General features: G+C 59.3%; 44 protein-coding genes and 1 pseudogene (2 of these 45 cut by a window edge). 20 read left to right on the forward strand and 25 right to left on the reverse strand.

Annotated elements, in window-relative coordinates:
* The 4 genes from TU73_RS11250 to TU73_RS11265 all read right to left on the reverse strand — a co-directional run.
* A protein-coding gene (locus tag TU73_RS11250; RefSeq protein ID WP_057012240.1) for an LLM class flavin-dependent oxidoreductase crosses the window boundary here: on the reverse strand, window positions 1-713 show its 5' portion. Its footprint begins 439 nt before the window's first position; only the first 713 of its 1,152 coding nucleotides appear in the window; its start codon is at window positions 711-713; its stop codon lies beyond the left edge, outside the window.
* 203 nt (window positions 714-916) lie between these two features.
* Entirely contained in the window at window positions 917-2,755 is a 1,839-nt protein-coding gene (locus TU73_RS11255; RefSeq protein ID WP_057012241.1) for an ABC transporter ATP-binding protein, read from the reverse strand.
* Entirely contained in the window at window positions 2,748-4,514 is a 1,767-nt protein-coding gene (locus tag TU73_RS11260) for an ABC transporter ATP-binding protein (RefSeq protein ID WP_057012242.1), read from the reverse strand. The genes TU73_RS11255 and TU73_RS11260 overlap by 8 nt, the downstream gene beginning before the upstream one ends.
* Window positions 4,515-4,571: 57 nt before the next feature.
* On the reverse strand, window positions 4,572-5,804 hold the full coding sequence (locus TU73_RS11265; RefSeq protein WP_057012243.1) for an acyl-CoA dehydrogenase family protein: 1,233 nt from the start codon (window positions 5,802-5,804) through the stop codon (window positions 4,572-4,574).
* A 342-nt stretch (window positions 5,805-6,146) separates the two neighbouring features.
* Here TU73_RS11265 and TU73_RS11270 point away from each other — a divergent pair, with 342 nt between their 5' ends.
* From TU73_RS11270 to TU73_RS11300, 7 genes are read left to right on the forward strand one after another with little or no spacing between them, the layout of a single operon-like run.
* Window positions 6,147-7,190, forward strand: coding sequence for an ABC transporter substrate-binding protein (locus TU73_RS11270; protein ID WP_057012244.1), 1,044 nt, complete (start codon window positions 6,147-6,149; stop codon window positions 7,188-7,190).
* Between the two features lie 15 nt (window positions 7,191-7,205).
* The gene (locus TU73_RS11275) at window positions 7,206-7,934 is read left to right on the forward strand and encodes a class II aldolase/adducin family protein (protein ID WP_057012245.1); all 729 of its coding nucleotides are present in this window, start codon (window positions 7,206-7,208) and stop codon (window positions 7,932-7,934) included.
* Between the two features lie 46 nt (window positions 7,935-7,980).
* Window positions 7,981-9,168, forward strand: a complete 1,188-nt coding sequence (locus TU73_RS11280) for an LLM class flavin-dependent oxidoreductase (RefSeq protein WP_057012246.1) — start codon at window positions 7,981-7,983, stop codon at window positions 9,166-9,168.
* Window positions 9,169-9,171: 3 nt separating this feature from the next.
* Entirely contained in the window at window positions 9,172-10,728 is a 1,557-nt protein-coding gene (locus tag TU73_RS11285) for an ABC transporter substrate-binding protein (RefSeq protein WP_057012247.1), read from the forward strand.
* Window positions 10,721-11,776 (forward strand): ABC transporter permease, encoded by a 1,056-nt coding sequence (locus TU73_RS11290; protein ID WP_057012248.1) that lies wholly within the window; start codon window positions 10,721-10,723, stop codon window positions 11,774-11,776. The genes TU73_RS11285 and TU73_RS11290 overlap by 8 nt, the downstream gene beginning before the upstream one ends.
* Entirely contained in the window at window positions 11,773-12,600 is an 828-nt protein-coding gene (locus TU73_RS11295) for an ABC transporter permease (RefSeq protein ID WP_057012249.1), read from the forward strand. Before TU73_RS11290 ends, TU73_RS11295 begins: the two co-directional genes overlap by 4 nt.
* Complete coding sequence (locus TU73_RS11300) at window positions 12,597-14,375, forward strand: dipeptide ABC transporter ATP-binding protein (protein WP_057012250.1); 1,779 nt, start codon at window positions 12,597-12,599, stop codon at window positions 14,373-14,375. The genes TU73_RS11295 and TU73_RS11300 overlap by 4 nt, the downstream gene beginning before the upstream one ends.
* Window positions 14,376-14,471: 96 nt before the next feature.
* Here TU73_RS11300 and TU73_RS11305 read toward each other — a convergent pair whose 3' ends face one another.
* The 6 genes and pseudogenes from TU73_RS11305 to TU73_RS11330 all read right to left on the reverse strand — a co-directional run bounded on the left by TU73_RS11305 (window position 14,472) and on the right by TU73_RS11330 (window position 23,354).
* On the reverse strand, window positions 14,472-15,557 hold the full coding sequence (locus TU73_RS11305; RefSeq protein WP_057012251.1) for an LLM class flavin-dependent oxidoreductase: 1,086 nt from the start codon (window positions 15,555-15,557) through the stop codon (window positions 14,472-14,474).
* Window positions 15,558-15,576: 19 nt separating this feature from the next.
* The gene (locus TU73_RS11310) at window positions 15,577-18,138 is read right to left on the reverse strand and encodes a TonB-dependent receptor plug domain-containing protein (protein ID WP_057012252.1); all 2,562 of its coding nucleotides are present in this window, start codon (window positions 18,136-18,138) and stop codon (window positions 15,577-15,579) included.
* Between the two features lie 122 nt (window positions 18,139-18,260).
* Complete coding sequence (locus TU73_RS11315) at window positions 18,261-19,814, reverse strand: ABC transporter substrate-binding protein (RefSeq protein ID WP_057012253.1); 1,554 nt, start codon at window positions 19,812-19,814, stop codon at window positions 18,261-18,263.
* Window positions 19,815-19,818: 4 nt separating this feature from the next.
* A complete protein-coding gene (locus TU73_RS11320; protein ID WP_057012254.1) occupies window positions 19,819-21,024 on the reverse strand; it encodes an LLM class flavin-dependent oxidoreductase in 1,206 nt (401 codons plus the stop codon).
* Between the two features lie 13 nt (window positions 21,025-21,037).
* Entirely contained in the window at window positions 21,038-22,264 is a 1,227-nt protein-coding gene (locus TU73_RS11325; protein WP_057012255.1) for an alpha/beta hydrolase, read from the reverse strand.
* A 14-nt stretch (window positions 22,265-22,278) separates the two neighbouring features.
* Window positions 22,279-23,354, reverse strand: a pseudogene (locus tag TU73_RS11330) (ABC transporter substrate-binding protein).
* Window positions 23,355-23,699: 345 nt separating this feature from the next.
* Between TU73_RS11330 and TU73_RS11335 the strand changes: the two are divergent.
* From TU73_RS11335 to TU73_RS11350, 4 genes are all read left to right on the forward strand, one after another.
* Window positions 23,700-24,767 (forward strand): sigma-54 interaction domain-containing protein, encoded by a 1,068-nt coding sequence (locus TU73_RS11335; RefSeq protein WP_057012256.1) that lies wholly within the window; start codon window positions 23,700-23,702, stop codon window positions 24,765-24,767.
* 283 nt (window positions 24,768-25,050) lie between these two features.
* Entirely contained in the window at window positions 25,051-27,090 is a 2,040-nt protein-coding gene (locus TU73_RS11340) for an ATP-binding cassette domain-containing protein (RefSeq protein ID WP_231984829.1), read from the forward strand.
* Window positions 27,091-27,104: 14 nt separating this feature from the next.
* The gene (locus tag TU73_RS11345; RefSeq protein ID WP_057012257.1) at window positions 27,105-28,154 is read left to right on the forward strand and encodes an ABC transporter substrate-binding protein; all 1,050 of its coding nucleotides are present in this window, start codon (window positions 27,105-27,107) and stop codon (window positions 28,152-28,154) included.
* Window positions 28,151-29,071 (forward strand): homocysteine S-methyltransferase family protein, encoded by a 921-nt coding sequence (locus TU73_RS11350; RefSeq protein WP_057012451.1) that lies wholly within the window; start codon window positions 28,151-28,153, stop codon window positions 29,069-29,071. Before TU73_RS11345 ends, TU73_RS11350 begins: the two co-directional genes overlap by 4 nt.
* Window positions 29,072-29,256: 185 nt before the next feature.
* Here the strand turns inward: TU73_RS11350 and TU73_RS11355 are convergent, their stop codons facing one another.
* From TU73_RS11355 to TU73_RS11370, 4 genes are read right to left on the reverse strand one after another with little or no spacing between them, the layout of a single operon-like run.
* Window positions 29,257-30,546, reverse strand: coding sequence for a TIGR02679 family protein (locus TU73_RS11355; RefSeq protein ID WP_057012258.1), 1,290 nt, complete (start codon window positions 30,544-30,546; stop codon window positions 29,257-29,259).
* The gene (locus TU73_RS11360; RefSeq protein ID WP_057012259.1) at window positions 30,543-34,688 is read right to left on the reverse strand and encodes a TIGR02680 family protein; all 4,146 of its coding nucleotides are present in this window, start codon (window positions 34,686-34,688) and stop codon (window positions 30,543-30,545) included. The genes TU73_RS11355 and TU73_RS11360 overlap by 4 nt, the downstream gene beginning before the upstream one ends.
* Window positions 34,685-35,953 (reverse strand): TIGR02678 family protein, encoded by a 1,269-nt coding sequence (locus TU73_RS11365; RefSeq protein WP_057012260.1) that lies wholly within the window; start codon window positions 35,951-35,953, stop codon window positions 34,685-34,687. Before TU73_RS11365 ends, TU73_RS11360 begins: the two co-directional genes overlap by 4 nt.
* Complete coding sequence (locus TU73_RS11370; protein ID WP_197674130.1) at window positions 35,950-37,500, reverse strand: TIGR02677 family protein; 1,551 nt, start codon at window positions 37,498-37,500, stop codon at window positions 35,950-35,952. The genes TU73_RS11365 and TU73_RS11370 overlap by 4 nt, the downstream gene beginning before the upstream one ends.
* A gap of 168 nt (window positions 37,501-37,668) precedes the next feature.
* On the opposite strand from TU73_RS11370, the gene TU73_RS28255 reads away from it, so the two are divergent.
* On the forward strand, window positions 37,669-37,893 hold the full coding sequence (locus TU73_RS28255; RefSeq protein WP_082642580.1) for a DUF2165 family protein: 225 nt from the start codon (window positions 37,669-37,671) through the stop codon (window positions 37,891-37,893).
* Here TU73_RS28255 and TU73_RS11375 read toward each other — a convergent pair.
* Window positions 37,832-38,131, reverse strand: a complete 300-nt coding sequence (locus TU73_RS11375) for a hypothetical protein (RefSeq protein ID WP_057012261.1) — start codon at window positions 38,129-38,131, stop codon at window positions 37,832-37,834. The genes TU73_RS28255 and TU73_RS11375 overlap by 62 nt on opposite strands.
* 421 nt (window positions 38,132-38,552) lie before the next feature.
* Between TU73_RS11375 and TU73_RS11380 the strand changes: the two genes are divergently transcribed.
* Window positions 38,553-38,813: a helix-turn-helix domain-containing protein gene (locus tag TU73_RS11380; RefSeq protein WP_057012262.1), complete on the forward strand. Its 261-nt coding sequence runs from the start codon at window positions 38,553-38,555 to the stop codon at window positions 38,811-38,813.
* Between the two features lie 625 nt (window positions 38,814-39,438).
* Here the strand turns inward: TU73_RS11380 and TU73_RS28945 are convergent.
* Window positions 39,439-39,615, reverse strand: coding sequence for a hypothetical protein (locus tag TU73_RS28945; protein ID WP_156421212.1), 177 nt, complete (start codon window positions 39,613-39,615; stop codon window positions 39,439-39,441).
* 390 nt (window positions 39,616-40,005) lie between these two features.
* Window positions 40,006-41,739 carry a type VI secretion system Vgr family protein gene (locus tag TU73_RS11385; protein ID WP_231984809.1) on the reverse strand — a complete coding sequence of 578 codons (1,734 nt, stop codon included), beginning with the start codon at window positions 41,737-41,739 and terminating at the stop codon, window positions 40,006-40,008.
* A gap of 167 nt (window positions 41,740-41,906) precedes the next feature.
* Here TU73_RS11385 and tssA point away from each other — a divergent pair, with 167 nt between their 5' ends.
* Window positions 41,907-42,980 carry a type VI secretion system protein TssA gene (tssA, locus tag TU73_RS11390; RefSeq protein ID WP_057012264.1) on the forward strand — a complete coding sequence of 358 codons (1,074 nt, stop codon included), beginning with the start codon at window positions 41,907-41,909 and terminating at the stop codon, window positions 42,978-42,980.
* 19 nt (window positions 42,981-42,999) lie between these two features.
* On the opposite strand, the gene TU73_RS28950 is transcribed toward tssA, so the two are convergent.
* On the reverse strand, window positions 43,000-43,662 hold the full coding sequence (locus tag TU73_RS28950) for a hypothetical protein (protein ID WP_156421213.1): 663 nt from the start codon (window positions 43,660-43,662) through the stop codon (window positions 43,000-43,002).
* A 456-nt stretch (window positions 43,663-44,118) separates the two neighbouring features.
* Here TU73_RS28950 and TU73_RS28260 point away from each other — a divergent pair, with 456 nt between their 5' ends.
* Genes TU73_RS28260 through TU73_RS11425 form a run of 6 tightly spaced genes read left to right on the forward strand, consistent with a single transcriptional unit; the run spans window position 44,119 to window position 51,813 of the window.
* On the forward strand, window positions 44,119-44,736 hold the full coding sequence (locus tag TU73_RS28260; RefSeq protein WP_231984808.1) for a M15 family metallopeptidase: 618 nt from the start codon (window positions 44,119-44,121) through the stop codon (window positions 44,734-44,736).
* Between the two features lie 36 nt (window positions 44,737-44,772).
* Window positions 44,773-45,033, forward strand: coding sequence for a PAAR domain-containing protein (locus tag TU73_RS11405; protein ID WP_048365494.1), 261 nt, complete (start codon window positions 44,773-44,775; stop codon window positions 45,031-45,033).
* A 27-nt stretch (window positions 45,034-45,060) separates the two neighbouring features.
* Window positions 45,061-46,392 (forward strand): hypothetical protein, encoded by a 1,332-nt coding sequence (locus TU73_RS11410; protein WP_057012266.1) that lies wholly within the window; start codon window positions 45,061-45,063, stop codon window positions 46,390-46,392.
* Window positions 46,393-46,428: 36 nt separating this feature from the next.
* Window positions 46,429-50,076: a type VI secretion system membrane subunit TssM gene (gene tssM / locus TU73_RS11415; RefSeq protein ID WP_057012267.1), complete on the forward strand. Its 3,648-nt coding sequence runs from the start codon at window positions 46,429-46,431 to the stop codon at window positions 50,074-50,076.
* Entirely contained in the window at window positions 50,073-51,059 is a 987-nt protein-coding gene (gene tagF / locus TU73_RS11420; RefSeq protein WP_057012268.1) for a type VI secretion system-associated protein TagF, read from the forward strand. The genes tssM and tagF overlap by 4 nt, the downstream gene beginning before the upstream one ends.
* Window position 51,060: 1 nt before the next feature.
* Window positions 51,061-51,813 (forward strand): OmpA family protein, encoded by a 753-nt coding sequence (locus TU73_RS11425; RefSeq protein ID WP_057012269.1) that lies wholly within the window; start codon window positions 51,061-51,063, stop codon window positions 51,811-51,813.
* 10 nt (window positions 51,814-51,823) lie between these two features.
* Here the strand turns inward: TU73_RS11425 and TU73_RS11430 are convergent, their stop codons facing one another.
* The 7 genes from TU73_RS11430 to TU73_RS11460 form a co-directional block, all read right to left on the reverse strand.
* The gene (locus TU73_RS11430) at window positions 51,824-52,294 is read right to left on the reverse strand and encodes a hypothetical protein (RefSeq protein ID WP_414860414.1); all 471 of its coding nucleotides are present in this window, start codon (window positions 52,292-52,294) and stop codon (window positions 51,824-51,826) included.
* Window positions 52,295-52,296: 2 nt separating this feature from the next.
* Complete coding sequence (locus TU73_RS11435) at window positions 52,297-52,776, reverse strand: hypothetical protein (RefSeq protein WP_057012271.1); 480 nt, start codon at window positions 52,774-52,776, stop codon at window positions 52,297-52,299.
* 262 nt (window positions 52,777-53,038) lie between these two features.
* Window positions 53,039-54,055: a PoNe immunity protein domain-containing protein gene (locus TU73_RS11440; protein WP_057012272.1), complete on the reverse strand. Its 1,017-nt coding sequence runs from the start codon at window positions 54,053-54,055 to the stop codon at window positions 53,039-53,041.
* Window positions 54,056-54,273: 218 nt separating this feature from the next.
* Complete coding sequence (locus TU73_RS11445; RefSeq protein WP_057012273.1) at window positions 54,274-54,708, reverse strand: hypothetical protein; 435 nt, start codon at window positions 54,706-54,708, stop codon at window positions 54,274-54,276.
* Window positions 54,709-54,970: 262 nt separating this feature from the next.
* Window positions 54,971-55,981, reverse strand: coding sequence for a PoNe immunity protein domain-containing protein (locus tag TU73_RS11450; RefSeq protein ID WP_197674129.1), 1,011 nt, complete (start codon window positions 55,979-55,981; stop codon window positions 54,971-54,973).
* A 2-nt stretch (window positions 55,982-55,983) separates the two neighbouring features.
* Entirely contained in the window at window positions 55,984-57,405 is a 1,422-nt protein-coding gene (locus TU73_RS11455) for a hypothetical protein (RefSeq protein WP_057012275.1), read from the reverse strand.
* A protein-coding gene (locus tag TU73_RS11460) for a DUF2345 domain-containing protein (protein ID WP_057012276.1) crosses the window boundary here: on the reverse strand, window positions 57,402-57,671 show its end. The gene runs 1,431 nt beyond the window's last position; 270 of the gene's 1,701 nt are visible here — the last part of the coding sequence; its start codon lies beyond the right edge, outside the window; the stop codon is at window positions 57,402-57,404. The genes TU73_RS11455 and TU73_RS11460 overlap by 4 nt, the downstream gene beginning before the upstream one ends.

Consider the following 57,671-nt stretch of genomic DNA (forward strand, 5'->3'; position numbering starts at 1 on the left):
CCTTGTTTGTCAGCCAACTCGCGTACGCGCTCGATATGCGGCTTGAGCTTGTCGATGGGCTCGGCCCAATTCAGGTACACGTCGGCGTGTTTGGCGGCAACGCCCAACGCAGCATCGGAGAATCCGGAGAAATACACCCCCGGCTTGCGCTCATGACGCAGGCCGGTGGGCAGGGCACCGTTTTCCAGCTGATAGATCGCACCGTCGTAGGAGAATTTTTCGTTCTCCCACAGGCCCTGGATGATGTCGAGGAATTCGCCGGTGCGCTTGTAGCGCAGGTCATGTTCGAGGAAATCACCATTGGCGCGTTGGCTCGCGGGGTTACCGCCGGTGATGATGTTCCACTCCAGGCGGCCACGGCTGAGGTTCTGCAGGATCGCAGCTTGCTGCGCGGCGTAGGCGGGCAGGGTCCAGGTGGCTTGGAAGGCGATCAGGAACTTGATGCGCCGGGTTTCGCGGGCCAGCGCTGCAGCGGCGATCCAGGGCTCGGGGCCGGTGGGCAGCAGGGCGCCTTCAAAACCTGCAAGTTCGGCGGCCTTGGCCACTTGGGCGATGTAGTCGATGTAGGTGAAGTCATCCGGCTCGCCGTTGGGTAATCGCCCCGGGGCGATATTGCCGGGCCGGTAGTCGGGGTTGCCACGGTTGTGTTTGTCGGTGGTCAGTTGCGGACCGTCGGTGCCCAACGGCAGGCGCCAGAAAAATTCAGTGCTCATGGGTGCTCCTGATTTGAGTCGTGCAAGGGGCGCAGACCTAATGCTCAAGGTCTGTGCAACGTGCATGCCATGGACGCTTCGGCCAGTGGCTACGGGGGCAACCGCACTTCAGAAGTAGAGGGCTGCTGCTGTAGCAGCAGCCTCCCAGCAACCAATGCTGGACGCGCAACATAGGCTTTCAGGGGGGGCCGGCAAGCCGGCTCCTATAGGGCGATGGCGTCAGGTTGATGGGCGCTGCGCAGGTAGGTGTGGTACAGCGCTGCATAGGGCCCGGCCTGTCCGATCAATTGCTGGTGTGGCCCCAGTTCCGCCACTTGGCCGTGGCGTACGACGGCAATCCGGTCGGCATCCCGAATTGTTGTCAGGCGGTGGGCGATGATGATTGCCGTGCGCCCCTCGCACAGACGTCGCAAGGCTCGTTGGATACGCCGTTCGGTATGAATATCGACCGCCGACGTCGCCTCATCCAGTACCAGCACCGCCGGGTCCGCCAGGTACGCGCGCACCAGGCACACCAGTTGCCGCTGGCCATGGCTCAGATGAGCCCCCAGCGGCCCTACTTCAGTGTGGTATTGATGGGGCAGGCGTTCCAGCACTTCATCGGCGCCCAGTTCACGGGCAGCGGCGACCAGCGTTGCATCATCGGCATGGGGCGCGGCCAGGCGCAGGTTGGCGAGGATGCTGCCGCTGAACAGCACATTGTCCTGCAACACCACGCCCACATGGCGACGCAAGGTGTGTTGCGCCAGGTCGCGCACATTGATGCCGTCGAGTCGCACGGCTCCGGCTTGGACTTCGTAGAAGCGTGTCAGCAGTTGCACCAAGGTGCTTTTGCCGTGGCCGGACGGACCGACGATCGCCAGCACTTCTCCGGCTGGAATATACAGGTTCAAGCCTTTGATGACGGGCGCCTGACCATAACCGAACTCCACTTGGTCAAACTGTACTTCCCCGCGAGCGCGTTCCAATGCGCGGGGGGTGGCGCTGTCGACGATCTGCGGGCGCGTGTCAAGCAACAGGAAGATCCGCTGGGCCGACGCCGAACCCGTGGCGTAGCGTTCAAACAGGTCCGAGAGCTCCTGCAATGGCCCCAGGAACAGAAACACGTAGAACAGGCTTTCTGCCACCTGGCCGACACTGACGTCACCCGCCGCCAACCCATACGCACCCGCCAGCAATAACAGCGCGATGCCTGCTGAACTGAGCAGTGCGGTAAACGGTGCAAACCACGACGAGCGCAAACTGCCGCGAATCAGTGCATGGTTGAAATCATCCAGCAGCACGCGATAGCGCTGCAGGTTCGGCGCTTCCTGGGCGCACTGTTGCAGCAAGCGCGCACCGCTGACACTTTCCACCAAGTGCGCGGTAAAGCGGCTGCGGTTCTCTGCGACCTTGGCCCAGTTGCGCTGGGAAATACGCTTGAAGCTCCATGTCGCGAGCACCAGCAATGGCACCGTCGCCACCAGACTGAGGAAGAACCGTGGGTCGATGCGCCAGAGCATCACCGAAGCCAGGCCGCAGCGCAGCACGGCGCCCAGCAACTCCGGCGGACCCTGGATCACCAGCGGTTCGAGGGCGTCCACATCGCGGTCGACCCGGGAAATGATGCGCCCTGCACGGGTCTGGTCGAAGTAGCTCACGCTCAGGTTCTGCACATGGGCAAATACCTGCACGCGCAAGGCATTCAACACGCGGATCGCCGCGCCGCCGGCAACAAACTGCGAGACCCCGGCCAGCAGGAAACGCGCCAGCCAACTGGTCGCCAGGCCCAGGCCCAGCCATAGCACCAGGTGTTCATCCAGCAACCAGTGATCGGCTTGCCGGATCAACCCTCGGTCCAGCAGCTCGCGCACAAACCAGGGCCGCAGGAACACGGTGAACACCAGTAGGATCTCAATGCCGATAACAGCCGCAATCTGCCGACGGATCGGTCGCAGCAACGGCAGCAAGCGTTTGAACATGCCACGATCAAGGGCCTTTTTCGCCAGCATTTCTTCGATTTCGATATCGCTCAAGGCTTTGCCTGGCAGCGGGTTAGCCATGGTCTATCCCCAGCAGGTCGCGGTAGTGCGCATTGGTTGATTGCAGTTCAGCATGGGGGCCTTGGGCGGTGATCCTGCCTTTGTCCAGCATCAGCACGCGGTCGGCCAGCAGGATGGTCGAGAGCTTGCTGGAGATCACCAGCACCGTGGTGCCGCGCAGGTGTCGCAGGTTGTGCAGCACCTGGCGCTCGCTGATGGCGTCGAGGGCGCTGGTGGCGTCGTCCAGGCACAGGATGTCGGGTTTGCCGAGCAGCGCGCGGGCCAGGCACAGGCGTTGGCGCTGGCCGCCGGATAAGGTCACGCCCCTATCGCCGAGAGGGGTTTCAAGGCCCTGGGGCAGGCGCTGCAGGACATCTTCAGCAGCGGCTTGATGCAACGCTTCGCGCAGTTCTTCGTCAGTGGCATTAGGCGCGGTCAGGCGCAGGTTGGACGCCAGGCTGCCGGCAAACAGGAAACTCTCCTGGGGTACCACATGCACCCGCTGACGCAGCGGGCCCAGTTGCAGGTCACGGATGTCCTGCCAGCCGTCGTTGTCCGAACCGAGCAACAGGCGCCCGGCGGTCACATCGCTCAGGCGTGGCAGCAAGCTGGCGAGCAGGCTCTTACCGGTACCGGTTGCGCCCACTAGCGCGACGATTTCACCCGGCTGCAAGGTCAGCGAACAGCCGTGCAAAATGTCGCGGCCACCACCGGGCGCGGTCACGCTGACCTGTTCCAGCTTAAGTCCCAGCGGGCTGGCGGGTAGGGTGGCAGCACCGCTGCGGATCGCGGCCGGGGCGTCCAGCAGTTGCCAGATGCGTTCGGCACTGGCGCGGGCATCGGCGAAGGTCTGCATTACCCGGCCGATGCCCTCTATACGAAACACCAAGGTGGTGGCGATCAGCAGCGAAGTGACCAATTCGCCGATTCCCAGTTGACCGGTCGCCACCAGGTGCGCGCCGTATACCAGGATCCACACGTGACCCAGCGCCACTACCGCCTGGGGCAGCGGAATACGTGAGCTGGAATAAGCCAGGGCCTGGCGCGCCAACGCAGCAAACACCGCCACCTGATCGGCAAAGCCCTGGATACGCCGCTGTTCCAGGGCGAACGACTTGATCACCCGTACGCCGCCAATGCCTTCGCTCAGGTCCTGGTTGACCCGGTCATAGGCGCTACCGACCGCGCGATCCAGGCTCACCAGCTGTTCGGTCTGGCGCACGAAAATCGCCAAGCCGGTCACCGTCAGCAATAGCGGCACCAGCCCCAGCAGCGGGTTGTACCAGCTCAGCAGGCCAACCGTGGCCAGCACCACCAGCGGTGTCTCTACCAACTGCCGCCAGAAGGTGATCAACGCGTCGCGCACTTTGTCGGCATCACGGGTGGTGCGGGTGATCATTTCACCCATGCCGTGCTGCCAGTGATAGCCCAGGTGCAGGCTTTGCACCTGGGCCAGGATGCGTTCGCGCAGGCGCGTCAGCAGTTCCTGGCTGATCACCAGCGACAACACGCTGGCGACGTATTGCAGCACGCCACGGCCCAGGGCCACGGCCAGCATCAGGCCCAGCCAGTACCAGCCAAGGCCGGCATCCAGGCTGCCGTCGCCGAGGCGTACCACTGCACGCCCGGCGCTCACGTCATTGACTGCATGGCCGATCAGCCATTGCTGCCAGACCAGGCCCAGGTTGATGGCCACGTACAGCGCCGCCACCAGGGTGAATCGCCAGGGCATTTCCCTATAGATCGCCAGGCTGCGTAGAAGAGGGTGTCGTTCGATCATGAAAAGCTCATTGGCATAAACGGCGTATAGGGGCACACATAAAAACCCTGAGGTGAGTTATTTGCGTGTAGCGCCCTGGGTTTCCTTGGCGTTGAGGATCGCGGTGTATTCACCGGGGTCCACGCCATTGAGGTAGTAGTTGCCCACATGGTGCAGGCGCCAGCGGATCGGGTCGTGGGTGGTGTGCACCCGGGCATTGCGCCAGAAGCGGTCGAGGTTCCATTTGCTCAGCGATGAACTGGCCCCCAGCAGCGAGAAGATATCGCTGGAGATCTTCAGCGAGGCGCTGTCCGAATGGGCACGGGCAGTGGCCACCGAAAGGATCAGCTCGTCTTGCAGCTCTTTGTTTTCCGGGTCTTGCTCATGGCGGTCAAATATCCGGGCCGCATCGCGCAGCAGGGATTCAGCGGCGCGCAGGGCCACGGCGTATTCGCCAATCTGTTTGATGATGTGCGGCTCTTCATTGGCATGGTCTACGCCGCTTTCCACCCAAGGCCGAGCGTTGTGCTTGAGGTAATCGACGGCCGCCGACAACGCGCCGGCCGCGATACCGGTATCAATGGCCGCGTGAAGGATCTGCGGGAAGGTCAACCCCGTACGCTTCATTGGGCCCTTGCGGCGTGAAACAAAATCGTCATCCAGCACGATATTGTCGAAGTTCACCGTGCCACTCACCGAGTTGTTCTGGCCGAAGGCGTCCCAGTCGTCCACCAGGGTCAGGCCTGGCGTGTTGCGGTTGAGCAATACGCCGGCACCGCCGTCTTCGGATGCGGCCGTGAGGGAGATCCATTCGGCCAGGTAAGAGCCCGTGGAGTAGAACTTGCTGCCATTGAGTATCAGGGCGCCGTCCTCGCGGCGTTCGACGCGGGTCTTGAGGGCGAACTTGTTCTTGCCGCCTACCTCGGCCAGGGCGTTGCCGAAACGCTTGCCAGCCAGGACATCGCTGACCAGTCGATCGCGTACTGCGTCCGGGTAACCGTTGAAAATCCCGCGCAGCATCACATTGTGGATTTGCAGCAATTGCCCGACGCCGCCGTCGGCCACCGAAATGATGCGCACGGTTTCGACGATGGTCTGCACCGATGCGCCCAGGCCGCCGAAGGCCTTGGGTACACCGATGGCGGTGATGCCGCTTTCGGACAGCAATTGCGCCTGGCGCCAGGGCAGTTGGCCATTTTGCTGGGTGTCGGCGGCAATGCTGGCGATCTCCACGGCGATTTCTCTGGCGGCGTCGATGGCCTCGGTTTCGCTGTGCAGGTGGCGGGCGGGCGCCTGTTCATACGTTGTCATTCATTCATCCTTTGGTTTGCCCCGTTCCCCCTATGGTTGTGCGTCATCGTTGACGAACATCGCCGGCAAGCCGGCTCCTACGGGGAGGTTGGTGTTGGGAGGGCTTGAGCAAGTTCTGCGCCAACGAGCAAACCCCTGCTGTACGGGGTAGGGGGCGTGCCGGTTTGCTGCTGGGGAAGCAGTGTCGTGAAACGGCTGCTGGAAGAGCAGCAGTGCTGTTGGCAGGCCAGCAGTCGCGTTTGGATGTTTGTTTCCATGTCCTTGTAAACCGGGGCTTTGAGCGATTGGCACGCCCTCTGCAATACCGTCTCCACTGACTTGCCCAATTTAATGGAGCTGCCCATGACACTTTCCGCTGTCCTGCCCACGCCTGAGCTGGAGCAGATCTGGTTTACCCGTTGCCCGGTGCCGACTGCGTCCGGCATCGCCTACAAGCTGGGCTGGTTGACCGAGGAGTTCGCCCCCGACGGCCTGCCGGTGTCCACCTTGCAGGAGGCGCGTCAGTTGGGCCGGCACCATTACGATCACGATTTGCCGGGACTGTTTCGCGAAGGCGGCAACGTCCCTGCATTGGCCGCACGTGCTGCGGGTGCGCCGAGCCGCTTGATCGGCCTGACCTGGATCGAGGAATGGCAGACCATCCTGGTCCGCCCGGACTCCGGCATCACCCGTCCCGCAGACCTCAAAGGCAAGCGCCTGGCCCTGCCGGCCTGGGGTGAAAACCGTCCTGGCAGTATCGCCCGCGCCATGAGCCTGCATGGCTATAAGGGCGCATTGAGCCTGGCCGGCCTGGGCTTTGATGATGTGGAACTGGTGGAAGTGGCATTGCAGGACCAGGAACAAGCGCCTGACCCGCAGCAAGGTTTGCAGCGCTTGTGGTCCGGCCTGAATTACCTGGTGCGTGGAGAGGTGGATGCGGTTTACGTCAAGGGCGCTTCGGCGGCCGACGCCGCACGCCGCCTGGGGCTGGTGGTGGGGATCGACTTGGACCTGATCGCCGAGCCGCGCTACCGCATCAACAACGGCACGCCGCGTCCGATCACCGTTCACCAGAGCCTGCTGGACAACCACTTTGACCTGGTGGTGCGCTTTCTCGCGCAAACCCTCAGCGCCGCCGATTGGGCGGCCAACAACCGCGACAGCCTGAACGCCATTCTAGAAGAAGAAACTCGCGCCGGCAGTGCCGGTGTGGCCGAGGCTTATCGCGGTGATTTCCACACCACCCTGGCGCCGGAGCTGTCTGCCCAGCGCCTGGAATGCCTCGACATCCAGAAAGATTTCCTCTACCTGCACGGCTTCCTGGAGCGCGATTTTGCCATCGCCGACTGGGTCGACCCGCGCCCCCTGCAAGCTGCCCATGAACTGTTGGCCAAGCGCCGCACCTGAATCCGGAGAATCCCCATGACTGCCATTGCCCACGCACAACCGATCAGCCAGGAACTGCAAACCTTTATCGATAAGGTCCTGCTGGAAGCCGAAGAAGCCTTCACCGTATTCCGTGAAACAAACACTATCACCGCTGCTGGGACCGTCGGCTTTATCGAACGCGTACCTGGCCAGGAACTGTTGGTGTCGGTGAACTACGCAGGTCCCTGGAACTACCGCAAACCGCTGCAAGCCACGGTTACCGACTTTGCCGGCAACGTGGTTTTTGGCAAGGGCAAGGGCGGTCTGGGGCGCTACACCAAGCTGTTCCAGCAACACCCGGATGTGACCACTGTGTCCCACGTGCATTCGCCGTACCTGGGCGCCTGGGCCCAGACCCACCGCACCTTGCCATTCCATTACGTGCCGGTGCAGCGCTACCAGTTGGCCCGTGAACTGCCGGTGTATATCGACCGTCGCCAACAGGAAGTGGACTTTATCCTCGACAAAATCGCCGAGAACCCCTTCAACCTGGCGATCCTGGAGGCCAATGGCGGCTCTACCGTGTGGGGCAAGCAAGGCCTGCGCGCTACCGCCGAATTCATCCTGTTGCTCGAGGAGGGTGCACAACTGCAATTGCTTGCCGATGCGCTCGGTGGCTCACGGGCCTACGGGCCGGGCGTGTTGACCCAGCAATGGAAAATGAGCGGCCTGTTCGAACAAGCCACGGCACTGGGCCTGGTCCCGGCCATCGACCGCCGCTAACGCCATACCAGCTCCCACAGGGTTCTCTATTTCAAGGATGTTTTTTATGGCTGTAAAAATTCTTTGGTACTTGACCACGCCCGATGGCCCGTACCCATGGGAGCCGGAAGGCCGTTGGAACACTGATTTCCAGCACCTCAAACAGCTCGCCGTGGCCAGTGATCGCCTTGGCTACTACGGTTCGCTGCTCGGTTCCAGCCCCAATGAAAGCCTGGCGGTGGCCGCGTCGTTGGTCGACGCCACCCAGCGCCTGCGTTTTCTGGTGGCGCAGCACCCGGGCGAGTTATCGCCAGCGGTGTTGGCCAAGTGGGCGCTGACCTTCGATCAGTTCTCCAATGGCCGCCTGCTGTTCAACGTGGTCAATGGCAATGACGCAGGCCTTGCGACACTTGGGGTGCACTACCCGCATGACGAGCGATACGCCTTCAGCCTGGAATACTGGCGGGCGTTCCAGGGTTTCTATGCCGGCGACACGCGTGGCTATGACGGTGAGTACGTCAAGCTCGCACCGCGTTCGCCGGGCGCAGCCAACCATCCGCTGGGCGGCTGGCATCCGCCTTACCAGAAGCCGGGCATCCCGTTGTGGGGCGCCGGAACCTCAGGGCCCGGCGTCGAGCATTCGGTGCAATTGCTCGACGTGTACCTGAGCTTCGCCAATACTCCGCCAAAACTCGGCGACAAGTTTCGCAAAGTCGCCGCTGAAGCGGCGAAGATCGGTCGCGAACTGACCTTCGGCACACGCTTGCAAATCATCGTGCGCGAGACCGAGGAAGAAGCCTGGGCCCACGCCGAAAGACTCCTGCAACGCACCTCGCTGCAAACTGCGCGCTACGCTATCGAGCGCCAGTTGCCGGCCGGTGTGAGCCTGGAAGATTTCCACAGCGACGACCCGCAGACCCAGCGTAACGTCGAGACCATTCGCGCCGGTCGTTTGCCGACCGCGCGTGAGCTGGAGATCTATCCTAACGTATGGCTTGGCCCGAGCCTGTTCGGTTTCAATATCCTCGGGCCGGCCGCTGGTACCTACTTGGTGGGCAGCGCGGAACAGGTCGCCGAGCGCATCCGCGAATACGAAGCCCAGGGCACTTCCTCGTTCATTCTGTCTGGCTTCCCGCTGATCGATGAAGCCCACCGCGTGGCCGACCTGCTGTTCCCGCTGCTGGACCTGGACCACGGCTTTGAAGCGCCGCGTCTGGGTGTCAGCCCAAAGTCGCCGCAGCGCCAAGAGGCTTGAACCATGAGTGATGGATTTTCTCGCCGGGTGTTTCTTGGCAGCAGCTTGGCCATCGGTGGTGGTTTGCTGTTGGGCGGCTGCGACAGCGGCGCGACGACTCAGGGTGCCGCCGTACTGAGCGGTAAGCCCGTCAGCGGTGGGCGCCTGCGCATTGGGATTATCGATGGCGATCAGTCCGGCAACCTGGATGCCCATAAACCGGTGGGCGGCGGGATCATTCGTGGCTGGGCGTTGTACAGCAAGTTCTGGGAATGGAACACCGATGTCAGCACACGCCTGGCCCTGGCCGAGTTCGCCGAACCGAATGCCGATGCGAGTGCCTGGACTATCCGCATCAAGCCGGGCCTGGAGTTTCACCATGGCAAGACCATCGGCGCTGACGACATGCTGTTTTCGTTGTTGCGCCTTACCGATCCCAAGCTGGCATCGCCGTTTGCCGGCCTGGTCGGTGCCATTGACCGCAATGCCTTACGCAAGCTGGATGAGCGCACCATCGAAATTCGCTTCAAGCAAGGCCAGAGCTTCTTCCCTCTGGATGAAACCCTGATCAGCTTTGGCGGCATCGTCCCCACCGACTATGACCCCATCACCAATCCGGTAGGTGCCGGCCCTTATAGGCTCAAGCGTTTCGTACCCGGCCAGCGCTCGTTGTACACGCGGTTTGAGAACTACTACAAACCCGGCCAGCCTTATGCCGATGAGCTGGAAATCATCGAGTTCAAGGACCAGGTCTCCCGTGTTGCCGCGTTGCGCGCCGGACAGATCGATGTGGCCAGCGGTGTGCAGGCCGAGCACAGTGCGTTGCTCAAGGCCGACTCGCGCTTGTCGTTGTGCGTGTCGCCAAGTACGTCGTTTACCGGTTTCAATCTTAACCTGGCCAAGCCGCCCTTCGATGATGTGCGGGTGCGCCAGGCGTTTCGCTTGCTGGCGGATCGGCGAGAGCTGGTGGACCGTGGCCTCAACGGTTTCGGTCGCATTGCCAATGACCTGTATTCACCTCACGATCCCACCTACGACCATGCGATTGCCCAACGGCCGTATGATCTGGAGCAGGCCCGCTCGCTGCTGCGTCAGGCCGGGCAGACGGATTTGCGCGTGGAACTGACCACCACGCCTGGGCCCGGTGTAAACGCCGCGCTGGTGTTTGCCCAGCAAGCGAAAAAGGCCGGTGTCGAGATACGCGTGACCCAAGTGGATGGCGCTGTGTTCAACGGCCCGCAGCGTGAGCAGTGGCAAGTGTCGCCCGGATCTACGCCGGCCCGGGGTTTTCTGGCCTCGGCACTGCACAACGACGCGCCGCTGGCGATCTACAACCGCAGCAACTTTCATGACCCGCGTTTTGATGACCTCTACCGTAAGGCCCTTGCGCAGCCAGACCTGGAGTTGCGTAAAGGCCTGGTACACGAGGCCCAGCAGATTCAACACGAGCGCGGCGGATTGCTGATTTGGGGCTTCAACGATGTGCTGGACGCCGCCTCGGTCAAGGTCGGCGGTTTGGCACCAGAGCAGACCACCTTTGCTTCCTGGCGGTTTGACGAACTGTGGTTGAAGCATGCTTGAGCCTGCCAATCCTCCACGCACGCCTGCTTGGTTGTCATGGTTTATCGGGCGCCTGGGTTACGGCCTGCTGACGGCCTGGGTTATCAGCCTGGTGGTGTTCATCGCCACCCAGGCCCTGCCATCCGACCCCGCGCGGGTGATCCTCGGCCCGGACGCGCCGCTGGAAAGCATCCTTACCCTGCAACACCAGTTGGGGCTCGACCAGCCCATCCTGTGGCAATACCTGCGCTGGCTCGGCAGCGTCTTGTGCGGAGACCTCGGGGTTTCCCTGGACTCCAACGCGCCGGTCAGCCGTATCCTGTGGGGGCGTTTTGGCTACACACTGGCGTTGCTGGTCGGGGTGATCATCGTGGTAGTGCCTGGCGCACTGGCCCTTGGCGTGGCCCTGGCATTGCGACGCGACAGCTGGCTGGATCGCTGGGGCCTGTCGTTGCTGATCTTTCTGAAAGCCACGCCGGGGTTTCTGTTGGCGATTGGCCTGGTATTGCTGTTTTCCATGCCGCACATGGATTTCTTACCCGCGGTATCGATCCTGGATCCCGACCTGTCGCTGCTGCGCCAACTCAAGTCTCTGGTATTGCCGATATTCGCCTTGAGCCTCACTGCATTGCCGTACCTCACGCGCATGGTAAGGGCCGCCATGATCGAGGCCCAGGAGTCCGACTACGTGATTGCCGCCAGGCTACGCGGCATTGCGCAGCGGCGGATTGTCTGGTGCCATACTTTGCCCAATGCGCTGGTACCGGCGATCCAGGGTGTGGCGCTGACCTTGCGTACGTTGATCGCAGGTGCAGTGCTGGCGGAAGTCATCTTCAGCTATCCCGGTATCGGCACCGCGCTGAACGCCGCGATCCAGATGCGCGACCTGCCGATGATCCAGGCGATTGTGCTGGTGATCACCCTCGCGGTGGTGCTGATCAACCTCCTGGCCGACCTATTGACCGTACTGCTTACACCCAAGCTGCGCACCGCACGGCGGGTGACCCTGATTCAACGCAACCGAAGGGGAATAACCCCGTGGTGGCGCCGTTCCCGAGGTGATGCATGAGTGCCCGTCGATGGTTGGCCGAGCCACAAACACGTAAGGGCGCGTTGATCACTTTGCTGGTGGTGGTCGTGGCGCTGTTGGGGCCTTGGTTGGCACCTCACGGGTCGACGGACATGGTCGGTCCTGTCTACGGCGCGCCTGCAGGTGATGCGTGGCTAGGGTATGACTTCCTGGGGCATGACGTGCTGTCGCGGTTGCTCAGCGGTGGTTTGTCGGTGCTGTGGATGTCGGTCGCAGCCGCCAGTATTGCACTGGCGGTGGGGACTACGTTGGGGTTGCTGGCGGGTTTGTCGCGTCGGCGCCTGGATCAGTTTATTACCTGGTCGGCGGATGTGTCCCTGGCGTTCCCCGACCTGATTCTGGTGCTGCTGATTGTGTCCATGTTGGGGCGCGCACCGTGGTTGATCGTGCTGACAGTCTCCATCGCCTTTATACCGGGCGTTATCCGTTTGACGCGGGCGAGTGCGGTAGCAGTGGCAGGTCAGGAGTTCGTTGAAGCGGCGCAAATGATGGGCTATTCGCGACGCCGAATTCTGTTCAAGGAGATCCTGCCGAACATCCTCACGCCCCTGCTGGTGCATTTCGGCAACATGCTGACCTGGGGTGTGGGCATGCTGTCGGGCCTGAGTTTTCTTGGCTACGGTGTGGCGCCACCCACCGCTGACTGGGGGCTGATGATCAATGAAAACCAGGCCGGTCTGCTGGTGCAACCCTGGGCCGTATTGGCTCCGGCGGTGCTGATCGGTGTGTTTGCCTACGGCACCAATATTTTGGCTGAAGGCATCGGCCGCAGCAGCGCAAGGCTGGGAGACAGACAAGCATGAATGCGATGACCGAAATCGACGCCGGGGTGTTGCAGGTCCGCGACCTGCGGGTGGAATTGCCGGGGCAGGTGGATGTGGTGTCGGGCATCTCGTTCAGCCTGGCTGCCGGGGAAATTCTCGGTTTGGTGGGGGAGTCGGGCTCGGGCAAGACCACCTTGGCGACTGCGTTGCTGGCACATGCCCGGCGCGGTGCACGGATTGTCGGCGGGCAGGTGCACGTAGGTGACCAGGCATTGCTGAGCCTGGAAGGCGAAGCCTTGCGCCGTGCCCGTGGCAGCCTGATCGGTTATGTCGCCCAGGACCCGGCCACCGCGCTCAATCCGGCACTGCGCATCGGTCACCTGTTGCGTGAGACCCTGGCGGCGCATCCTTCTGGGCTTGACCGCGAGGCGCAACAGCAGCGCCTCATCGAGACCCTGCGTGATGTCGGCTTGCCGGACGATCACGGGTTTCTGCGGCGCTTTCCCCATCAACTGTCCGGAGGCCAGCAGCAACGGGTGATGCTGGCGCTGGCTTTTGTGCTGCGCCCGCGCCTGATCGTGCTGGACGAGCCGACCACTGCGCTGGACGTCAGCACCCAGGCGCATATCCTCGCCACGTTGCGTCGGCTGTGCAAAAGCCAGGGCGTAGCGGCGGTGTATGTGTCCCACGACCTGGCGGTGATCAAGGACCTGGTGGACCGGGTGATGGTGATGTACGCCGGGCGCATCGTTGAAACGGCGACGCGGGATGAGTTGTTCAGTCGACCGTCCCATCCCTATACCCGAGGGTTGCTGGCGGCGATTCCGGATGTGGCGGGACGGCGCGAATTGACGGCGATTGCCGGGCATGCACCGGCGCCGGGGCGTCGGCCCCAGGGGTGCAGTTTCGGGCCGCGTTGTGAGCGGTTTACGGCTGGGTGCGCGGTGGCTGAGCCGTTATTGCAGATGAACGCGGCCGGTCGTGGGGTGGCTTGCCTGGCGCCTCACGATCAGGCGTTACAGGTCAAGGCACTCGCGCCAATTGCGGCCTTGAAGGGGCGGGTAGAACTGCCACTGCTGTCGGTCAGTGGCTTGAACGTCGCCTATGACCGGCAGGTATTGTTCGATGTCTCGTTGCAGGTGCAGCCGGGTGAATGCCTGGCGATTGTGGGTGAGTCGGGCTCGGGCAAGACCAGCCTGGCGCGGGCTATTGCTGGCCTTGGGGAGAATGCCGAAGGGGCACTGGACTACGCCGGCCGGCATTTACCGTTGCACGCCCGCCAGCGCGATGCAGGCCTGCGCCACCAGATTCAATACATCTTCCAGAATCCATATCGCGCGTTGAACCCACGGCAAACCGTGTACCAGACTCTGAGCGCGCCACTGGCGCATTTCTTCGGCGTAAAAGGGGCGCCAGCACGGGAGCGAGTGGAAGCCGTGCTCAAGCGTGTGTCACTGCCGGGATCAGTCGCCGGCCTCTATCCCCACAGCCTGTCAGGTGGTGAACGCCAGCGAGTGGCCATCGCCCGTGCGTTGTTGTGCGAGCCCAGGTTGCTGATCTGCGATGAAATCACCTCGGCATTGGACGTATCGGTACAGGCGTCGATCCTGGACCTGCTGCGCCAGCTACAGCGTGAAGGGTTGACGATGTTATTCGTGACCCACGACCTGGGCGTGGTGCGGGCAATTGCCGATCGGGTGCTGGTGTTGAAGGTGGGAAGGGTGGTGGAGCAGGGGGCCGTTGATGATGTATTGGATCATCCGCAGGCGGTGTATACGCGGACGTTGTTGGAGCATTCGCCGTCGTTGAGGTGAATGGCACTGCTGCGCAGTAATCGCCGGCAAGCAGGTCCCTACAGGTGCACAAAGCCCTTGTAGGGGACACCTTGCCGGCGATGGCATCCGCCGTCGTTAAGCAATTTTTGCCTTGCGTCGCAACGCCTCTTCACGCACCGCGGGGATAATCCACCGCCCATAATCCACTGTGTCGTACAGCGGGTCATAACCACGGTTCAAAAACGTGGTAACGCCCAGGTCCACATAGTCCAACAGCGCCTGTGCCACTGTTTCCGGTGTACCCACCAGCGCGGTGGTATCGCCATAAGCGCCCACCGCAGTCGCCGTCGGCATCCACAACGCGCGATCATGACGATCACCCAACGCCGCAGCTGCTAACAGACGTTCTGAGCCGGTGCCTTTGATCCGCTTCTGCCACGGACTGCCTGCGGCAAACTGTGGATTGGCTTTGATCTGCTCCAGGATTTGCTCGGCGCGTTGCCAGGCTAATGCCTCTGTTGCCCCCAAAATCAGCCGTACCGACAAACTGACCCGTGGCGCTTCAACACCCGCTGTTAACGCAGCCGCCTTCAGCTTGGCAATTTGCTCAGCCACGCCGCTTAACGGCTCGCCCCACAGCGCATACAGGTCCGCATGCTTCACCGCGATCTGATAGGCAATGTCGGAAGAACCACCAAACGAGATTGGAATATGCGGCTGTTGCAACGGTTTGACCGGTGAAAACGCGCCCTTGATGTTGAAGTACTCACCTTCGAAATCGAACGGCTCTTCGGCCGTCCAAGTGCGTCGCACAATCTCCAGATATTCATCGGTACGCCTGTAGCGTTGGGTCTTGTCCAGCAGGAAGTCGCCTTCCTGTGGCTCGGCTGTGATGCCGGTAATCGCGTGCAACCGAATGCGCCCGCCGCCAGTGGTGTGGTCCAGCGTGGCAAACGAGCGGGCAGCGACGGTCGGCGCGGTGAGGCCGGGACGATGGGCGATCATCAAGCCCAATCGCTCAGTGTGCGCCGCCGCATACGCGGCAATTTGCAGGCTGTCGGCACTGCCGGGGCCGCTGGCGATCAGCACGCGGTCGAAGCCTGCATGTTCATGGGCCCGGGCATGGTGACGGATAAAGTCGAGGTCGAAATCCGGGCTGCGAACGCCACGGGTTTCGGACCACTGGCGAGGGAAAATCATGCCGACAAATTCAATAGACATAGCGTGCTCCTGGTGCGGATCAGAATTGATAGTCGACCTGGGCCAACACGGTGCGGCCAGGCATGGGTTGCAAAAAGGTGTTGGTGGAACCGGCCAGTCCGCTGACGAAGTTCAGTTCATTGGTCAGGTTCAGCACTCGTAATGTGGTGCTCCATTGCGGTTGGCGGTAGTACACGGCGAGATCGAGGTTGTATTCATTCGGGATCTTTACGGTCTTGCTGAGGTTCAGGTACCAACTGCTGGTCCACCAGCCTGAAAGTTCGGCGCCAAAGCCTGAGTCGAAGCGGTAGTCGACATACCCGCTGGCGGTGTATTCAGGAATCTGCACCGCGTCGTAACGCCCGGATGGCCGCTGGTTGAGGCTATTGTTATCGCCGAACACTGTGCCGTTGTCGGGAATGAACCCCGCTGAGGCAAATCCGGCCTGGGAGGTGAACTCGTTATAGGCGTTGAGCTTGGACAGGTTCAGACCGCTGCGAAGGTGGTCGTCCGGTTGATAGCGTACGGTGGCTTCCACCCCCTTGATCATCAGCCGCGCAATGTTGTTATTGCTGTCAGGCGCCTGGTCGCGGGCTTGTTTGAACGCCGCCAATGTCATGAACAGCTGGTCAGGCACTGCTTCGACCTTTACCCCGACTTCATGCAGCACGCTCAAGCTCTGGAACGCCAGCGGGTTGAGCTGGTTGGCGCCACTGCCGCTGCCCCAGCCAAGGCCGTTGGAAAAGAACCCGGTGTTGACCGCCAACGAGCGGTCGAAGGTGTAGTAAAGCGTGGTGTTTTCAGTCGGTTTTACATACGGGCTGACCTGGAAAGCAAACAGCCGGTAATTGTCGCTATCCTTGCGCCGGTTGCCACCGGCGAGTACGAACGGGTTGTCGATCTCGGCCTCGATCCAGCTGCGGCTGGCGCCAATATTCAAGCCGAAATACTCGCCGTACTTGAGGTTGTGCTGGCTGAACAGGGTCTTGGTGGTCCAGGTGCTTTCAGCGGTGTAGGGCGCCACCGATTCGGCGTAAAGACCGTGCCCAGCTGCATACATGGGCGGCAGGTTGAGCCAGCCGTAGTAGTTGGAGTATTGCGGTACGCCGGGTTGTCCGATCCACGCGCCGTTGCCGCCGGCCGGGTTGCTGGCGTCGAGGCCGAGCAAGTCGCCGGGGTTTTTGCCGGAAGGGTCCTGGGTCAGGTCATAGGCATTGATGGTCGAGCCAAAGCTGTTGTTCGCAGCAATCGACTGGTTGAATTCGCGGCGGTAGATCAGGCCGGTGTTGCTGTCATCGCGCAGCGTCCAGCCGCCCAGCCGGGTCTCGTTGCGCGAGCGGAACTCGAAGCGGTTATCGAAAATGTTGTCCTTCGATTGCACCTGGAATGCGCCCACGGCATCGGTAATGTCCTTGGAACGTTCATAGAACGTGCTGTTGGCTACGGTGATAGTCGGCGACAGGTCGGCCTCGATACGCAGTTGCGTGGTAAAGCGCCGCGAGCTGCTTTCGTCCTCTTTGCGCTGCCCGGTCTGTGATGACAGCGACTGCTCGCCATTGCCCGCCAGCGTCGGGTCATACACCCAGCCACGCAGGCTGCCGGGGTTGGCCTGGGTATTCGGTGAGGCGGTCTGGAAGCTGCCGTCGACCACACTGTATTGGCCCTGGGCGTTGCGTTGGCGTTTTACCCAACCGAGAGTTGGCGCATCGGCGGCGCCCGAAGCCAGTACCGGCGACCACAGGGTACTGCCGTTCTGGATAATCGGCGTGGCGCGCCCGGCGTAGTATTTGCCGTTGTCCACCAGGTCCTGGGTAGCGCGGTTCCAGCCGTGGGTGATGTTGTAGTCGTAGTAGTTGTCGTAGCTGGCGTTCCAGTCGACGCGCACGTTCTCGTTGCGCCAGGCCAACGCGCCATAGAGGGCGTCAAAATTGTTCTCGACATTGTCATAGAAGTCCTCCTGGCGCTGCTTGGTGATGCTCACGCGGTAGGCCAGGTTGTCACTCAGAGGCCCGGTGTTGTCGATGCTGAATTTGTTGGAACTGCGTGAGGTGCCGTCCGGAACCCACGAACCCAGTTCGCCGCTGAGTTTGGTCTTGAACCCGTTGAAGTCGGGTTTCTTGCTCAGATAGTTGACGTAGCCGCCGCTGCCGGATACCGAGCCGTAAGTCACCGAGGACGGGCCGGCAACGATGTCCGCACCTTCATAGGCGTTGAAGTTGGCGGGGTGACGCACGGCGTAACCACGCTGGCCGTCCTGGAAAGTCTCCGAACCCTGGCCACGAAACTGCGGTGCGATCCCCGCGTTTTGCCCGCCGCCCCGAGTGATGCCGGGCGCATATTTGACCAGGTCGTCGGCGCTGTGGATTGCGCCGCTCGCCAATTGCTCGGCATTGATTTGCACCACGGAGCGCGGCGTGTCCAGCACTTTGGTTTCCGTGCCGCCGTACACCGAGGTCGGCGGGCGGGTGGGCAGTGCGTCGTCATCCGACTCGCTGGCGCTTGCCTGCACGGTCACGGTCTGTAGTTGGGTCTCGGTGGCAAAAGCCTGCAGCGGCAGGGTGACTGCCAGCAGCAGGGGTAAACGCAAGGCGATAGCGTGCATGGCAGAAATGACTCCTGTCGAAAAATGGGTATCAATGTGATGCCCCGTAGGCGTCCGGTTGATCGGCGCAAGGCTTGGGGGCCTCATCGCCGGCAAGTCGGGCTCCTGCGGGGAATGAGGTGTCAGGCCGTGTCTTTGAGCCAGAGCTTCTCGAAGCGCCAGGTACTGAACAGCGACTCTTCTGCCTGGGCCCCACCGACGCGCGTGGAAACGCTGTCCAGAAGGTCGGCATAACCCCAGATCAACATGCCGCCGCGTTCGTACTGGATCTGCTGCACCTGATGCACCAGAACCTTGCGTTTTTCCAGGTCGGGCTGGGCCATGGCGGCGAGGAACAGTTCGCTGAATTGCGCGTCGTTGAAGTGGGTCTTGTTGGATACTGCAAAGGGTGCGTCGGTGTGGATTGCACTGGCGAGGAACGGTGCACCGATGCTGCCCCCGGTGCTCAGGGTCCAATCGTTTTTCAGCGGGCCCTGGAAAGTGGCGAGGTCTACTTGCTTGACCTTAAGGGTGACGCCGATGCGCTTGGCCTGCTCAGCCAGCACTAATGCTGAACTCAAGCCTGGGCCCGGGGTGGTGATCAGTTCCACCTCGAGGTTTTCCTGGCCAGCGTCCTTGAGCAATTGCGCTGCGCGCTGAGGGGCGTACGGTCGCGGGCCAAGGCTGTGGTTGAAGGTGGGGTCACTGGGCGCATACAAATCATTGGCCACTCGGCCCTGGCCATTCAGCGCGCGGCGTACCAGTTCTTCACGGTCGGCCAGCAAGCGAAACGCCTCGCGCACCCGCGGATCGTTGAAGGGCGGCTTGTCCAGATTCATATCGAAGGACAGCCAGTTGCCGGTCACCGATTTGATGACCTTCAACCTAGGGTCCTTCTCCAGGATCGGCAGCTGTTCGGTGGGCATCGAGTTGGCCATGTCGATCTGCCCGGCGCGCAGTGCGGCGAGGCGTGAGACCTGATCCTTGAAATCGATGATTTCCAGCTCATCGGCGTACGGCTTACCCTCCTTGTAGTAATTCTCGAAACGCGCGAACAGCGAGCGCTGGCCGGGGGTGAAACTTTTCAGTTTGTAGGGGCCGGCGCCCACTGGATTGGTGACCGGGTGGTAATCCACCGGCACGATACCGCCGAAGTTGACCCAGGTTTCGGCCAGCGGCATATAGCTGCGGCCGTCGCGAAAGTTCAGGCGCACGGTGCGGTTGTCGAGTTTGACCAGGTTGTCGCGGTCTACCCAGTGCAGCAGTGCCGCATACGGCGAGGCCAGTTGCGGATCGGTGAGCCGGCGGATCGAGAACATCAGGTCGTCGGCGTCAATGGTCTTACCGTTGTGAAACTCCAGGCCCGGACGCAAGCGCAGGGTCCAGGTACTGGCATCTGCGTTGGGCTCGGCAAACTCGGCCAGTGCCAAGCGCGGCTGCATTTGCTCATCCCACTCCCACAACTTGCTGTACAGCGCAAAGCCGCGAACGATGCCGCTGCCCACCGGTTTATGCGCGTCCAGGTTGCCGCTCTGGTTGCCGTCGAGAATCCCCAGGCGCAGGCGGCCGCCGTAGCGTGGCTGGTCGCTGCCGGTGGCAGCCGGTGCGTCATTCGGGCCGCAACCCGCCAGCAGCAGTGCGCCGCCGACGGTCGCGCTGTAGCCGAGAAAGTCTCGACGGCTCAGCAGTAAGATCATGGTTTCAGGCTCCGCCGTTGGCCGAGTGCAGTTCGCGCACCGGCTCCAGGGGACGGCTCAACACCGAGCGTTCGCTGCGAAAGTGCGGCAGGATATGCTCGCCGAGTCGGTAGGCTTCTTCCAGGTGCGGATAGCCGGCGAGGAAGAACAGGTCGATGCCGAGGTTGTTGTATTCGCGAATCCGCGCCACCACGTTTTCATAACTGCCTACCAGCGCGCAGCCTGGTGGGATGCCGATATAGCCGAAGCCAGCCCACACGTTCGGGTGGATAAAAAAGTCATCGAAACCCTGCGCCTCGTTTTTCTCGGCAAAACCGTGCTCATAGCTCAGTTTGCGCGCGGTGCGCAGCCCGGCGTGGGCGGCCACGGCCTTGACCACGCCACGGGCGATGCCTTCGTCGAAGAAACGCTTGGCTTCAGTGCGCGCCAGTTCTTCGGTTTCGCGGGTGATCACGTCTATCGACAGACCAAAGCGCATATCGGTGCGCCCCCATTTCAAGGCACGTTGGCGCAGGTCGGCGATCAGAGCGGTGATTTCATCCGGGTGCTCGGCACGCATCAAGTAGAAATCCGCGTGCTTGGCGGCGAACTCCCGTGCAGCGATGGATGAGCCAGCGGTGCAGATAAGTGGCAACTGCGCCTTTTTCAGCGGCGCGCGCAAGCCACCACCGTCGGCCTTGTAGAACTTGCCATCATAGTGAAATGACTCGTTGTGCCAATAGCCCTTGACCACGTCCATGAATTCGGCGGCGCGCTCGTAGCGTTCATCGTGGTCGCTGTAGTCGCCGACCTGGCGCTGGATCGCGTCCGAGCCACCGTTGATGATGTTCCATACCAGGCGGTTGCCGGTGGCGCGTTGGTAGGTCGCCGCCTGCTGCACGGCCACCCATGGGGTGTAGTGGTAGGGCTGGAACGCGGTGACGAATTGCAGGGTACGAGTTTCGCGGGCCAGCAGCGAGCACACCGTCCACGGTTCTTCGCCGCTGGGCGCGTTGACCATCAACACACCGCCGAACTTATTGATCTCGGCGGCCTTGGCGATCTGGCCCAGGTAGTCGATGTAAGTGAAGTGGTCGCCCACGCTGAACCCGGACACCGCCCCGGTGCTGTCGGGACCGCCCCGATGCCAGTCGCCACGGTTACGTGGGTCGCCCGGCAGGAACTGGGTTTCGCCGTGCAGCGGCAGGCGAGTAAAAAATTCGATGCTCATGCAAGCCTCCTGCTTACTGCGCGGTTGGGGCGCAGACTGGGGTGATCGGCTGGTCGTTGATGACTTTGTGGGCGAATGGGATCGAGTCCTTGAGCGAGGCATTGACCGTCGCGCTGTGGCCCAGGCCTTTGTACAGGTGGCCTTCGACTACGGAACCGGCGTTGCAGGCGTCCTGCATCAGCTTGACCTGGGTCGCGGCGGCTGGGGTGACGTCTTCGGCACCGGTACCGATGAACACCGGTTTGGATGTTTTCAGGGTGGGGTAGGCGACTTGCGCGAGCCACGGCGCGAGCTGTTTGCCTTTGTAATCTTTCTTGGTGTTGGCAATGCTCAGGCCCAGGCCCTCCACGTCGCCTTCCAGAGCGAACAGACAGCTAGTGCGAGCCTGTTCGAAAATGGGCAGCGCCTTGTCGGTGTAGAATTCCGCCGGGTTGATGCTCGGGTCGTATTGCTGGGCGGCGAGCAAGGTGTAGAAGCCGTAGGCCAGGGTCGGGTCGACTTTATTGCGCACTTCCTCGCTGGGGTTTTTCGCGTAGTCGAGGGTGTAGATCACGCCGGTGCCGATGCTGCCCTTGACGCCAAGGTCCGGGGCGTAAGTGGCGGCATAGGCAGCTGCGGCAAACGCGCCGGCCCCGCCTTGGGACTGGCCGACGATCAATACCTTGTCAGCCAACCCAGGTACGCCTGCAACTACGGCCTTGGCGGCGTCGAGGATGCCGTAGGCGGCCATGCGGCTGTTCAGCAGCGGGTGACCGCCGGGTACGCCGAGCCCTTGGTAGTCGGTGGCGACCACCGCAAACCCTTCTGCCAGCCAGCGGTTGAGGTACGCCACATCGCGGTAGGAGCGACCTTGCCAGGACGGTGCACACACATCTGCGACGCCGACTGTGCCATGGCCCCAGCTTGCGACCGGCCAACCACCGGCCGGCGGTGTGCCCTTGGGCAGGAACAACGCACCGGAAACCACTACTGGGGTTTTATTATCGATGCCATCGGTGGAGGTGTAGAGGATGCGTTGGGCGCTGGCGGCGTTTGCCAGGCTGATGGTCTTGTCCAGCGGTTCGCTGCGTAACAGCTTTCCGGGAATGGCTGGAATGGCCTTTTCCCAGGTGTAGAACGCCGAGACGCGGCCATCACCTTGCAGTGGGTCCGGTTTTGGGGCGTATACGTCAGCGGCGAACGCGCTCATGGACAAGGCCAGTACGCTGAGACCGTAGGCGAAAGAGTGCGGCAGTTTCATTATCAATTTCCCTATCAAGGATTGGTGCTGACCTGGCCACGCAGGGCCGGCCAGTAGTCGGTGAGTTTCAGGTCGATCAAAGCCTGGTTGGTAAAGCCGGTAGCCAGTGACGGGCCGATGTCATAGCGTCGCGAATCAGATGGTTGGCCAGGGCGTAGGCGGTGAGGGCCTGATAGTGGGCCTTGAGTTGCGCATCGCTTTTCGGCGCCCAGCGTTCCTTCCAGGCCACCGGGTCGTTTTGGTCGTCGCGGCGCAGCACGCTTTCAGCGGTACCGGCGCGAGAGGACAGCTGGTAATAGGCATCCTGGTTTTGCGGTTGAGAAATCCACCACGCGGCCTTGACCCAGGCGGTCGCCAGCAATTGGGTGATGTCTGGATGCTGCTGCACGAAAGAGTCGGTGCCCCACAGGTCGGAAATCAGGCGCCAGTCATTGTTGCCCTGTTTGGTCGACCAGATGATCTTGCCCACGCCTTTGTCTTCCAGGGCATAGGCCTCGCTGAGCAACACGGCTGCATCGACCTTGCCGGCAGATACCGCTGCCGCGCCGACCTGCGGGTTGAGGTTGGCGATCTTGAAGTCATCGAGTTTCAGGCCTTTGCTGGCGAGGAAGTTGCTGAATGCGAACTCCCAAGGCCGGCCACGGTGCAGGGCCAAGCGCTTGCCCTTGAGGTCATCGATGGTCTTGGCGCTGGAGCCTTTGGGCACCACCAGGTAAACGTTGTTACCACTGCCGCCGGGCACGATCAGCTTGCCCGGCACACCGCCGGCACCGGCGATCACTGAGGGCAGGTCTCCGCGTACGGCGAAGTCCAGGCTGTTGTTGCTGAACCCTTCGTTGATCTGCGGGCCAGCGCCAGCGTGGGGTAGGGCGATCCATTCGAGTTTCACCCCGCGCTCGCGCAGTTGGGCTTGCAGCCAACCTTCTTCGATCACGCGGCCGGCAATCCCGCCAAACACTGGCTTGCCACCTTGCGTGTAGGCCACGATAGCGATTTTTACCGAGGCCGGGGCAGCCGACTCGGCGAGCGCCGCGCTGCTTGCCAGTAGGCCGAACAGAGCGATGAGGCTTCTGTGCCAGAAATTTCTCATGAGGTTTCTCCCTACCTGAATTCAAAACCCTTTGTAGGCGCGGGCTTGCCGGCTCCTACAGGGGATCGTGTTGGGAGCGAGAGAGCAGATTGCATGCCAGCAGCTGGAAAAATCGCTCTAGACCGCGTGCTGCATGGGCTGCAGCGTTTGAGGTAGCAATGGCCTGTTTGATCTGCTGCTGGTGGACGAACACGTGGGTGCTGGCCGGTTGCTGCTCCAGCAGCAGTGGTCGGTCATGTTGTTGTTATATGCGATAAAGGAATATATAAATATTAATTTATAATTAAATGGTCTAGAGAACTTCATGCACTATTGAGCACGCGCTTTTACTGCCAGGAACGCACCATGTCGCTGATCACTCATCCTAATCCTCGCGAATTGACCAAGTCGGTGCGTGCCACCGTGCTGGTCTTCAAGGACCCGCGCTCCCAGGAATTACTGGCACGTATTGAGCGTCTGGCACCCAGCGAAGCCAATACCTTGATCATTGGCGAGACCGGGACCGGCAAGGAATTGGTCGCACGGCATATCCATCATCTGAGCCGCCGCGGACGTGAACCTTTCGTGGCGGTGAACTGCGGCGCGTTTGCCGAGACCCTCGTGGAAAGCGAATTGTTCGGCCACGAGAAAGGCGCGTTCACCGGCGCTACCACCCAGAAGGCCGGTTGGTTTGAAGCCGCCAACGGCGGCACGCTGTTTCTCGATGAGATCGGTGATCTGCCGTTGAACATGCAGGTGAAGTTGCTGCGCGTTTTGCAGGAGCGCGAAGTCGTGCGCCTGGGCTCGCGGACACCGATCCCGATCAATGTGCGGCTGGTGGCCGCCACTAACGTTAACCTTGCCGATGCCGTCGTGGCAGGTAACTTCCGCGAAGACTTGTTCTACCGTCTGCACGTCGCCACCATTCGACTGCCGCCTCTGCGCGAGCGGCCGGGCGATATCCTGCCCCTGGCGGAATTTTTTCTCGAAGAGCACTGCCAGCGACTGGGGTACAACCGCGCCACGTTGAGCATCGATGCTGAGCGAAAGCTGTTGGAACATAGCTGGCCGGGCAATATCCGCGAGCTCGAAAACGCCATTCACCACGCCTTGCTGGTGTGCCGCAACCAGTTGGTGCAGCCGCCGGATCTTCATCTGGTGGACATGCGATCCTCGGGTATTCGCCAGGATGAGGCTACCCATACTCCAGCTGCCCTCAGCGGTCCCGTGGACTTGGAAACGGCCCTCAATGCGTTATTCGAAAAGAATATTCCTGACCTTTACGAGCATATTGAAGAGACGATCTTTCGTGCTGCTTACCGATACTGCCATGGCAACCAATTGCAGACTGGGCGCCTGCTCAATATCAGTCGCAACATTGTCCGGGCACGACTGGAAAAGATTGGTGAGTTGGGAGCGTCAGCGAGAATTTAACTGATAGCTAGCCGGGGCGAGAAAGCTTAAGTTAATTCCAAAAAGATATTTATTTGTTCTTTTTAAGATCGATTAGCTTTATGTCTCTGGAAAGCGTTGCGCTCCCTGCGCGGCGCTTTTTTTGCTTCAGGGCACGGTGTTCGGATCATGGCCTGAGGCTCAGCCAATTTTCTACTCTGGGGCGAGCGCGTTGCCCGCATCCAGGGGTCGCTTGCCCGGAGCTCCTGTGACACTTATTCAAACCTCTTTGGCAACTGCCCTGATCGACTCATCTCAACAGCGTGTGGAACCCTTCAGCGATCACGCCAATGAGGCCGACGTTGTGCTTGAGTTGCGAGACGTCACCAAAGCCTATCTGCGCAAAGGTTCGTCAGTGCTGCCGGCCGTCAGCAATGTCAGTTTGAAGGTGCGGCGCGGTGAAGTTCTGTGCCTGATGGGCACATCAGGAAGCGGGAAATCCACGCTGCTGCGGCATATCAATCGCTTGATTGAGCCCTCGAGTGGCGATGTCTTGGTCGAAGGGCAGACCATCAGCGGTTTGAGCCACAAAGCTTTGCGCGACTTGAGATCGCGCCGCATCGGGATGGTGTTTCAGCATTTTGGCCTGTTGCCCCATCGTACGGTGCTGGACAACGTCGCGTTGCCCCTTGAGTTGCGTGGTGAACCCGAGTCGATTCGTCATGCTGCGGCTATTGTGCAGTTGCAGGCGGTAGGTCTGGAGGGGTGGGGCGAACATTATCCCCATGAGTTGTCCGGTGGCATGCAGCAACGGGTTGGCCTGGCACGCGCATTGGTGATTGATCCCGACATTCTACTGATGGACGAGCCGTTCAGTGCGCTGGATCCGACCATTCGACGCGATCTGCAAAGTCATTTCCTGGCACTGGTGCGTGAGCGCGGTATCAGCACATTGCTGGTCACCCATGACCCGGCCGAAGCCATACGCCTTGCTGACCGCATCGCAGTGCTGCGCCGAGGACGGCTGGTGCAATTGGGCACGCCCAAACAGTTGCTCGAGCATCCCGTTGACGCCGAAGTTGCGGACTTTTTCCGGGACTTCAATCCAACCCATACGCCCCTTCACAGCGTCGACAGCGTTGGCCTTCAGCTCCCCGAAACCGCTCCTCGTGGGCCGCACGTCCACCCCGGCTTGCGCGGGTGGCAGGCATTGTTGCTGGGGCCTGCGGCGCTTGCTGCGCGAGGCAAGGGCGGTTTGTTTTGGCTCGGCTTCGCAGTTGAGCTCGCAGCGCTAGCGGCATTGGCCCAGGGCATTGCCAGTTCATCCTGGCTGGCGATTCTGGCGGCGGTGATGGTGTTCACGGCCAGTCGTTTCACCGCGTTCTCGTTGAGCCGCCAGCCTGTGCTGCGCAACGTATCGGGTTGGGGGCTGCCTTTGGCTGTGCTGATGGTCAGTCAGGCATTGGTGATCTGGCGCGTCGTCACACCTGACGCCACCGGTGTGCTGCTGCAGTTCCCGGCCAATCGCCAGGCCTTGCTGCTGGCGGCACAGAGCATTGATGAATTCATTGGCTGGTCGCAGGTGACGTTCGAGGGGGCATTCGTCGGCGTGATCGTTGCCGTTCGCACCGTCATCGAAGGCATTGAAAACCTGCTAGGTTGGTTGCCATGGCCGGTTTCGGCACTGGCACTGGTGTTTCTGGCGTGGCGTTCAGCTGGCTTGGCGCTGGCACTGACCAGCAGCTCAGCCTTGTTGTACATCGGCCTGTTTGGCTTTTGGGAGCGAACCATTGCCACGCTGGCGCTGGTCGGTTCTTCGGTACTGATTGCCCTGGTCATTGGCGTACCCACAGGCATCCTGCTGGCGAAGCGTCCGCTTGTACGGCGGGTGATTACGCCCCTGCTGGACGTTATGCAGACCCTGCCGACGTTTGTGTACCTGATTCCTGCCGTGGCGTTCTTTTCTGTCGGCAAGACCCCCGCCGTGATCGCGACCGTGATTTTCGCCCTGGCGCCGATGATTCGTCTGACGTCGCTGGGTATCCAGGAAGTTGCGAAGGATGCTGTCGAAGCGGCGGTGGCACACGGTGCCAGTCCTTGGCAAACCCTGATCAAAGTGCAGCTGCCCTTGGCTCGCCGCTCGCTGTTATTGGGGATCAACCAGACCATCGTCATGAGCTTGTCGATGGTGGTGGTCGCTGCCCTGATCGGTGCCGGTGGCCTGGGTTATGACGTGATGACGGCGCTGCGCAACATCAAGGGCGGCGAAGGTGTGCTCGCCGGCGTGGCGATCGTCCTGTGTGCACTGATCCCTGACCGAATCATTCAATCGAGCTTGCGCAAGCAAGACCACCGGCACAACTAACTGAGAGATTTATCGTGAAGACACATCTGTCGCGTACCTTCGGTGCGGCCGCATTACTGGCCTCCCTGATTCTCCCGGCCACCGTCTTCGCCAAGGACAAAATTGTCATTGGCGAGCAGAACTGGACGGGGGCTATCGCCATTCAACACATACTTGGTGAGGTCATCAAAAGCCGACTGGATGGCGATGTGTCGTATCTGGCCGGGGATGTCGCGGTGCTGTTCAGCGCAGCCGCCAAAGGCGACGGCTCGGTCGACGTACTGACCGATATCTGGCTGCCTAATCAGTCGGCTGCCTGGGCTAAATACGTCACGGGCGGCACCCGGTCATTGGTGCCGAACACTCATCCGTATGCGGGCGAACAAGGGTTTTACATTCCCGGTTATTTGCAAGACAAGTACGGGGTCAAATCCATCTACGACCTGAAAAAACCTGAAGTGGCCAAGCTTTTTGAGCCACTGGGTGGCGGTAAGGCGGAGTTGCTGGTGGGGCCGGCGGGCTGGGAGTCGACTTACATCGGCCAGATCAAGGCCAAGGATTACGGGTTTGCCGATAAATTCGAGTCGGTGTCCACCGAAGCCTCGGTGACCTACGCCAAACTCGCCTCGGCTTACAAGGCGCAACGTGGCGTGGTGTTCTATGCCTACACCCCGGACTGGATCTTTTCGGCCTTTGACCTGCGTCGCCTGGAAGAGCCGGCATTCGACGGTTACGCCCAGGACAACAAAAAAGATGACCCACTGTACAAGGCTGATGGTTGCTGGAAATTCATCAGTCCGACCGTCGACCCGGACTGGCTGAACAAGAGTCAGATCACCTGCGCCTTCCCGGATGCCAAGGTGCATGTCCTGGCGTCCGCTGCCTTGCAGAAACGCGCACCGAAAATTGCCGAGTTTCTGCGTAATATTGCGATCGAACCTGCGCAACTCAATGAGCTGATCCTGAAGATCGAAAAGGAAAAACAGCCAGCGGACGTCGCGGCCAAGGCGTGGGTACAGGCGAACAGTGCCACGGTTGATCAATGGCTCGCCGCCTCGGCGCCGAAAGCGAGCGCGATCCAATGAGCCAGGCGTCCTTGCGTTTGCTCGATGGCGGCATGGGCCGCGAATTGCAGCGTATCGGGGCACCGTTTCGCCAGCCGGAATGGTCGGCCCTCGCGTTGATCGAGGCGCCTGACTATGTGCTGCAGGCTCATCAGGCATTTATTGAGGCCGGTGCGCGAATCGTCACCACTAACAGCTACGCGGTGGTGCCGTTTCACGTCGGCGATGAGCGCTTTGCCGAGCAGGGCCGTGCGCTGGCCGAACGGGCCGGACGCCTGGCTCGTCAGGCGGCGGCCGGTAGCACCGAACCGGTCACGGTGGCCGGGTCGTTGCCGCCGGCGCTAGGGTCTTATCGACCTGACTTGTTTGATCATCAACGTTCGGTCGTGATCCATCGCGAGCTCATCGCCGGATTGCAGGCGCACGTTGATGTCTGGCTGGCGGAAACCCAGAGTTCCATCGCTGAAGTCCGGGCAGTCGTCGAGGCGCTTGGCGCAGAATCGAAACCGCTTTGGCTGTCGTTCACGCTGCTTGATGAAGCCGGCGAGCCACCGCGATTGCGTTCCTCGGAGTCAGTCGCCGAGGCGGTACAGGTAGCGGTCGAATTGGGGGCGAGGGCGGTGCTGTTCAATTGCAGCCAGCCGGAAGTCATGGCAGCGGCGCTGGCGGTGGCGCGGGATGTCCTTCTACGCCTCGATCAAAGCATCGAGCTGGGGGTTTACGCAAACGCGTTTCCGCCTGTCAGCACAGAGGCAAAGGCCAACAGCACGCTGCTGGAGATTCGCCGCGACCTGGGCCCTGAATCCTACCTGCACTGGTCCAGAACCTGGGTAGCGGCGGGTGCCAGTATTGTCGGTGGATGCTGCGGTATCGGGCCTGAACATATTGCGCAGTTGCATGCGCATCTGCTGCCAAACGAAGCGGTTGTCAGCGCATGACTGTGAGGGGTGAGCACAACGTTTCGCGTGGCCATAATTAACTCCAGCTCTGGGCAAGCAGGTTTTTTCGATCATTGGCATTTTATGCCATTTTGCCCACGAGCCCATCGTTTGAGATTTGGATCTCTCTGCGGTGATTTTCGTTGATTACAGTCAATCCTCGTAGCCAAGCGATTTTAGGTGGTTCATTGATGATCGAAAGGCTTTTTTCCATGGCTCAGATCGCCCAGAAGTTTGCCGGCAACCGCTTCCTCTGGAATTGCGATCCCTTGGTTGTCCATAGCTGCACGGAGCTCTTTGTCCCATAAAGCCTCGATCCCGAAGGTATCCAGATCGCGCGGTCGTGTTGGCGCTACCCTCATTGCCTCCAGGTAGTCATTGCACCCGAATCGCCAAGGGATTGCCTGCCAGGTGCGCATGACATGGTTACCGATGCCGATCCCAGGCCAGTCGTAGTCGCCGTGGTAGTACAGTTGTGCGCCGGCAGAGGACAGTTGGTCGAGCAGGATTCGCTGCGCGGCGGCGGGCATGCCGTCTGTACATACTAGCGGAGCACTGTCGGCACCGAGGCGGTCGGCGGCGATGGCCACGATGTTTGGATTTTCACACACGTAAACATTGCGCCCATCTACTTGCCAGGAATATGGCTGGCGAACCAGTTGTCGCAGAGAAAGGTAGCCGGGTTCGCCTGGCAGCCAGGTGCGGGGGGCATCCGGTTCCACGGGCAGGTTGAGGAAGAGAGCAGGGCGGGCCAGTTCGTTAATGAGAACTCCCGCTCTTGACCAGACTTCGCGTAGACGCTCTTCGTTACCGTCATTGCTCTGGCCTGTCGCTTTGTCGTCCAGTGCAGCTTTCGTGCGCTCACGTAGTCGCCATGCCGACAGTACCAGGCTTGCTACTGGACGACCGGCGTCCAGTGCGTGGGCATCGCCCAGGGTTTCGGCGGCCAGTTGTGAGCGAGGCAGTCCCTCCGCCGGTAATCGGCAGAGCACGCGGTCAGCTGCTGTCAGCAACTGGCCGGCGTGCGTGGGATCGCGTCCCAGACGCTTGAGTAAAGGTAAGGATGTAGCGGTATCTTGCAGCCAGCTACTTAAGAGAGGACCGCTTGCGGCCGACGCGGATCTTGTCAGCGCCGCCCATTGCGCCGATAGCTCTTTGCGCAGACTAGCTTTGGCAACGATAGGGCCATCCAGATGCTCCAGTGCATTTTGTAGTGAATCAGCCAACCCGGCGGCTCGCAACCGCGCGTCAAGGTCGGCGATATCCAATGTCATTGAGCGCGCTATACGTGAAGGGCGGCCGGTCAGTTGACAAAGAGCCGAGTACTCCGCTGAATCAAGGTTGTTCAGCTGAATCGAGGATGGCGAATGTTCCGCATCGGCGAGTTCAAAACGACGGCGCAGGCGTTGACGTAGGGCGGCCAGTGCTGGTTCACCTAGCAGACGCTGTAGGCGCGGGTCGACGGTGGTTTTCATACTGATGGGAACCTGCGGTCAGGATCTTCTTCGAGCCGTTTAGCCCTGCCATCCCAGGTCCAGCGTGAGACAAACACCGCATCGATACCTTCACGACGCTGCAATTGGCAGATCGATACTCCAGGCAGTTCCGCGTAGCAGGCCCACTCCCGCTCGCTGGTCATGACGAAGTCCAGGTCGAACTCCCGCACCAGTCCCATGCAGTGAGCCCGCGCGGTGTCGTCGATACCGGCGAAAGCCTCATCAAGCAGTATCAAGCGTGGCGCCAATGGACTGCCGCCGTGGCCGTAGAAGCTTGCGATGGCGGCAAACAGCGGTACGGTCAGGCCAAGTGCGCGTTCGCCGCTGGAGGCGGGGCCGGACAGCTTGCGCCACTGGCCATCCTGCTGGCGCTGGATACGGAAACGGTGCCAGTAGCGATAGTCCAGCGCGTGTGCGAGTTGATCGAGCAGGCTTCTGCCGGCGCTGTCGGCGTCGGCCAGAGCGCGCTCGGCGGCGATCTGCTGTTGCAGCATGACGCCTACCGCCCGCCGATCTTCGACCGCCCAAAGGTCTGCGCTGGTATTGAGCAGGCTCTGGCGGGCAGCTTCCAGGCCAGCCGGGGCGCCGTCCTCGGTAGATAGTGGCTCCCATAGAAGGCGGTAGCGTACGCCTGTGGTGGTTGGGCGCTTGTGCAGTTCGTGGTTTATTGCCTTGACGCGGTCGTCCGCGGATCGCATCAGGCGCTGCAGTTCGGCGGCGATTTCCGCCTGGAGGTGGTTTTCCAATACTTCACGTTCGCGCGCAGATAACAATTCGTTGCGCTGGGCGATATCCTCGGCCAGCCGCAGTGCGAGCGTATCGGGGCGTTCGGCACGATTCTGGTACTGGATGGTGACGGTGATACCCCAGTCATTGGGTACCGAGATAGCCTGGTGATTCAAGGCGCTTAGGCCACGTTGGAGTTCGCTCAGGTCTTCGGCAATCTGATTCTGTACTCGAGTCCAGGTCGCGTCGTCATCGGCAATCCGGGTCAGCGCCTGCTCGATGCGGCGTGCCAAATTCAGCGCGGGGTCGATGCTCCAATGCTCGGGCAGCTCCAGGTCACGCAATGCGGCCGCCAGCAAGCCACTGGCGCAGAAGTGGTGAAGACGTTCGACGGCCGCCGCTCGGTCGTCGCTGCGCTCGCGCAAGGTCTGCTCGCTTTGGCCGACAAGCGTTGCGGCCACGGCCAGCCGTGTGTCCGTTTTGCCTAGCACCTCACGGCACGCCTCTGTGTCCTGTTCGGCCTGGGTTTGTATTGCTCGCGCGGCGCTCAGTTTGGTCAGTAGTTTTTCCACTTGCTGGCCTACGGACTGTTGTAGGGTCTCGAAGCGTACCCGTGCCTGCTCGGCCTGCTCCTCGGCGATCACCAGACTTTCGTCGGTCTGTTCCAGGATCCTGCGCGCCTCATCTTCGCGTTGCTGCTGGTGGCGCTGATCGGGCAATGCGCGCTGCCATTCGCGTACTGCCTGCACTAGAAGTGCCTGGACGACATCGAAGTATTCCAAAGCCTCTTCGGTTGCGGCTATCCGCTCGGGTTCGGAGGGGAGACGCAGGTCGGTCGCGTCGTGCTCCAACTGCTCGCGTGCCGATTGCCAGGCGTCTTCGACCTCCTGGCAACGTGCCGTCGCCATTGCCAGCCGCTGCCGGGTTTGATCCACCACGCGAGCGGCCTGCAACGTAGCAGCGATTGCATCGTGCAGAGGACGCTCAGGCGGTGAGGCTTGCCTTTCCAGATCGGCTTGGGTGCGTTCTGCGGCCAGGGTTTCGGATCGCCGCGCCAGTTGTGCTTGCGCAATGTCCAATTCAGCGAGGAGCGTCGCGAGGGCCTCCAATCGACGTTGCCGGGCCAGTTCTCGTGCGCTGCGGCCGATGTAGTCTGCCTCGGTTTTTTGCCAGGAGCCTGTCAACGGCCCCAGGCGATAGCGTCCATCGGGAGAGAGCCAGGCTTCGACATCGCCAGGCTCTTCGGTGCCATATGCAACACACGCCAGCAGGCCAGTCAGGGTTGCCTGTTCGATTGGACAGGCTTCGAGCACCGCAGGAATCAGCGCAGAGTTCAGGTCGGTACCGTTCACCGAGGTGCGCTGGCGCCAACTGTTATCCAGAAGCGGCTTGCCGTTGTCATCGTTCAATACTCCATCCGGCGACAGCCAGGCGTCGAGCAGGCCGCTAGCTTGCAGGGCGGCCTCCAATCCGGCACGTTCTGTCGTATCCAGGCTCGGGTGGAAGTCCACCAGACGCCAAAGTGGCGCGCCGTGACGTTGCAGGCGCACACCTCTGGCACGGGTAGGCGGCTCGGGGGGGAGTGCATCCTCGCCGGCGGCCAGGCGGGTGCGCTCGTCCTCGATATCGGCGCGCTGTTTGTCCAGATCTGCAAGGCTGCTGTCCAACGCCGCCTGTCGGTCGGCGTGTCGTTGCAGCGTCTGGCGCCAGGCCGTATCCATTGCCGCTTGTACCGGGTTGTCACCTTCCGGGCGGGCCACCCATTCGGCCAATTGCTGCAAGGTGGGTTCAGCCTCGAACCGCAACTGTACAAGGTTTTTGCAGAGCTCGGACCAGGCATCAAGCAGTGCGCCTGCCTGCTGTTCGGCCTGTTGGTCGGCCTGCTCGCGTTGTTCCAATGCAGTGTCCAGCTCAGTACGAACGGTGCGGACGTTCTCTTGGGCGTTCGCCCGTGTGGTTTGGTGCTGGTTGACCTCTGCGTGGCGTCGGCGTAGATGCGCGATGTCCCGGCGTCGCTCCCTAACCTGCTCACGCAAGGCCTCTTCGGCTGCCCTGTGCCCGAGCGGTAGTTCTGCGAGTACTTCGGCTTCGAGACTGAGTAGCGGATTGGTCGCGACGTTGGCTGCAATGGCAATCGCTTCGGCTGCATCTTGCGTACAGGTGCGTGCCTTTTCCAGTTCATCGCGGGCCTGGGTGGCCTGGACGATCCGTTGCTGGTTCAGGTCTATTTCGCTGATGAGTCTGGTGCGGGCTTCATTGCGTTGTCGGGCCGCCGCAAGCGCTGCACGTTGTCGTTCGGCGGCATTGTTTTGTTCCTGGACGAGACGGTTGGCGTCCTGGTTGGCAGGGTCGCTCTGGAGTGTCTCGACTTGCTCCCGGGCGGCCGAATATGCCAGCTTTGCAGCCTCGTATGCGGCTTTGGCGGCATCTTGCTCGTCTTCTGCGCCGGCGAGCTCATCTTGCGCTCGGTTACGCGCCTCGCTGGCATTATCAAAGGCGGTCTGGGCCTGGCGCAGTTCACGCGCCTGGCGTCTCGCTAACATACCGGCGTAGACGCGGTAGCGCTGTTCAAATTGAGTGACGGTTTGTTCCAATCGGCGCGCATCTTCCAATTGAATGCGATCCTCTTCCAACTGGTTGAGCGCCTCGGCCACATCGCTCAACAGTTCAGGTGCCAGCGGAGGCAATGACTCGCTCAGCGCGTTGGAGAGGCCAGTCTCGTCGGGTTTCTTCGACAGCTGCGGCTGACGTAGCTGGATTAGTGTATCCATCAGAGCATCAAAACGTCGTGTGCCCAGCTGGAACAGGCGCTCATCCACAGCGCGACGATAGAGTTGGTGGTTTTCGAACAGTTGGCCTCGTCCTCCCAGTGCATCGCGCAGGCGTTCGCGCGTGAGAACCTGGCGCTCCGCAGTCGTCAGCCACAAATCTTCGCCGATACGTGGGTCCGCTGTCGTACCGTCGCCTTCGATGATGAAAAACCAGCTGTCCACCTGGGACCGACCATCGACTGCAGACATGCCAACCCCCAGAGTCAGGTAGCGGGGGCGGCCATCGTGCTCGCGCCGGCCGAACTCGATCCAGCTATAACCGATGCGGCGGGGATAGGTGCCGACCAGGAGGTTCCAGGCCATCTTCTTACCGCTGTCACCGTCAGGTTCGACGCGTGAGGAGCGCAATTGTGCGTCCAGCAACAGTGGTAGAGTCAATGACAACACCTTTGACTTGCCGGTGCCGTTATTGCCGCGTAGCAGTAAATGGCCGTCATGGAACCAGAACTCCTCGCTGTCGTAGTGGAACAGTTCGACAAGGCCCAGGCGTAGTGGCTGCCAGCGCTCGCGTAAAGGTTCGGGTAGCCTGGGGCGGGAGGAAGTGATGAAGAGATCGCTGCTCATGCATTGGGCTCGGGTAGAAACAAGGATTCGGTGCTACGGGCATTGCGCACCTCGGTCTGCCCGAGTGAAAAACGAGCAATGGCGGGCAATGGACACACATCATGCCCATCGCGCAGCATCAGACCCAGACGGCATAGGCGCGTGATGGCGATCTGCGTTAGCTCGTGTTCGGCGCCAGGCGCGCGTGCCGACTTGCGCCAATAACGGCCATAACGCTCCGTGGCCTGGCGCAGGAACAGAGCAATGTCGCTTTCGGCCACTCGCAACGGCGCGCGCTCTTCCCGCAGGCGCCGAGCCAAGTGCTCAGCCACCAGCAGGGTTACATGAGCCTCGGTGCCTTCCGCCGGCATGGACACATCAGTGAGCTGCCCGCTCTCGTCGATCAGCGCCAGACCTTCGGCACGTTGCTCGGCAACCAATCCGGTGGCTTCGCACAAACGACTGGCGAGAACACCGCGCTGATTGACGAAATAGCTGCGCGCCTCTTCGTCCAGAGTGTCGGTGTACAGCACCGGATCGTCCAGCAGGCGGCGCGCCAGGTAATGGCGTATGGCATCGCGTCGGCCTTGTTCGCTATCTACCGTAAAGCCGGTCACCAGCGCATTTAACCGCGCCTGGGTGTTGCCCGGGGTATCCTCTGCGTTCCAGGTCGAGGGCCCGCGCACCGCCGCCAGCAGGCCGGCCAGCAGGCGACGATGAATATCGTAAAGCGCGTCGGACTGTGGTCCGCTGCCGTCCTGCACGAAGCTTTCCTCCTCGCCGGCGACACGTTCCAGGATGCCCTGACCCAGGAGCGTGCGGCAGACCATGACCAGTTCGCGTCTTTCGTTAGCACCGTTCAGGGTGAAGGTGAATCCCAAGGCTTCCAGCGCAGGGTCGGCGGCTTGTTGTACGATTCGTCCGCCAATTTGTCGCAGGGTAATTTGTGGATCCGCTCGTTCCAGTACTGCTGCAGCGAGACACAGCAGTACGTAGCAACGCCGGTCGTGGTCCGGCAGGCCGCGGGTCGGGTCGGACAAATCGGCTGGACGCTTGAGCAGCCGCGCACCCTCGCGGTCCACATGTAGTGGCCAGCCGGCCTCGCGGGCGAACCACTCATGAAGGCGGTCGGCCTGACGCCGTACGGCGGGAAAGTCGGCGTGCCCTGGCGGCATGAGCGGACACATCAGCAGGCTGCGCAATGCCCGGCGAAATTCGTCCTGCTGTTGCGCCTTCTGCGTTTCTCCGACATGCCTGGTGTCGCGGCGGGATGAGGCAATAGTCATGACCTTTCCTCGGTGAGCCGGATCGTTAATAGATGATCACGGCCGGAGAACACCCCGGCTGCCGTGCATATGCGGGCACGACTGTCTTCAGCCAGAGGCTCCAGGCGAATGTGCAACAGACCGTCGCCCGTCTGTCGCTCGACAGAACTACTCGGGTCGTGCTGCTCGGCCAGTGCCTCGCCAAGCAGTCCCAGGAAGAGGCTGAAGGCAGGCGCATCGAGCTCTCCCAGCTCCGACAAACGCGTTGTGCGACCGGTCGCCAGTCGCCGACGCGCAGCCTCGACCTGACGCGACTCCTGTGCCAGTTGCTGAGCCATCAGGGCGCGATCCCGGCTGCGATCCCGCACCTTAGCCAATGCGCCTCGCGGCGCGGCTTCGCCATACTCGCGCAGGCGAGGATTAATGATCAGCGGCGGAGCATCCAACCAGGAAGTGCTCGCCGGCACGTCTTCGGCGTCAGCAACCTCGAGCGAGAAGTGACGAGCCGGCTGCAGGGCGAATGCCGCACGAGCGAGGCGGTGGGCATCGTCGTCGCTGTCGCAGGCGGCGAACCACTGCGCCAGAACCCGGAAGTCGGCTGACCGGTCGCTGCGCCCGCTGCGTCGCTCATTAATCGTCGCAATGGCGTTCAAAAGTTGTGGAATCGCTGAGCGCGCACGCGCACGCAGTAGTTCTGCCTGAGGCGGTTCGTTACCGGTCGGCAAAAACCAGCCGCGCAATCCTTTCCAGCGTTCGCGCCAGATCTCCCGGCGACGCTGTGTTTCCTCGACCTGTTCGCCAGTACCGTTGGGCGCTGCGTCTCGTGCCTCACGCGCAGCCACCTGAAGCAAGATAGGGTCGATGGAGACGGACAATTCATGCAGTATGCGGGCGATGGCATCGGAGCGACGGATCAGATCGCCCATGAATCGCTCGAGATAGTCGATTAGCCGTCGCTTATAGGCAACCAAAGTGGTTGCGTCGGCTTGCTGCAGTTCCAGGCTACGTGTCACTCCGGCCATGAATGCCTGGGCATTTTCGGTGAGTCCCTCAAATACTCGCACTAGGTCGCGCAGGATCTCATGCGCCTTGGCAGTATCCAGGTTGCCAGACGACTGCGCCTCAGCTACCAATTGCTGCAAGGCTCGCAGGCGGCTGTCGATGTCCTCTAATGCTACTGTCTGCAGTTCCGCACGATGGCGCAGGCTGTGCGCGAATGCGAGCAGGCCCGTCTCTACAGCCTCGCCGCCGTGCGAGAGTCGATAGAGAAAACGTGCCCGGTAGTAATCGTTGAGGGTGGAAACACGCGTCATGTCCGGTTGTGATTCGAGGTTACCCCACATAGCCAGTTGGCTCAGTGCGGCGGCGACTTCCTCATGAGACGGTGGTGTCCGGTGGCCCCAGTTTGCCTCGGATAGTACCTCGTCAGGTCGTAATTGCAGACGGTACTGGCGCTTGGCGGCGGCGAACACCTCCATAATGGCACGATAGATGGACGCCTTTTCTGCAGTGGCGTGGCGAAACAGGTCTGCTGACGCCTCCGGCCAGTATGTGTCATGAGTGATCAAGTTTCGCCTCGGTGTCCTGCCGTGATCGATAAGGCCATTCTTCAGATCTCTTCGCTATTTGCCAAGCTTTGCCTTTGAGCCATATTTTTACTTCATTTTGTACGGCGATGCGTGATCGGTTGCAATGTCCTGAAGTAGGCCTATAGCCCATCCAGTGTTCCGGCAGTGATGGACATCTTCCTGTCAGCGGCCTTCGCCGCGCTGGCGGTGTTCAATGACCTCACCGCCAGCACCTCAAAATTCAACTTCGTCCAGCACGTACTGAGCATGGGCGCCCCATTCTCCGGCAAGGCCGCCATGTCGCGTGCGCTGCCCGCACCGGATGTCGGGCTTACTTTGTGCAGGTCAGCCGCGAGTACGTCGGCGGCTCAAGCAGGATGCCCGGGGTCATGAATGTCGAGCAGTTGAATACGCGTCCCTTTGCTGTCGTGGCTTTAAATGTCAGTTCAGCACCACCCAGGAAGTCTTCCTTGCCTTTGGTCACTGGGCCCATGGTCAGCTCATCCGTTGAGGCGAGGCCGATCGCTTCGGCGGTGACTTTGTGCATCTGCAGGACATTGGGGGTGGTGGAACAACCTGTTAGCAGGCTGGCCAGTGCAAACAATAAGAGGGTGGTTGAGGTTTTGGTCACGGGTGTGGCTCCTTGCGAGTGGCGGCGGTAGCGAGCAGGCAGTTTTGCTACATGCCGCCTGTTCGAATCTTCGAAGGGACAGGGATTTGCCCTACGGCTGCGGAGTCTAGGAACACGTAATTGCTCCCACAATCACTTGGACGAAATCGAGACGGAACCCACGGCAGATATTTCTGGATCTGTAGGAAATCAGCTACAGCAGGGTCTATCGTCCCGTTGTTGCTTATCGGCCACACGGCTGGACTCTGACTGATCAAGCTATTGGAGCGGCCCCTGTCCGATTGCAATGAGCGCATTGTCGTGTTCAACCGACGAGGCTTTGCAGCATAGAAATTGGGCTAGGTGAGCGTCGTGTTTATACTCAGCGAGCCCGCATCGTGAACGGGGCAAAAAACACAGGGAGTTACACAAGGAGCAAGGAATGGCCTTTGGGCAAGGGAAAAAAGCGTGTATGGCGCGACAATCAATGACCCTTCGGGCTGTCAGCGCGGAATGCTCCGGAGGGCGTCTGCGGGTGTTGTTGAATGAGTGCAACATCTCGCCAATGGATTTCGCACTGTTTTTGAAGATCAGCCCCCAGCGGCTGAACAACTGGTTTGCACGGGGCATCCCGCACTCGCAGCTCGATCGGATCGCACGACTGTTGAGCGTCAACGCCCACTGGCTGAAAACAGGGGGCTGAGGAGAGGTTCCTGGCGACAAGAGCTGGAGCACACAGCAGAGAGCCCGCGGCAGGCGATTGGCTTACGGCGTGACGGCTCGCAACGGTAATTAACTTCTGAACGGTAGGGTGTTGGCGACAGGCTCCCGGCAACGTATCCAACCCCGCAGGTACTTCATCGTCGCCGCCCCATGACTGCGTCACTTTTTATGGGTGAGGGCATTCGGACCCGCTGGTTTCCCTGACCGCAAACATCAGGCATCGCACGGCTTCACGATCCTGTTCCGACAAGCAACGGTAGTAGCGCACCAGTTGCTCTTCCTCTCGGGTGAGCTGGTGGGGGTGCAGGGATGTACCGGGGGCAGTACGCAGTGTGGGGGAGTGTGGAGTACTTGGCATGATCCTGATTCTTCATGAAATGAATGGATATGTGGGCTTCTTGCCCAGAACAACTGAATACATAACGTTTATTTTGGAAAAGGGCTCGTTATTTTTTGTGACTGTTGGGTATTTCAGATGGGGCTGTCGGAAGTGTTTGGAGGAGGTGTAGGAGTGATCTTTCTAGGCGGACTGGATAGAGGCACGGTTGAGCTCAGAGCGCATCACGTTGGCATCCATCATCAGATTGGCGATGGGGGTATATCTATCAAAAACGGGACACCTCCTTGAAGGCGCTGGTCAAATAGCGCATGGCTACACGGTCGGCTTCCGACAGCGTGCGGAAGTGCTCAATCAAACGTGCTTCTTCATCCGTGAGGATGCGCAGCCGACGCCTTGGCCAAAATACAAAAATTAGCTGTGAAACCCCTTTGTTTGACGACATGAGTCTTGTTCTCTATCGTGATAAAACAACTGATTGTGTTGGGTGCCCTCGACCATGTCTGGACAATCTGATCAAACAAATGACGGGCGTTTGAGCAGAGTGTAGAAACCTGGTTTGAATTGTGTGAAATATTTTTTTACCGATAATTTTGTTGTCAAAAAGCGGGCATGGCGTCGACCAAGACGCGTCCGGTTGGCTATGCTTGATGACCCCAGGCCTGCTGCGAAAAGATAATAAAGAAGAGTCCTGGAAAGGGGCTCGAAGAGGCAGCGATCAGGATGGCAAACCCAGTCGATCCCCCGTGCGCCCAGTCCGGAATGCCCCCGACTTTAGAGTCAGACGCGAAGGCAGAGCATTGGCGTCGTGTTCGCGGAGCAATGGCGCCGACGGTCAGTACTCATCAAGCAGGAACACTCCAGTAAGGCGGCCCGTTCGGTGGAGGTGCAGAGGACCAGCCGTCGCTGATGGTGTAGGACGACAGCAGGTAGCCGCCGCCACCGGCGAGATTGGCTTCGGCGCTGGAGCGTTGATCGCCAGCTTTTTCATAGACCGACAGTTTGCTCTCGCCAGGGGCGCCACCCGGCGTCGGGGGCACACCACCTTCGCCGCGGCCATTGTATAGCGCCTTGGAAATGATCGGCCGGTCGATGTCGCCGTTGACGAAATGCACCAGGACTTCTGGTCAATGCGCGGCAGAAATTGGGCGCCGAAGCCTCTGCCCGCGAACGCCTGACCGACGCGGATCCAGCAGGCACCGCTGTCGTTTTCGGCCTGCCAATGAAAGCGCACCCTGACCCGACCCAGTGCATCGCAGTGCACAGGCCCGCTGCTGCCGGGCGTGGTTTCACCTTCGGGGCCAACGACTATGGCGGTCTGCGGCCCATGAGCGGTCGGGCGTGGATTCAGGCGTTGGCCGGTGCCGTCGACGAGGGTAGGGCGCCAACGCTGGGTGTGCAGTACCGCGCGAAATTGCTGGGCGAAACCACTGCGGTCAGCTTCACTGAGTACTTCTGTGTCGAGCGTTTCCAGGCGCAGCAATGCTGCTGTATCAGCATCCAGTTCAGGCACACCAAATTCCAGATTATTGATGCCGTAGCTGCGTACTTCGGTGAACAGAAAATCCTGCATATCACGCATATGCTCGGCAGCGGCCCAGGGCGTCTCGCCGAGATGAAACCGCGTGCCGGTCCGGGCGCTGCGCACGGCGCCGCGGCCTTGCCAGGACGCTTGTTCAGTGTGCATCGCTTCGATATGCAATCGGGTGTAATGCTCGGCTTCGTTGAGGTTGGCGAAGGCGTAGTCACCCACCGGGTCATAGCTTTCCAGACCTTCGCGTTCCGGGCCGATGGGGCGCGAGGCGCTGATGGCCTGGCGACTTTTATAGTCGCAGCTCAATAGCGTGACGCGGTGGCTGCCCAATTGATGGACGCGGCCCATGAACTGAATGGTGTCCTGTTCTTCTGTCGCATCGGCGCGGTGAAAGCGTAAGCCGGTGGCACCAGCGGAAGTCGGGTCCTCAGGCAGCATGGGGCTGTCACCGAAGATGACCAGGCGATGTCCGGAGGGGCTCAGTTCATCTTCGACGAAGCAGTAGCCCAAGCCTTCCTCGGCCAGCAGTCGCTGCACGAAGTCAAAGTCACTCTCGCGGTACTGCACGCAATAGCTACGGGGTCGCACCGCGCTGAGCAGTTGCACGGCGTCGCTGGTGAAGCGCCAGCTGGCGTAATCCGCATACCCTGTGAATACCTGGTCGATGATCTCCTGCACGGTCTTGTCTTGGAACACCCTTGAGCGAAAGCTCTGGGTCAGGATCCACAGCCAAGGCACCAGTTGCACATGGTAGCGGGTCAGCGCGCCGTCGCTGCCGATGCGCCGTGCCACATTGACCAGCCCACTGCGCCGGCACTGACGGCTATCCGCCAGGGTGGTCAGCAGGGTGAACTTTTGGCCGAGGAGGGTGTTGAGCGGCAACGCGTGGTCGCCGGTCAAGGCCAGTACATCCCAGCGGTAAAGATCGGACAGCACTTCATAACCGGACCAACGCTCTACATGAAGTTGGTCTAGTGTTGATTCAAGCGAGTGCAGGCGTGTGTGACTGATAATGATCGGTGCAGTTGTGCTCATCGGCGTTGAAATCCGTGTCGTACGCTTTATGCCTGCTGCTAAGCGAAAGTTTTAAGCGCAGGCTTGTCTGGTGGAAAAAACACAGTGATGATTATCTGGCGTAGTTTCTGACTGGGCGTAGTGTAATCACTTACAACAGAATATTGCATCACCGGCAGGGGGTTTTAGTGTCTGATCTTGAAATTTTGTTACGTGCTATAAATGGCTTACATGGTGAGGGAAAAGATCTTACATACTCGTCTGAGTTTGATGAAATACAAAAACTCCGGGAATTTGATGATCCAACGTTAGAGCAAGGTGAGTGGGTTGCCGATCTTAAAGTCGCTAATTGGCCGGAAGTAGTTAAACGGTGTTCGAAACTGTTGCGAGAGGATAGTAAAGACCTGCGTGTTGCAGGATGGCTGACGGAGGGTTGGGTCTACACCCAGGGATTCTCAGGGCTGGCCCAAGGCTACAGCTTGATTGCAGGGTTGGTTGAGCAGTACTGGGACGACTTGTTTCCCGCCATCGAGGACGGAGACGATGTTGAGCAGCGGGTTGGTTGTCTGGCGTGGGTGCTCAAGCAGAGCTTGCGCTGGGTGTCCTCAATTCCTGTGGTGGATGATGGTGTGCGGCCGTACACGCTCTCTGACTATGCCGTGGCGCACCAGCGATCTGGCGGTGCTCGCCTTGGGGATTCCGAGCATGTAACGCTGGAGCAGTTGGAGCGTGCCAGGGCTGCAACGCCGGTAGGGTTCTATCAACACCAATGGCTTGCAGTTCAGGAGGCAGTCGCTGCGCTAAGCGGTCTGGAGCACCAGGCAGTGGCGCGTCTAGGTGATCAGGCGCCCAGGTTTGCCGCAATCCGAGAGACGTTGGACTCCGCTTGCAGCAGTATTCAGCGGTTGGCCAAAGAAGCGGGTGTGGATGTGCGTGGGGGGGAGGAATCGAAAATTCCAGTGCTTGAGCAGCACTCCAGTCACTTGCTGCCTCCTCCTGCTGCGCCGTCAGTAACTGATGTTCAGGTCGCGGTGTCAGGCATTGCTTCGCGCGAGGAGGCGCTGAATCGGCTGCGCGAGGTGGCAAATTACTTTCGTCAGGCTGAGCCCCATAGTCCGGTGGCTTACATGGCAAACCAAGCGGCTGAATGGGGGGAGATGCCTTTGCATGAGTGGCTCAAGGTGGTGCTGAAGGATGACGCCGCACTGGTTCGTCTGGAACAGGTGCTGGGTGTGGCCAAGGCTGCCGAAAGTGGCGGCTGACCTCTGGGTTTACTGGTGGTCAAGGCGAGGGGCACAAGCTCACCGAGCCCGGAAGGTCGGCGCAAATACGCTGACGACAGTCAATGCCCGCTTCGGTGTTGGCTGCCGGGCAGGCTTTGATACGTTCTTGCAGGGCTTTGCGAGTGGGCGGGGAGAGGTCGTTGTCCGGGCTTTCGATATAGCTCATCAGAGCAATCAGCACGTCTACATCGCTGGCGCGAGGTGAGGAAGTTGTGCTGTTTGCCGAGCGTGCGGCAGGGGTTTTGTGGTGAGGTTTTGCGGCTGGGGTAGGTGGTGTTTTGCTGGGAGGTGGGCTGGCGCCGGTGGCGCTGATGAGGTTTGCGGGTTGCTCCGTAGGGGCTTCGTTAAAAATCTGGGCGGACTCACTGATCATTGGTGGTGGCGTTTGCTCGCTCATGGAGGGCAAATGGTCGGGGGCATCTGTGCTGCTGGCGGTATAAGCCTCTGTGGGATTTTCAGCGACTTGAGGCGCCGAATCGAATACCCAGGCCACGCCGGTTGCGAGTGTCAGCGCGATGATGCTCAGCCAAATGTACAGAGTCTTCCTTGAGCGGGTGCTGGACTGGCCTGCGTTGTTAATCGGGCGGATATCGGGAGTGCTGCCGTCTTGAGCGTCCGCTAGCAAGCTGGGCGCTTTTGAATGTGCGTTACTTGATGTCACGGCATCGATTCCGGTATTTGGCGGCTGTTTCGCCAGTGAGGTGGTGTGCGCTTATTTGCGGGCTGGCAAGTTTGAGTGGCGCAAAATGTTGCCAGGGATTTAGGCGCAGCTCTATTTAATTTTCAATGCTGTCATTTTGATGGTGCGTCAAATTGGGGTCGCCGTTTGACGCTGGCTCTATATTTTTTTTTGAGGCGGGTTGTATACTTCATGCTATTGCTCGTAGTTTTTTGTTTGACCGCAAGTGCGATTGTTTACTTGTGGTGGTTGTTGTTTCCTGAGCGCGTGTCGGCATACTCAGGATCAATAGGATGCCTCCTAAAGTCTTGTAGGAAGATTCTCTTTTCGGGCGTGGGAAGTTCTGTTTCTGTTTCTAGCAGTAGTGTTGCTCGCCTTGGATTTAGTTGTAGGCGCTGGTTATTGCCACTCGTTCATTACCAACGCCTCCTTTGGCTAATGCTTCTCTTGCTGCTGTTGCCGCCCGCATTGGTTTTCAATTTGCGCGGGACGGTGGAGCTCGAAGGGTATGGCAGCGATGTTCATCGTGGAGAGGCGCCAAGCTTGATTGCAGAGCTGTTGCGTGGTGAGCGGTTGGTGCCGCCCCGCGCGTTGCCGCCGCAGGTGTTCACCTCCCGAGAGGTAGAGCGAATTCGACCCCGCACCGGCGCGGCAGACAGGTCATGGGACAAGATGGATGCCGACTTCGTCCAGCGCCTGCTGGTGGTTTACAAGGTGATGTTGGAGCGCCATGGGTACGAAATGGTGTTGCTAGAGGGCTATCGCAGCCCGGAACGGCAAGACGTTCTTGGCCTCCTGCCAGGAACGACCAATGCCAAGGCCTGGCAGAGCTACCACCAATACGGTCTGGCGGCGGACAGTGCGTTTTTGCGAGAGGGGAAGTTGGTGATCACCGAGAAAGACCCTTGGGCGATGCGCGGATACGAGTTGTACGGGCAGGTCGCTGAAGAGCTGGGTTTAACCTGGGGTGGCCGCTGGAAACTGATGGATTTCGGGCATGTGGAACTGCGCACTGCCGGCCGTGGGCCGTCGGCCAGATCCACGCCTCAACCCTGAGCAGATGCAGTGCTTGGGCCTACATGGAGAGCGAAGATGACGCGACCTTTGATTGTAAAAGGGGATACGACCAGCCACGGCGGGATGGTGATGGAGGCCAGTGATGATTCGACGATCAACGACAAGGGCATTGCCCGCGTAGGTGATCTGGTGGCTTGTCCTGTCCATGGCCCCACAGTGATAACGACTGGCGACGGCGACTATGAGGTGGATGACAAGGCTTCGGCCCGCGACGGTGATCTCACCACATGTGGCGCCGTGTTGATTGCAGGCCAATCCACGACGTACAGGCCGTAAGTATAGGGCGAGCAGGAATGGAATCTGATGTTTAAACGAGTCCTTGGCTACAAAACGCTGTGGGTAGTGTTGGTCTTTGCCGGTAGTTGGGGCTTTACCCTGTGGTCCTGGCGTGACCATTACCGTCTGCCGACGGCGGAAGACATTGTCGCCCACTTTTTGGTGATACCCACGGCGCTGTGCCTGGGGTATTGGGGGTTGTACCAGGGCGTTGAGTGGCTGAAGCGCCGCCGACAGCCGGGGCCTGCGGAGGATCTGGCGGATGTTGAGCCGATGCTGGCCGCTGAACACGTCATGCCAGTTCAGATACGGGATTGGAGCCTGTATTTGCCGCTTGGCGATGAGCCTGCCGGGGTTATCGAAGCGCTGAAAGCGCGTGACCGACCGGCTCTTCACCCCACACTGAAAGACACAAACGGGTTCCCACGTCGTATTGCCTGGATTGATGCCTTGAGCACTGAGGATTTCATCGAATCAGGGCAAGACGATCCGTTACCCATCGATGTTCGACGCGCATTACTGTTGGCTTCAGAGGTTCTCGAACCTTTGCTGATGCGCCACTTGGAGCGCGACAGTATCGATGGGAGCGAGCTTCGAAGTCCCTTGCCTGTGCATGTCCTTGTCCCCACTCGCTGGTCGATCGATACCCAAACAACGACACGCCAATGGCTGGCATCCGCCTTTACGCCGTTCTCCGAGCATGGCCTGGAGTGCCCCGTGTTTGTTCACGGTGCGAGCGACACTCGCCAGGTGCTGAATTTTATCGAGCAGTTGCGCCATGCCGAGGGTTTGGACGCGAAGTCCCATCTACAGGTCGTGGTCGCCATTGATTCGTTTATCCAGGACGATGCGCTACTTGAGGCGCTGCCGGAGGTCTCCGGAGAGGGGGCGTGCGCTCTGCTGATCGCATGTGGGCTCCCCACGGCCACAGGGCCCGTAGCGGCGATTATTCATCCGTTTCGCAGCGAACAACGAGCGCAATCGGCGGACTTGCCCGGAAAGGTGCGAGCGGCGACGCTCCAGCGCCTGCTCGAGCAATACAGCATGGACCTTCCACTGGTCAGTGTGGTGATCGCCGATGCGGATCAGCGTACCTCTCGGCAGACCGAAATCTTGGCTGCTTTGCACGCAGCGCTTCCCGAGTTGGACCCTATCGATGAATGCCTGAGTTTGCCGGTGTGCTGTGGGGAGATGGGTGCAGTGACAACGCTGGCCTCATTGGCATTAGCCGCGTCAAACAGCCTTGAGGCGCAGCAGGAAACCTTGCTGGTGTCGGTTCAGGATCCCTTTTGGCGAGCAGTCTGCCGCATTCAGCCCTCGCCGCCACCGGCTCCAAAGCCTCTTCAAGACTTCGCATGAATTTGCGTATCACGTTAGCCCCGGGAACTGTTCACAATGATTAACCGCTTCTCCGCTTTTTTTTCCAACTCTCGCGTGCTCGCTGTTGTCGGGCTCTTGATCGTTGCAGGCTTGCTCCTTCTTAATGCTGCCACGTTGAAAAAAGTGCTCCTTGCGCTCCTGGTGTTGACGCTTGTCGCATTGGCAGCCGCTTGGTTGTGGCGGCGAATCGTGGCCAAGAAATCGGCTGTGGCGTTGCATCAGATGGTGGCCGGTGGAGAGGGGGACACTCCAGAGTTACGCCAACGGCTTGAAGAGGCACTCCACGCGATCAAATCCTCGCGCCTTGGTCGGCGCAGCGGGTCAGAGGCACTGTACGAATTGCCGTGGCTGATGGTGATCGGCAACCCGGCAGCAGGTAAAAGCACAGCGGTCTTGAACTCCGGGTTGACCTTTCCCTTCAATGATCAAAAAGGCTCTGCGCTGCAGGGGATCGGTGGTACGCGCAATTGCGATTGGTACTTCACCACTGAAGGCATCCTGCTGGATACCGCCGGGCGCTATTCGGTGCAGGACGCGGACCGGGGAGAGTGGTTGTCGTTCCTGAGCCTGTTGCGCAAACACCGCCCGCGCGCGCCGATCAACGGGATTATTATCGCGGCCAGCGTTGCCGAGCTGACCGGAAATTCGCCGGAATTTGCGATTGATTTGGCCAAAAAGCTGCGCCAACGTATTCAGGAGCTGACCGAGCGCCTTGAGGTGGTCGCTCCGGTCTACGTGGTGTTCACCAAGGTCGACTTGATCAATGGTTTTAATGATTTTTTCCAGACGCTGGGACCTCAGGAACGAGAAAAAGTGTGGGGAGCCACCTTCGCTTTCAATTCTCAATCAGGCCCCGAGGCTGTCAGCCAGTTTGACCAGCACTTCGATGAGTTGTGTGACGGCCTCAAGGAGATGAGTCTGGCGCAGATGGCGCTTAACCGTGGGGGTGTCCAAGCACCGGGGTTGTTGACCTTGCCGCTTGAGTTCAAAGGCATCAAGGCCAGCCTGAGCACGTTCTTGATGGCGCTGTTCGAGGAAAATCCTTATCAGTACAGGCCGGTATTTCGAGGTTTTTATTTCACCAGTGCTGTCCAGGAAATTGCCAGCGTTTGCGGCATGTCCAACGAAATTGCGCGGCGCTTTGGTCTGAGCGCCGCGCAACAATCAAATGTGCCTGGTGAAGAACAGCAGTTGTCCCGCCACAGCTACTTCCTCCTGGATCTGTTCCGCAAGGTGGTGTTCGCCGATCGGCAGTTGGTGCGCCAGCATTCCAGTCGTTCACGGACTCGAAAACGTTCTGTAGCGTTCCTCGGCACCGCGTTGTTGCTCGGCGGTAGCTTGGCGGGTTGGACATGGTCCTACACCAACAATCAACAGCTGGTAAGCAACGTCCAGGCCGATTTGCGTAAGGCCCAGGACATTCAGAAGGATCGTATTGACCTGCAGTCGCGCCTTGAAGCATTGCAGGTGATTCAAGATCGGCTGGGCCAGCTACAAAAGTACCGTGACGATCATCCGTTGATGCTGGGGCTGGGCCTCTATCAGGGTGCAGCACTGGAAGCCAAATTGCGTCATGAGTATTTCCAAGGCATGCGGCAGGTGATGCTGACGCCGGTGGCGGAGCAATTGGAATCCTACCTGCGCCAGGTCAGTGCGAAATCTGCTGCGCTGAAGCCAGCGAAATCGATGGCGCCCGTCAGTACAGCTTCCGTCGGGGTCTACCAGCCCCCATCGCCGAGCAATGTCCAGGATGCTTACAACGCCCTGAAAGCGTATTTGATGCTGGGGACTGCCGAACGCGTAGAACCCGCACACCTGAGTGACCAGCTCACCCGTTTCTGGCGCCTCTGGCTGGAAGACAATCGCGGTGGCATGGACCGCGAAGACATGGCACGCCGTGCCGAACGCTTAATGAGCTTCTATATCCGCCAATCCAATGCACCCGACTGGCCCGTCCTGGATACCAAGGTCACCTTGACTGATGACTCTCGTCGTACGCTCAGTGGCGTGATGCAAGGGCTGCCGGCGCGAGACAGAGTCTATGCAGAGCTCAAAGCCAGGGCTGCCACACGTTATCCGAGTGTGACAGTTGCGGGATTGCTGGGGGAGGGTGACAAGATCTTTGCTGGAAGTTATGCCATTTCTGGCGCCTTCTCTCGAGAGGCGTGGGAAGGCTATGTGAAACAAGCCATTCGCGACGCTTCCCATAAAGAGCTGACCACCACGGACTGGGTGCTGCAGAGCGCGCGTGCGGATGACCTGACGCTGTCAGGTAGTCCAGAGCATATCCAAAAAGAGCTGGAGCAGTTGTATACCCAGGAGTACATCGCAGAGTGGAGAAAGTTTCTGCAAGGCATCACCGTTGCCAGCTTTTCCAGCTTCAGTGACGCCAGTGCGGCGATGAACCAGCTGGGTGACCCGCAGAACTCGCCTATGCGCAAGCTGATGGAGGCGATCTACCGGCAAACATCGTGGGACAACCCCTCGCTGATCAATGAGGGGCTCAAAACGGCCAAGGGTGGATTTTTGAGTTGGTTTTCCAAGGCCCCTGACGACGCGCAGGCGTTGGCAGGCGCCAATGCCGGAGAAATTCCGGTCGGGCCCGTAGGTCTCGAGTTTTCCGGGATTGCTCGACTGATGGTGGCTCGCGACAGCGCGCCTTCACTGCTGCAAAGCTACCTGCAAAACCTGTCCGGCATTCGTACGCGTTTGAATGCCATCCAGACCCAGGGCGACCCAGGGCCAGGTGCTCGTGAGTTGATGGTGCAGACCCTGGATGCGAGCGCCACCTCCGAGTTGTCAGCTGGGCTCAGGCTGGTCGATGAGCAACTGCTGTCCAGCATGGAAGATGGCCAGCGTCGCACGTTACGGCCGCTGTTGTTATGGCCGATGATCCAAACATTCGGTGCACTGATTCCACCGACTCACAACGAGATCAACAAGGTCTGGAAAGCCCAGGTTCATGAGCCGTTCCAACAAACCTTGGCGGGCAAGTACCCCTTTGCCCCTGCGGGGCAAATTGAAGCAGGCACTGCCGAAATTGCCCAGGTGTTTGGACCACAAGGGGCTATCGCACAGTTTGTTAACGACAGCCTCGGCCCGTTGGTGATTCGTCGCGGAAACAGCTTGGTCAGCAAGCAATGGGCAGATGTCGGGCTGAGCCTGTCGCCGTCCTTGATGAGCAATTTCGCGCAATGGGTTGCCCCGTTGGGCCAAACGGCTGAAGGCGGTGCGCTGGTGACGTTCCAGGTATTGCCTGGCTCTGCTGCCGGGTTCAGTGAGTACAGCGTGCTGGTAGGTGATCAACAGCTGCGCTACCGCAACACCCCCGCTCAGTGGAACAACTTTGTCTGGGACAGCAGCAAGCCGAATCAAACCGCCAAAGTCAGTGTGGTGACCTACGACGGAAGGACGATCGATCTTCAAAGCTTCGTCGGTCAAAACGCGCTGGGCCAACTGATTCAAAGTGCTCAGAGTCGACAAAACGCTGATGGCTCATACGAGCTTCAGTGGCGTCAAGACGATTGGGTTGTACCTGTCACCATGAAGGTCATCAGTAATCCACGCGCCAATGCCGATGGCAGCCAGCGTAAAGGGTTGGATGGTACGCAATTGCCGCTGGCTGTCGTTGGCCTGGATGCGACCTTGGAGGAGCGGCCATGACCTCGGACGATCTGATGTCACCCATCAGCTACTTTGGTAAATTGCCAGCGCACGGTGATTTTGTAAGGGCAGCGAACAATCATCGACCGTTGATTGCCATTCTCGATCGGTGGGCAACTGAGGGGTTGGATTTACTGGCCCAGGACGTTGCCTGGAAATCTCTCTATGACCGCGCACCTGGGTTTCACTTTGCCTTTATGGGCTCTCGCCATCGATCGGTGATCGGTGGGCACCTGTTACCCAGTGTCGATGCGAGTGGCCGGCGATTTCCGTTTATGGCCGGTGTTACCTTTGAAGTGGCAAAGCCGTTGGAGTTTCTTGCGCGCAGCCCATTGGCGTTCACCCGAATGTGGTCGCGGCTGGGCCGTGAACTGTCGTTGGCGAAGCAGGCCGGCGAGCCGACACTCATCTTGAACGAGCTGAGTGAGCATAAGGCCAACCTTACGGTCAGCTCCGACACGCTACACCATACCTTTGCCAGCTTTCTGCAAGCGCAGACGATGGGCTCGCTACAGCAGATGCTCAACATGGCCGGGCACCAGGTTGATGTTCGACGGATCTTGCTGGCCCTCGGTTTGCTGCTCCGTCCGGTCATGAGCACGGGAGCGCCAAAAATGGGTAAGGGTTTGCGCTTGCCACTCCCATCCGATCCGCTCCACCGGCATCTGGTTTCGGCATTTTGGCTCGATTTGATCGCCGAGTTTTTGGGGCGAGCAGATTTTGAATTGATGCTGCTGCAACGTGGTGAACATCAACCGACGATGACACTGGGTTTTGGTGGCGCCTCCGCCCGAGGGCTGTACGGTGTCATTGATCCGCGAATTGAAGAACAAGACACCATCTGGCTTGCAGACCCTCAGTGGGTCGAGCAAGAGGTCGGCGCGAGCTACGCATTGAAAAAAATGTCGACCTACACCAGTCAGCCGGGGCTTTGCTTGAGCACCGCCAGAGATACTTTTCGCGAAACTTTTTTGGGGTTATGACATGCGTATTGCCTTAGGCTTTTTGCTCTCATTGGTGTGCCTGGCCGACGCTGCCCTGGCTGCTCAGGACAAGATTGTGGTCAGCGGCACCGTGCCTTCCGAGGCGATGAGGGCGCAGGTGCTCTCACGTTTGCGTGACCTGTACGGTGCCGAGAAAATTACCGATCAAATGGAAGTGGGGAATGTCGTAGCCCCGGCGAACTGGGATCAGTACGTATTGAAAATGCTTAGCCAAAATCTTCGGAATATTTCGGCCGGGCAGGTGCAAGTGGAAGGCAATCAGATCCGTGTCAGCGGTAATGTGAAGAACGAAGCGTTGCGTCAGGAGGTCACCAGTACGTTGGCCAGTTCCTTCAACCAAACCTATCAGGTGCATAACACCTTGCAGGTCAGCTCAGGACAGCAAGCACTGGATGAAACGCTGGGCCAACGCACCATTGAGTTTGAAAGCGGCAGTGCGATTCTTACCGCCAAGGGCCGTATCGTGCTGGATGAGATGGCGCAAGTTATACGCGAGCTGGACAATGCCCGCATTGCGATCATCGGCCACACCGACAATGTTGGGTTGCGTGAGAGCAACATTGAACTCAGCTTGGCGCGTGCGGCGGCGGTGCGTCAGTACCTGATCGGCAAGCGGATCGAGTCCAGCAGCATGTCAGTAACGGGGAGCGGACCGGATGCGCCGATCGCTGACAACAGTACGGTTGAGGGGCGGAGCAAAAACCGTCGAATTGACTTCAAGATCTTGAATTGAAGGTCAGCACTTAACTGCGAAATTTACCCGCCTGGTGGGTTAAGTACTGGTCCAGCGCCAGGAAGCGTTTGCGCGTTTCATACTCAAACACCCGGATAGCCAGTCCGTTGACTAAACGGGCAAGCACGGCGGGCCTCAGCTGTAACGTGAATGAGTAAACCAACTCCGAAGTGCCGCCGCTCAGGTCGCGGTGGCGCATTGTTGCAGCCCACCACGCAAATGGGCCACTGGGCTCCACCAGCACTGCTGACGTCAGCTCCGAGGTGCGGTAGTTCACGAATCGAGTGCGCATCGACAGGCACCTTTTCCAGCCGCGTCCTTGGTTGTAACTGATAGCGTCGATATAGGGATGGCAACCGCCACCTTCGATCTCGGCGCGGGACAACAAGGTGTCCCATTCCAGGCGTACTCGATGGTTATGAAAAGCCTCAAACGTAGCCGCCGCAGTGGCGGGCATGGTGAGTACGATGCGTCCTCGCATAATCATTTATCCACAGCCAAGTTGATATATCTGTTTGCGTGCGTTGTAGAGGGATCCTGTGTGGACCGACTGAATGCCTCGATACCCAGCCGTCGCCTTCGTTTAAGTACCGCGCCACTGGTCACTCCGGCCAATCTGGCTATCACGCTGTCGGGTTGAGTGCCAAGCAGCCCATCGAGACCTTCCAAGGGCGATGGCTGTCGACTGCGTTGGGATTTGATTCCTAGCTTTGTGCGCCGAAACGTTGCGGCTGCCTTTGTCACGCCGGCGAGATGAGCCACGAGCTGGTCGGACAGTACGCCTAACAAGAAATCATATCTGGCAATACGGCTTGGAGTTTTACTGTTGTACGAGGCAATGCCCAGGCTACGGCGGCGCTTGTTGACAGCACCTTGTGAGACTCTGGCCAGTTTGGCGATCTGCGCGTCAGGTTGGGTGCCCAGGAGGGCGTCAAATTTGTATAGATCGCTCTTGTTTTTCATCGGTATTCCACCATCACATCAGTCGCTGACGGCGGCTTGTAGCCAAGGCCATTTGCAGAGTAACGGGGGAGAGGCGGGCGGCAGGCAATCTTCAAGGACCTTTGCCAGAATCACCAATAACAACAACGCGAGCCCCGAAATGATCAGGTAGTGGCGCGGGAGCAGACGCTCGTTGGAGGGCTTTTTCGAGTTGAAGTGAATAGGGGCTGTTCATTGGCGAATCTCGCATCGTCCTTTAGTAATTACTTCATGCATTGCGCGACTACAGTGTCGGCGCAGATTGATCCGGGCTCCATTGCCAGAACGTAGAGCCGTAGTCACTGCCGTCTATTGCCGGAAAGATGACACCTTGTTGAACGTAGCGGCGGGAGTTGAGTTGGGCGGGGGTGAACCACCAGCCAGATTTTGGGCAGGACTGTCCTGCCGCAATGTCGGCATTAGTTGCAGGATCGCGTAGGGCTTTTGTATCAGTTAAATATTTGGTTTTGTTGGCTCGGTACCAAGCAACCAAGTCCTTGGGGTAATAGAGGTATTTGTGAAGGCTGCTGTCATCCTCTATGCCTAGAAGAACAACGGCAGCTCCCGCTTCAAAGCTCCAGTAACCAAAGTATCCACCCTCAGCTTTATGGCTGTCGTGCCACGCACAACCCGCGAGGTCTTTATACCAATGCTTGAGGTAAGTATTTAGCTCTTTAAGTCTTGCTTCGTCAGATAGCTCTGTCAAAGCATGGAATAACGCCCGGTATGGTTTGGTGCAACACAGGTAGTCGCTTTGATAGCGCTCCTCGGGTCCCATTCCATAACACATGAATTCTTCGAAAAGCGTATCCATGCCAGCATTTTCTTTATTAACGCCGTCTTGCAGGGCGGCAATTCTTGGCAGCAGATCGTATCTGTGCAATAGAAAGCAGAGTCCGATAATTTGCATTAGGGTGGTGTAATCATCAATGAAGGCTAAATCAAATGCAGGGCGGTTGTCGTCATCGTAATATTTCCAGAGGAGGTTTACATATCTTTCGTAATTAGCAATAATTCCTACAATTTTTTCTCTTAAGATAACTTCGCTCTCGCCAGCAGTGTAGTCCAGCATTGATAGATTGAATTTGTCGTTGGCGATGCCGTGCGCAAAGAAGACCTTTTCTTTTGGTTCGGTTTTTGAAGAGGCCAAATTTGCCTCAAGTCCGTCGTCATCGTCAATTATTTGGTTGTGAATCTCGGTGGCTAGCTTGTAATGTTTTTCTAAAAAGAACTGTTGTCTTTTAATCAAGTGAAAGCTCATGACGTTAACCTACCAAACTGTACCCGCACTTGGTGGTCACGGTTGCTGGTGAGGATTGCTGAATAGATCGGAAAGTATCTGTAGAACAAAAAGTGTTGGGGAAATGCTTAAAAGCAAATCTGCGAGAATCCAAAGTGCGATAAAAGCCAAGATCGCAGTCAATATTTTGAGAGATTTTTTCATGGGGTATTTAATCCGGTAAAGAGTTCTTGAGACCGTTAATGTGATGTTGTCGGGTGAGAAATTGCCTCAATTTCCAGACGGCGACGCCGTTTAAGGACTGCGCCGCTGGTAACTCCAGCTAATTTGGCAATCTCACTGTCTGGCTTTGTACCTAGCAACTTTTCGTAACCGTCCAGCGGTGCTGGACTTTGACTGCGTTGGGACTTGATACCCAGTTTTGCACGGCGAAATGTCACAGCTGCTTTTGTAACTCCCGCGAGATGGGCAACGATCTGGTCGGTCAATACGCCCAACAAGAAATCGTATCTGGCAATGCGGCTCGGGGTTTTACTGTTGAACGAGGTGATACCCAGACTACGCCGGCGCTTATTGACAGCACCTTGAGAAACTTTTGCCAGTTTGGCGATCTGCGCGTCAGGTTGGGTGCCCAAGAGGGCGTCAAATTTGTATAGATCGCTCTTGTTTTTCATTGGAACTCCACCATCACATCATTGGCTGACGGTGGCTTGTAGCCAAGGCCATTTGCAGAGTAACGGCGGGGAGGCGGGCGGCAGGCAATCCTCCAGGAGCTTTGCCAGAATCACCAATAACAACAACGCGAGCCCCGAAATTATCAGGTAGTGGCGCGGGAGTAGACGCTCGTTGGAGGGCTTTTTCGAGTTGAAGTGAATAGGGGCTGTTCATTGGCGAATCTCGCATCGTCCTTTAGTAATTGCTTCATGCTTTGCGCGACTACAGCGTCGGCGCGGATTGATCCGGGCTCCATTGCCAGAAGGTTGTGCCGTAGTCGCTGCCCTCTATTGCCGGAAAGGCGATATCTTGTCGGAAGTAGCGACGGGAGTTGAGTTGGGCAGGGGTGAACCACCAACCGGATTTCGGGCAGGGTTGCCCTGCCGCAATGCCGGCAGCCGTTATGGGATCGCTTTGAGTTTTTGTATTAGTTGAATATTTGCTTTCATTGGCTCGGCACCAAGCAACCAGATCTTTGGGGTAGTACAGGAATTGATGCAGACTGCTGTCATCTTCTATACCAAGTAAAATTACCGCAGCACCGGCTTCGAAACTCCAATAGCCGCAGTAGCCACCTCCGGTTTTATGACTGTCGTACCATGCGCAACCAGCTAGATCTTTATACCAGCGGCTCAAAAAGAGGGTGAGTTCCTTGAGTTGCTTGGAAGGTTCATCTTCCGTAAGTCCATAAAATAAGGCTTCATATGGTCTCAAAGCACAGAGATAATCACTTTCGTACCGTTTGTCGTGACCTACAGCGTGAATCATAAACTCTTCAAAAAGTGCATCAGTACCTCCATTTTCACCGTCAATACCATCTTGTAGAGCCGCAAGTCGGGGCAGTAGATCTTGGCGGTGCAATAGGAGGCATAGGCCAACTAATTGCATTAGTAGTACATAGTCATCTGAAACCACAAAGTCGAAAACTGGCTCATTACGGTCGTCGTGTAGTTTCCAAAGCTGCTCAGCGTAAAATTCATATCCCTTTATTATGTCTTCGAGTTCCTGGCGTAATGGCTCGATGGGTTCTCCAGCAGTATATTCAAGAAGTAATTTTTCATAAAGGTTTACTGCAATTCGTCGTTGTGAAATCATCCAGCCCTCTTGCACTGATGTACCGGAGCCTGCGGGGTGAAGACGAAACATTTCGATGACTTCAGGGATTTCCTTAATTGTTTCGGAGTAAAGTTTTTCGCCAAGAAACTGCTGTCGTCTTTTTGATATAAAATCCACTGTTATTTACTCGCTCTATTACGAGCTTGCACCGAAAGTGCTGCTCGATTATTTGCTACTTTCTGAATCTCATTGTCACGCCATTCTCGTGTTACCTCATGAGCAGCATGCATCGTTGACGTAGTCGCTGTGTTGGTCGAATGTCGTAATAACGCTTCCGAGTGTGCGATCGCTTGAGGGACAGAAAAAAACAATATATGTCGTGAGTAGCCGCTACGTATTATTGTCTCGCTTAATTTTTTTGATAAAACAGCGGGCTGTAGACGGTTTTCTATCCATGCCGTACTCATCTGCGTTACCTTCCCATTTACTTGTCGGACCTGTCCCGACCCACCTCCAATGCTTCCGCTTTTCCCTGTCCTTCGACGAACACTTCCACCATTGAGAATATTTCCTTCCGTTTTGTCGCCTGCCGCACCAAGCAACTGCCCCAATGACTTAGCAGGATTAAAACTAGCCTTGGCTTCAATGATGGCGTACGGCTTACGCCCATTGGATTTCCACACCGCATCAATCCCACGACCTCGCGGCACGCACGGCCACAGTTGCACCATACGATGCTGGTCATTCAGCTTGGCCAGGTTTTTCGCGCCTACATCGTGGGACGCTTGGCCTTTGCCCCAGCCCTTGACGTCCTGGCAGTGGTAGTCGGCCATATGCTCACCTAGCACCCCGAGCAACTTGTTGCTGAGCGTCTTGAAGCGGGCCGTTCGCTGGGTGTGAGCATTGGGTTGATTTGGATGTGCATCGTTGCTGGCGTCACGCCGAGCATTGCGGCCTTCACCGTTCGGGCTGTTGGGTTTGCTGTCAGGGGTTCGGGTGGAGGGCGTGCTTCTGACCGGTGCTTCGGCACTGGTTTTGCGGCCTTGCCCGAGCCAGCCATCCACTTCTTTTTTGAAGCTTGCAAACTGCTTGTCGAGGCTGTTGCGGATGCGACTGACCTGGGCACGCATTTGCGGGGAGAGCTGATTGATCAGGCGCGGATTATTGAGGATTTCGTCGAGCTTTTTACGCAACGGCCCAAGGTCCATCACTTGTCGCAGCAGCTTTTCCGGGTCGCCGGAATAGAAGCGGCGGATCATGGCCAGCAAATCATCAACGTTTGCCGCACCGCTTTTAACCGCACGCAACGAGCGTTTGGCCGCGTCACCACCGCCAGGGATCAGACCTATCAGTGCTGTAATGACATTGAACCAACCCGCCGCACTATCGGGCTTCCCGGAGACTTCGACTAAGCCCTTAACGATATCGCGTGCGTCAACGATCTGCCCGAGCACCGGGACGCAACCAATAGCTGTTTCGGCGAGGATCGCCCAAGGCGCGTTGTTGTCACCTTTGAGAAAACTCAACGATTCAGATTTCAACGATTCAAACCAGCCCTGGCGTGGGCTGGGTGTTTTGGATGCTGCAGATAGGCTGCTCATGCGTCGTCTCCAGCCAAGGTCGTGCGTAGTTTTTCTTGTTGAGCCGGGTCCAAGTAAGCCCACAAGCTCTCTTCAGAGTCGGACACGGAGTCACTGCTCAACTCACTCATCGTTTCGCGTTGCTCTGGGTCAGCTTTTTGCTGCCAGAATTGGTCGGACTGATTGAGGTAATGCTGAATATTGGCGAGTGCTTGCTCATTGTTGCTGGACTGGGCTTGGAAGGTGTTTTCGGGCAACGGAGTTCGCGTTTCGGGTGGTCGAGGATC

Source organism: Pseudomonas libanensis (genome assembly GCF_001439685.1).
Classification (GTDB): Bacteria; Pseudomonadota; Gammaproteobacteria; order Pseudomonadales; family Pseudomonadaceae; genus Aquipseudomonas; species Aquipseudomonas libanensis.

What these genes read in the sequence shown, in the direction of transcription:
- TU73_RS11255 (WP_057012241.1), bottom strand. Translation starts at nt 2,755, where the DNA reads ATGGCTAACCCGCTGCCAGGCAAAGCCTTGAGCGATATCGAAATCGAA.
- TU73_RS11260 (WP_057012242.1), bottom strand. Translation starts at nt 4,514, where the DNA reads ATGATCGAACGACACCCTCTTCTACGCAGCCTGGCGATCTATAGGGAA.
- TU73_RS11265 (WP_057012243.1), bottom strand. Translation starts at nt 5,804, where the DNA reads ATGACAACGTATGAACAGGCGCCCGCCCGCCACCTGCACAGCGAAACC.
- TU73_RS11270 (WP_057012244.1), top strand. Translation starts at nt 6,147, where the DNA reads ATGACACTTTCCGCTGTCCTGCCCACGCCTGAGCTGGAGCAGATCTGG.
- TU73_RS11275 (WP_057012245.1), top strand. Translation starts at nt 7,206, where the DNA reads ATGACTGCCATTGCCCACGCACAACCGATCAGCCAGGAACTGCAAACC.
- TU73_RS11280 (WP_057012246.1), top strand. Translation starts at nt 7,981, where the DNA reads ATGGCTGTAAAAATTCTTTGGTACTTGACCACGCCCGATGGCCCGTAC.
- TU73_RS11285 (WP_057012247.1), top strand. Translation starts at nt 9,172, where the DNA reads ATGAGTGATGGATTTTCTCGCCGGGTGTTTCTTGGCAGCAGCTTGGCC.
- TU73_RS11290 (WP_057012248.1), top strand. Translation starts at nt 10,721, where the DNA reads ATGCTTGAGCCTGCCAATCCTCCACGCACGCCTGCTTGGTTGTCATGG.
- TU73_RS11295 (WP_057012249.1), top strand. Translation starts at nt 11,773, where the DNA reads ATGAGTGCCCGTCGATGGTTGGCCGAGCCACAAACACGTAAGGGCGCG.
- TU73_RS11300 (WP_057012250.1), top strand. Translation starts at nt 12,597, where the DNA reads ATGAATGCGATGACCGAAATCGACGCCGGGGTGTTGCAGGTCCGCGAC.
- TU73_RS11305 (WP_057012251.1), bottom strand. Translation starts at nt 15,557, where the DNA reads ATGTCTATTGAATTTGTCGGCATGATTTTCCCTCGCCAGTGGTCCGAA.
- TU73_RS11310 (WP_057012252.1), bottom strand. Translation starts at nt 18,138, where the DNA reads ATGCACGCTATCGCCTTGCGTTTACCCCTGCTGCTGGCAGTCACCCTG.
- TU73_RS11315 (WP_057012253.1), bottom strand. Translation starts at nt 19,814, where the DNA reads ATGATCTTACTGCTGAGCCGTCGAGACTTTCTCGGCTACAGCGCGACC.
- TU73_RS11320 (WP_057012254.1), bottom strand. Translation starts at nt 21,024, where the DNA reads ATGAGCATCGAATTTTTTACTCGCCTGCCGCTGCACGGCGAAACCCAG.
- TU73_RS11325 (WP_057012255.1), bottom strand. Translation starts at nt 22,264, where the DNA reads ATGAAACTGCCGCACTCTTTCGCCTACGGTCTCAGCGTACTGGCCTTG.
- TU73_RS11335 (WP_057012256.1), top strand. Translation starts at nt 23,700, where the DNA reads ATGTCGCTGATCACTCATCCTAATCCTCGCGAATTGACCAAGTCGGTG.
- TU73_RS11350 (WP_057012451.1), top strand. Translation starts at nt 28,151, where the DNA reads ATGAGCCAGGCGTCCTTGCGTTTGCTCGATGGCGGCATGGGCCGCGAA.
- TU73_RS11355 (WP_057012258.1), bottom strand. Translation starts at nt 30,546, where the DNA reads ATGAAAACCACCGTCGACCCGCGCCTACAGCGTCTGCTAGGTGAACCA.
- TU73_RS11360 (WP_057012259.1), bottom strand. Translation starts at nt 34,688, where the DNA reads ATGAGCAGCGATCTCTTCATCACTTCCTCCCGCCCCAGGCTACCCGAA.
- TU73_RS11365 (WP_057012260.1), bottom strand. Translation starts at nt 35,953, where the DNA reads ATGACTATTGCCTCATCCCGCCGCGACACCAGGCATGTCGGAGAAACG.
- TU73_RS28255 (WP_082642580.1), top strand. Translation starts at nt 37,669, where the DNA reads ATGGACATCTTCCTGTCAGCGGCCTTCGCCGCGCTGGCGGTGTTCAAT.
- TU73_RS11380 (WP_057012262.1), top strand. Translation starts at nt 38,553, where the DNA reads ATGGCCTTTGGGCAAGGGAAAAAAGCGTGTATGGCGCGACAATCAATG.
- TU73_RS28945 (WP_156421212.1), bottom strand. Translation starts at nt 39,615, where the DNA reads ATGTCGTCAAACAAAGGGGTTTCACAGCTAATTTTTGTATTTTGGCCA.
- TU73_RS11385 (WP_231984809.1), bottom strand. Translation starts at nt 41,739, where the DNA reads ATGAGCACAACTGCACCGATCATTATCAGTCACACACGCCTGCACTCG.
- TU73_RS28260 (WP_231984808.1), top strand. Translation starts at nt 44,119, where the DNA reads ATGCTTCTCTTGCTGCTGTTGCCGCCCGCATTGGTTTTCAATTTGCGC.
- TU73_RS11405 (WP_048365494.1), top strand. Translation starts at nt 44,773, where the DNA reads ATGACGCGACCTTTGATTGTAAAAGGGGATACGACCAGCCACGGCGGG.
- TU73_RS11410 (WP_057012266.1), top strand. Translation starts at nt 45,061, where the DNA reads ATGTTTAAACGAGTCCTTGGCTACAAAACGCTGTGGGTAGTGTTGGTC.
- tssM (WP_057012267.1), top strand. Translation starts at nt 46,429, where the DNA reads ATGATTAACCGCTTCTCCGCTTTTTTTTCCAACTCTCGCGTGCTCGCT.
- tagF (WP_057012268.1), top strand. Translation starts at nt 50,073, where the DNA reads ATGACCTCGGACGATCTGATGTCACCCATCAGCTACTTTGGTAAATTG.
- TU73_RS11425 (WP_057012269.1), top strand. Translation starts at nt 51,061, where the DNA reads ATGCGTATTGCCTTAGGCTTTTTGCTCTCATTGGTGTGCCTGGCCGAC.
- TU73_RS11430 (WP_414860414.1), bottom strand. Translation starts at nt 52,294, where the DNA reads ATGCGAGGACGCATCGTACTCACCATGCCCGCCACTGCGGCGGCTACG.
- TU73_RS11435 (WP_057012271.1), bottom strand. Translation starts at nt 52,776, where the DNA reads ATGAAAAACAAGAGCGATCTATACAAATTTGACGCCCTCCTGGGCACC.
- TU73_RS11440 (WP_057012272.1), bottom strand. Translation starts at nt 54,055, where the DNA reads ATGAGCTTTCACTTGATTAAAAGACAACAGTTCTTTTTAGAAAAACAT.
- TU73_RS11445 (WP_057012273.1), bottom strand. Translation starts at nt 54,708, where the DNA reads ATGAAAAACAAGAGCGATCTATACAAATTTGACGCCCTCTTGGGCACC.
- TU73_RS11455 (WP_057012275.1), bottom strand. Translation starts at nt 57,405, where the DNA reads ATGAGCAGCCTATCTGCAGCATCCAAAACACCCAGCCCACGCCAGGGC.